Here is a 57671-nt window from a genome sequence, read left to right on the forward strand (position 1 = left end):
ATGGTCGGGATCAGCGTGGCGCGGAAGTTCTGGAGGAACAGGTACATCACGAGGAAGACCAGCACGATGGCTTCCGCCAGCGTCTTGACCACCTCGTGGATGGAGATGCGCACGAAGGGCGTGGTGTCGTAGGGGTAGATCACCTCGATCCCTTGCGGGAAGAAGGCCGACAGCTCGGAAATGCGGGCGCGCACGGCGTTGGCGGTGTCCAGCGCGTTGGCGCCGGTCGCCAGCTTGATGCCGAGGCCGGCGGCCGGCTTGCCGTTGTAGCGGGCGGAGATCTCGTAGCTTTCGGAGCCCAGCTCGATCCGCGCCACGTCGCGCAGCCGCACCTGCGACCCGTCCGGGTTGATGCGCAGCATGATGGCGCCGAACTGCTCGGGCGTCTGCATGCGAGTCTGGGCGATGATGGTGGCGTTGATCTGCTGACCGGGAATCGAGGGCGCGCCGCCGAGCTGGCCGGCCGAGATCTGGGCGTTCTCCACCTTGATCGCGTTGGTGATGTCCAGCGTGGTCAGGTGGTGGCTGTTCAGCCGGTCCGGATCCAGCCAGATGCGCATGGCGTTCTGCGGGCCGAAGACGGTCACGTCGCCGACGCCGGCCACCCGGCTGATGGTGTCCTGGAGGTTGGAGGTGATGTAGTCGGCGATCTTGCCCTGGGTCAGCGTGCCGTCCTGCGACACGAAGCCGACCACCATCAGGAAGTCGTTGCCGGCCTTGGACACCGTGATGCCGCGCTGCTGGACCTCCTGCGGCAGCAGGGCCATGGCGAGCTGCAGCTTGTTCTGCACCTGGACCTGCGCGATGTCGGGGTTCGCCTCCGGCTCGAAGGTGAGCGTGATGGTGACGTTGCCCGACGAATCGCTGGTCGAGGCCATGTAGCGGAAATGGTCGATGCCGGTCATCTTCTGCTCGATGACCTGGGTGACCGTGTCCTCGAGCGTCTTGGCCGAGGCGCCGGGGTAGCTGGCGTTGATCGAGACGGTGGGCGGCGCGATCTTCGGGTACTGCTCGACCGGCAGGCCAAGGATCGACAGCGCGCCCGCCATCATGATGACGATGGCGATGACCCAGGCGAAGACCGGGCGGTCGATGAAAAAACGGGCCATGATCGGGCGACCTTCAGCGGGCTTGCGGCAGGGGGGCTTGCGGCAGGGCGGCGGACGCCACGCGGGTCGGCACGGTCTTCACCTCGGCGCCGGGCTTGATCTTCTGGAGACCCTCGACGACGATCTTCTCGCCGGTCTTCAGCCCGTCCGACACCAGCCAGACCGACCCGATGGCGCGCTCGGTCGTGACGCTGCGCTGGGAGACCTTGTTGTCGTCGCCGACCACCCAGACATAGGCGCCGCCGTCCGGACGCCGGGCCAGCGCCGCCTGCGGCACCGTGATGGCGCCCTCGACGACGCCCTGCTCGATGCGGGCGCGGACGAACAGGCCCGGCAGCAGGCTCAGGTTCGGGTTGGGGAAGACCGCGCGGAGCTGCACGGAGCTGGTGCCCTGGTCGACGGTGACGTCGGAGAACTGGAGTTCGCCCTTGCCGCTGTAGGGCGCGCCGCCGTTGTTCAGGAACAGCGTGACCGCCGCCTTGCCCTGGTCGGGCGACTGGATGCGGCCGCTGGCCAGATCCTGGCGCAGGCGCATCAACTCGGCCGCCGTCTGCGTCACGTCGACGAAGAGCGGGTCGAGCTGCTGGATGGTCGCCAGCACGGTCGCCTGGTTCGCCATGACCAGCGCGCCCTCGGTGACGGCCGACTTGCCGATGCGCCCGGAGATGGGGGCGAAGACCTTGGTGTAGTCGAGGTTGATGCGGGCGAGGTCGACCGCCGCCTTGGCCGAGGCGACCTGCGCCTCGTTCTGCTTGAGCAGGGCGTTGACGTCGTCGAAATCCTGCCGGCTGACCACGCTGTTCTTGATCAGGTCGCCGTAGCGGGCCGCCTTGTTGCGGGCCGCCTGCATGTTGGCCTCGGCCTTCTGCAGGTCGGCCTGGGCGCTGGCGAGCGCCGCCTGATAGGTCGCCGGGTCGATCTGGTAGAGCTGGTCGCCCGCCTTGACGTCGGCGCCCTCGCGGAACATGCGCTTGAGGATGATGCCGTTGACCTGGGGACGCACCTCGGCGACGCGGTAGGCGGTGGTGCGGCCGGGAAGCTCCGCGATGACGGGCAGGGGCTTGGGCTCGATCGTCGCCACCCCGACCTCGACGGGCGGCGGGGCCGCCGGCTGGGCGCTGGCCTGTCCCTGCTGCTTCTGGCAGCCCGCGAGCGCGAGGCCCAGCAGCGCCGTCGCGGCCAGGGCGGTCATCCTGTTGGCTTTCGACATCCCGAATTTCCTCAGTTCAAACAGGCACAGGCAAGCATGCACGCGCCAAAAGCACGCGGAGATCGCGTGCGCCGTTGCCTTGACGCGCGATCCGTGTGCCCGGCCGCCGATCGGTCCTTGAAGAATACCGTAACATACAGTACACTGTAACGCACAATACAGTTTTGGCGCAGGTCACGCAATGGGATTCCCGATGTCCGGCAACGGCATGGCCGGCAAGAGCCTGAAAGGCGCCTCGACGATCGGGCCGCGCGGACAGGCGCGCTGTCAGGCGCTGCTCGACGCCGCGTCGGCTCTGTTCATGGAGAAGGGGTTCGAGCAGACGACCCTGAACGACATCTTCCAGCGCGCCGGCGGCTCGCGCACCACGCTGTACGAGCATTTCGGCGACAAGGCCGGGCTGTTCCGCGTGATGATGGAGGAGAACAGCGACCGCTTTCTCGACATGATGGCGGCGGTGGCGGAGGGGGAGCGCGACGAACCGGTGGAGGCCGCCCTGACGCGCTTCGGCCTGCACTTCGCGCAATGCATCCTCGATCCGCGGACGACGGCGATCCTGCGCATCCTGGTCGCCGAGGGGAACCGCATCCCCGACATCGCCGACGTCTTCTTCCGCGACGGGCCGGACGCGGCGGTGGGCCGCTTCGCGGCCTATCTGCGCGGGCTGGCCGACGCCGGGATCCTGCGCATCGCGGATCCCGAGGTCGCCGCCCAGGCCTTCATGGGCATGACGACCGGCAATTTGCTGGTGCGCCGCCTGATCCTGCCCGATCAGCCGGTGCCGGAGGCGGAGGTCATCGACTACGTCGCCAAGGCCGTGCGCCTGTTCCTGGCGGGCGCCCGTCCGGCGGTGTAGCGCGGCTTCCAGGGCCAGCGCTTGAAGCCCCTCTCCCGCAAGGGGAGAAGGGCTCTTTTCGGATGAAGATGCTCTTCACCCTGTCGTCCCAAGCAGCGCTCAGGGTGCCTTGCCGAAGGCGAAGGGCAGGGCGTCGGCGACGGACAGCGGGATCATCGAGCCGTGGCTCTCGTCCGGAAACGCGCGGAAGGCCAGCCGCAGGCCGGGCACCGCCGACAGGGCCTCGGCGACCTCCCGCCCGGTCGGACCGGCGCGCAGGCGCCGCACCTTTTCCGTCTCCGCCTCGCTCAGTTGCCGCTCCACCATCTTGCCCGACGTCTCGACCAGCAGCGCGGTCCCGGCGGGCAGGCCCCCGAGCGCGGCCTTTTCGAGGAAGGCGGCCTGCTCCTTGAGGATCGCCTGACCGCTCCACCAGATCGCCGGGTCGGCCGCGACGTAGGTCTGGAACAGCGCGGGCTGCGTGTAGAGCACGTAGAGCGCGAACAGCCCGCCCAGCGAATGGCCGAACAGCGTCTGACGCTGGCGGTCGATGGGCAGGCGGGATTCGACGGCCGGCTTCACCTGCGTCTCAAGGAAGGCCAGGAACTCGTCCCGCCCGCCGGTCCGGATGGCGTCGCCGCCCTCGCGCGACGGCGGGATCAGTTCCGGCGGGGTGAGGGGCGTCAGGTCGCGGTAACGCCGGGGCACGTCGAAGGGCTTGTCGGTCGGGTAGCCGACGCCGACCACCACGGCCGAGCCGAGCGGGGCCGGCGGATTGGGGCCGAGCGCCTTTTCGGCCATCGGCAGGGTGGCGTTGCCGTCCAGCAGATAGACCACCGGGTAGCCGCCGGGCGGCGGCGGTTCGGTGGGGTGGAGCAGGAAGACGCGGTAATCCAGCCCGGTCCGCTCGGCGCGCATCTCCAGGCGTTCCACCTTGCGGGCCTCCGCGACCGTTTCGGCGATCCCCGGCCGCGCGCCCGTCAGGGAAAGCGCGGCCAGAAGACAGACGGCGAGCCGCCGCATCAGTAGACGTCCCGGCAATAGAGTCCCTCCTCGGCCAGCCGGTCGAGCGTGGCGGCGCCGACCATCTCGCGCAGCACCTCCTCCACCGCCGGGGCCATGCCCTGCCGGCTGCCGCACACGTAGACCGCGGCGCCCGAGGCCAGCCATTCGCGCAAGGTCTCGCCGGCTTGGCGCAGCCGGTCCTGCACATAGGCGCGCTCGGCCCCATCGCGCGAGAAGGCGAGGTCGAGCTGTTCCAGGAAGCCGTCCTGCCGCAGCCCCTCGATCTCCTGGCGGTAGTAGTAGTCGTGCTGGGCGGTGCGCTCGCCGAAGATCAGCCAGTTGCGCCGGTGGCCCTGCTGGCGCCGCGCCCGCAGATGGGCGCGCAGCCCCGCCAGCCCGGTGCCGTTGCCGATCAGGATCAGCGGCCGGTCGTCGGCCTGCGGGTGGAAGGACGGGTTGCTGCGCAGCCGCAGGTCCAGCGCGCCGCCAAGCTCCAGATGCTCGGTCAGCCAGCCGGAGCCGAGGCCGAGGCTTCCGTCGGGAAGCCGCGCCTGCCGGACCAGCAGATGCAGCCGGCCGTCCTGCGGCAGCGAGGCGATGGAGTAGTCGCGGCGCGGCAGTTCCTGAAGCCCGTCCGCCAGTTGCTGGGCCGTCTGTCCGGCCACCGTGTCGGCGGGCGGCAGCAGGCTGCGGGCGAGCCGGGCCGACAGCGGCTCCGTCCCGTCCTCGCCGGTCACCGGGGTGGCGCCGTCCAGCCTGACCGCCGCCAGGAAGGCCGCCACCCGGTCGGGGGCGTTGCACGCCTTGATCTCGGCGATGTCGCCGGCGACCCAGTGGAGGTCGTGGCCCTCGGGGGGCTCCAGCTCCAGATGGTAGGTGGGCAGGCCGCTGCTGTTGTGGTTCAGCAGGTGCCGCTCGACCAGACGCCAACGGTCGTAGGCGGGCGCCGCCCAGAACGCGGGCACCGCCGCGACGGTACCGCCCAGCAGGCCGAGGTTGGCCTGCCACTCGGCGAGCGCGGGGGCCGCGAGTTCATCGGCGCAGACGGTGGGAAACAGCCTCTCCGCCCCCTGCGCCAGCAGCCAGCGCTCCAGCTCCAGGCCGAAGCCGCAGTAGCGGGGGTATTTGCTGTCGCCGAGCGCCAGCACCGCGACCCGCAGGCCGGCCAGCGCCGCCGTGCCGCCCATCACCTTGCGGGCGAAGGCGCGGGTGGCGTCGGGCGCTTCGCCTTCGCCGTAGGTGCTGGCGACGAACAGGGCACGGGCGCCGGGTCGGGCGGCGTGGGCGGCGAGCGCCGCCGCGTCGAGCTTGGCGAGCGGCTTCACCGTCACCGCGATGCCGGCGGCCTGCAGCGCCGCCGCCGTCTGCCACGCCAGCCGTTCGGCCGCGCCGGTCTGGCTGGCGTAGGCGACCAGCACCGCGCCCTCGCCGTTGGCCGGCGCGTTGGCCGCGCCCGCCAGCGCGCCGGCGGCCTGTTTGGCCGCGCGCTTCTTGCGGCGGCGGTCGAGGTAGAGCATCCAGCCGGTCACCGCAAACAGCGGCATGCCCAGGCTGGCGATCATCATCAGGATCAGGCCGGGCTTGCCGAAATATTCGCCCGAATGCAGGACGAAGACGCTGCGCATCAGCTTCTGCCCGGCCGGCAGCGCGTCGTAGCGGTTGTGCGCGGAGGCCGCCAGCGTGGTGCCGTCCAGGGTGAGGGTGTTGCTGGCGCGCGGGTGGGCCGGATCGGCGTCGAGGTAGGTGATCTGGACCGGCTGGCCGGGGCCGCGCGGCAGCCGCAGCGTCGCCGAGAGGTAGCCGCCGGGAACCTCATGCTCGAACGCCCGCCACATCGCCGCGACATCGGGGACGAAGGGAGCGGTCGCTTGACCACCGGTCCTCCCCTCGCCGCCGTTGCGTCCCGCTTCGCCGCGCGTCCGGCTCTGGCCCTCGCCGCCACCCGGTCGCCCGCCCGGCTGGGTAGCGTCGGCCTGAGCACCCCCGGTTTGACCGTTCCCGGCCTGGGGGCTGGTCGCCGGAGGCCCCCCCGTCGGGGCGCCGCCCTGGGCGGCCGGGCGCGGGGCGCCGGTCAGCGTGAACAGGCCGTCGCGGTACCAGTCGTAGGACCAGTAGAGGCCGGTCAGGCTGGCCAGCACGTAGAACAGCAGCGCCCAGGTGCCCAACACCGCGTGCAGGCTCCACAGGAAGCTGCGGCCCTTCTGCGTCCAGTCGAGCGTCAGCCAGACACGCGGACTCGACAGCCGTCGCGGCCAGCGCAGGTACAAACCGGACAGGCTCAGCACGATCAGCGCGATGGTTGAGGCGCCGACCACCTGCTTGCCGAAATCGCCCGCCAGCAGCCAGCGATGCAGTTGCATGGCGGTGCGGAAAACGTCCTGGCCGACCGGCTGACCCAGCAGCTCGCCGGTGTAGGGATCGGCGTAGCGGTTTTCCCCGCGCGGCGCCCGCCCCCCCTGCCCCGCCGCGCCTGGAGGCGGCGCGAAGGTCACGGTCGCGGATTCCTCATGATCGGCGGCGATCCTCAAGGCGGTGATCGTCTTGCCGGGGTTGTTCGCCGTCACCCGCTGGTAGAGCTGGTCCGGTGCGAGCGGCCCGCCCTCGCGCGGGACGACCGTCATGACACCCGGATTGAGCAGGCGCAGGATCTCGTCCTCGAAGGACAGCATCCCCCCGGTCACGCCGACGACGCAGAGCACCGTCCCGGCCGTGATTCCAAGAAGCCAGTGGAGTTGAAACCAAAACCATTTCAGCATGGGGCGTCCGGCGGCGAAGATGAGGATCGAAATCAACGATGCCCGGCCGGCCCCGTTGCGCTGGGCAAGACCGGGCGGGCCTTCATCAATGAGAATAATTATCACTAGCGTCATTGAGCGCTGGGCCGCAAGCCATAAAAACGCTGACGGGCATGAGTCCGCAGTCATATGAGCCAGGAACGCCGGACGAGCGCTCGGAGCCATGGCCGCGCACCAGCGCAACCGCCACTGAAACCGGTATGGCGACGCCTGCGGACGGGTAGCCCTGTCCGTCACGACAGGTCGGCAATCACCTCTTGGGTGCGAAGCCTGACTTCCGAGAGCCGATCATGCAGTTTGGCGTTCTCGACGCGCAACCGATGCAGTTCGTCCGCAGGCTCCGGTTGGGCCGTGCCGCCGAGCGACTGCCGCGCAAGCGCGAGGATCGTGTCGAGCCGGATGACGAGTTCGTTTTCACACAGCGCCGATCGGGCGGCAATCGCCTCTTCGATGATCGCGCGCAAGGCATCGTCCTGCGTCATCCCGGCCTCCGAACTGGGTGGATGAGGAAAGGATGCGCTCAACCCGACCGTCTGACAACGCGTCAACCGCCGGTCGGCGCCCTCATGGCCGCGGGAATGGCCAGGGCGCGGTAAAGCCCATGATTGCACTTTCAAATTCCTGACGCTTCGGTCAAAAAAGGACCGATGCCCTGGCCGGAGGAGATGGCCTGGCACACATATCCTGGGAGAATCACCATGCGTCTCACCGCCATTTCCTTTGTCAGCGCGACGGCGCTCATGGCTGGCCTCGGCACGGCGCAGGCGGACATCGTCATCGGCCTGGGCACGGCGACCACCGGTCCGGTGGCGGCCTTGGGCGAGCAGTCGGTCTACGGCGCCAAGCAGGCGGTTGCGGACATCAACGCCAAGGGCGGCGTGCTGGGCCAGAAACTGGTGCTGAAGGTGGGCGACGATGCCTGCGACCCGCGCCAGGCGGTTGCCGTCGCCAACCAGTTCGTGCGCGACCGGGTCGCGGCGGTGGTCGGCCATCTCTGCTCCGGCGCCAGCATTCCGGCGTCGGACGTCTATCAGGAGGAGGGCGTGGTGATGGTCACCCCGACCGCCACCAACCCGCTGCTGACCGCGAAGGGCCATCCGAACATCTTCCGCGTCTGCGGCCGCGACGACCAGCAGGGCGTGGTGGCCGGCAACTATCTGGCCCAGACCTTCAAGGGCAAGAACATCGCGGTGCTCGACGACAAGCAGGCTTACGGCAAGGGGCTGGCCGACGTCGTGGCCGAGACGCTGGAGAAGGCGGGCGTCAAGGCCGCCTACCGCGGATCGGTCACGGCCGGCGAACGCGACTTCTCCGCCCTCATCACCAGCCTGAAGGGCAAGGGCGTCGAGGCGGTCTATTACGGCGGCTACCATCCCGAGCTGGGCCTGATCGTGCGCCAGGCGCAGGAACAGGGGCTGAAGCCGCAGTTCATCGCCGGTGACGGCCTGAACAATCAGGAATATTGGGCGATCACCGGCGCCGCTGGCGAAGGCACGCTCTACACCGACAGCGCGTCGGCCGCCAGCGATCCCAGGGCGAAGGAGCTGATCGCCTCCTTCAAGGCGGCGGGCCTGCCCGAGCCGGGCAATTTCGCCTTCTACAGCTACGCCGCGGTCCAGACGATCGCCCAAGGCCTGCAGAAGGCCGGCAGCGTCGACGGCCAGAAGCTGGCGACCGCCCTGCATTCCGGCAGCTACGACACCGTGGTCGGCTCGGTGGAGTTCGACAAGAAGGGCGACATCACCAAGCCGAACTACGTCATGTACACCTGGAGCAACGGCAAGCCGGAGATGGTGGCCCAGAAGTAAGGGAAACACGGTCTGGCGGGACGGCTCGCGGCCGCCCCGCCAGACACCGCGCGGGCGTGCGTGTTTTCCATCGCCTCGCTCGCCGTCCGCGGCATCGCCGTGCCGCACGCCGTCCGACGTTCCGGCAAGACGGCACAGACGGCCCCGTGCGCCGTTGTTGTCGGCAGCGCCCTTGGGCGCGCCCAGCCGACATGACCGGAGCGACGACACGATGTTCGACGGCACCCCTTCCCCATCGCGCGTGGCGCAGCCCGGCGATGCCCTGACGGTCCTCAGCGAGGGGGAGCTGGCGGTGCGGCTGGTGGCGTTCGCCCGGCGGCCCGGCGGCGCCCTGTTCCTGGCGCGCAGCGACACCCGCGCCGCGCGTCTGGCGCGGGCCGCCGGCGATCTGGCGCCGGACCTCGACGTGGTGCTGCTTCCGGTCGACGAGGCCGCCGCCGGGGACCGGGCGCCGTCGTCGCGCGCCGTGCTGGGGCGGCGCGTCGCCGGGCTGGCGGCGCTGGCGCGGACGCCCGGCGGCGGGCGGCTGATCGTCGCCTCGGCCGATCTGGCCCTGCAGCGGCTGCCGCCGGCCGGCTCCTGGGCGAACGGAATCCTGCGCATCGAGCGCGGCATGACGGTGGACGAGGAGGCATGGCGCGCCGGATTCGCCCGCGCCGGCTACGTGCTGGACGACCGGGTGGACGAACCGGGCGAGGTCGCGATCCGCGGCGCGGTGGTGGAGGTCTTCCCCGGCGACGGCGACCGGCCGGTGCGCTGCGAGATCGCCGAGGGCGTCGTCGTCGAGCTGCGGCTCTACGACCCGGTGACCCAGCGCTCCACCGGGACCGTCGATTCCGTCACCCTGCACCCGGTCAGCGAGATCGTCACCGACGCCGCGACGCTCGACCGTCTGGCCGCAAGCCTCGCCGAACGCGGCGGCACCCTTGCCGACGAGCTCCGCGCGGAGTTGGAGGCGGGCCGCCGCCCCTACGCCTTCGACCGTCAGCTGCCGAACGCCTTCGAGGACTGTCCGCTGCTGCTCGACCACGCGCCGGACGCCGTGATCCTGTTGGACCAGGGCGCCCGCGACCGCATCGAGGCGCGCGCCGAGGATCTGCTGGAGGCCCGCTTCGACCGGCAGCTCCGCCGCACCGACGGCGGGCCGCTGCCCACCCCGCCGCCCGAACGCCGGCTGATCGACGTGGACACCCTCGAGGCGATGCTGGCCGGCCGCGCCGTCACCACCGTCGAGGCCGCGCCACCGGAAAAGCCCGCCGAACCCGTGCGGTCGGAGCGCACGCTGTTCCGCCGCGCCGCCGCCCTCGTCGCCGAGGGCGCGCGCGTGCTGATCGCGGCGGGCGGCGGCGCGGAGGCGGAACGGCTGGCCGGACTGGCCGCCAAGGCGCTGGGCGTCGACGTGCCTTGCCTCGACCGCTGGCCCGGCGACACCCTGCCGGCGGGCGCCTGCGCCGTCCTGCCCCTGCGGGTGGCGGAAGGGTTCGCGTGCGACGGCGTCACCGTGCTGGTGCCGCCCCAGCGCAGGGCGGAAAGCGCCGCCGACGCCCCGGTCCGCACGCCGCTCGCCCCGTCGGAGCTGGCGACCGGCGACTTCGTGGTGCACCTCGATTACGGCATCGGCCGGCTGGTCGGGCTGGAAACCATCGAAAGGGGGGACGAGACCGCCGATTTCCTGGTGCTCGACTACGCCCACGACGACCGGCTGCTGGTTCCCGCCGCCGATCTCGACCGCCTGTGGCGCCACGGGTCGAGCGACACCGGGGCCAAGCTCGACAGCCTCAAGAACGCCTCCTGGCTGGACCGCCGCGCCGAGCTGGAGCGCGAGATCGCCGACACCGCCAAGGCGCTCCTCGCCGCCGCCCGCCGCCGCTCGCGGGAGAAGGCGCCGGTCATCGTCCCGCCCGCCGACCGCATGCGCCGCTTCGCCGCGCGGTTCGGCTTCGACCTGACGGAAGGCCAGGCCCGCGCCGCCGCCGCCGTGATCGGCTCCATGGCCAGGGGGTGGCCGATGGACCACCTCGTCTGCGCCGACGTCGGCTACGGCAAGACGGAGATCGCCTTGCGGGCGGCGGCGGCCGTCGCCTTCTCCGGCTTCCAAGTGGCGGTGATGGCGCCGACCTCCGTGCTCGCCCGCCAGCATCTGGAGGTCTTCCGCCGCCGCTTCGCCGGCTTGGGCGTGACGGTGGAGCCGTTGACCGGCGCCATGGACGAGGCGGAAGCGGCGCGGGTCCGCGCCGGGATGGCCGACGGCTCCGTCCAGATCGTCGTCGGCACCCACGCGCTGCTGTCCAAGGAGGCCGTCTTCCACCGGCTCGGCCTGATGGTGGTGGACGAGGAGCAGCGCTTCGGCGCCGAGCAGAAGCGGGCGCTGCGCCGCCGCACCAAGGGGGTGCACGCCCTGGCCCTCAGCGCGACGCCGATCCCGCGCACGCTCCAGGACGCCCTGGCCGGCACGCGCGGCCTCAGCGTCATCGACACGCCCCCGGCCCGCCGCCGGCCGGTGCGCACCGCCGTGCTCCCGCGCGACCCGGACGTCGCGCGCGCCGCCCTGCTGCGCGAACGGGCGCGCGGCGGGCAGTCCTTCTGCGTCGTCCCGCGAATCGCCGACCTCAAGCCGCTGGAGGACTGGATTCGCGCGCTGGCGCCCGGCCTGAGCATCGCCGTGGCGCATGGGCGGCTCGGGCCGCAGGCGCTGGACGACGCCGTCATGGGCTTCGTGGACGGCGAAAGCGACGTGCTGCTGGCGACGCCGATCATCGAATCCGGCATCGACATCCCGCGCGCCAACACGCTGCTGCTGTTCCGTCCCGATCTGTTCGGGCTGGGCCAGCTGCACCAGCTGCGCGGCCGGGTGGGGCGCGGGGCGGTCCAGGGCTACGCCTGGCTGATGACCGACCCCGACCACCCGCTGGAGGAGCGCGCCGCCCGCCGGCTCGGCTCGCTGGAGCTGATCGAGAGCCTGGGCGGCGGCTTCGTGCTGAGCCTGCTCGACCTCGACCAGCGGGGCGGCGGCGATCCGCTTGGGACCGACCAGACCGGCCACCGACGCGCCGTGGGAACGGAGCTGTACCAGCGCATCCTCGCCGACGCGTTGCGGCGCTTGCGCCGCGAGCCGGACGAGGGCTGGACGCCGGACGTGACCGTGGCCGTGCCGCAGACCATCCCCGCCGCCTACATCCCGGAACCGGAGCTGCGCATCGGCCTGCACCGCCGGATCGCCCGCATGCGCGACGCCGCCGACGTCGACGCCCTGCGCGAGGAGATGGAGGACCGCTTCGGGACGCTGCCGGAGGAGGTGGAGCGGCTGCTCGCCGTCGCCACCCTGCGCTGCCGCTGCCGGCGGCTCGGCGTCGCCGCGCTCGGCGCCGGGCCGGCGGGGGTGGCGCTGACCCTGCGCGGCGAACGGGCGGCGGAGCGCGGCGCGCGGATCGCCAAACAATCCGCCGGGCTGCTCCAGGCGCGCGAGGACCGGGTGACCGCCGCTCTGGAGGCGCCGGACGCCGACGCCCTCCTCGCCAACGCCGCCCGCTGCCTCGACGCCGTCGAGGCGAACGTGAACGCCGGCCGGAGGATCAAGACGGCGCCATCCCGGAAGTGACGCCGCGCGTCAGCGGTCGTTCCGCTCGGCGTAGCGGCGGCAATGCTCCAGGTACGCGGCCTCGTGGCCGACGATCAGGTCCACGATGCTCGACCACAGCCAGGACGGTGCGTCCAGGCTCTTGGTGCGGTTGCGGCCGAGCTCGCCGCGCCAGGATTTGCGGGTCTCCTCGTCCATCTGGCGGGCGTGCGCCTTGCCGATGACGGCGGCCAGGAAGAAGGCGGCGCGCGTCGCCTCCTCGCGCGTCAGATGGTCGAAGTCCAGCTTGATGTCCTGGGGCAGCAGCTCGCGCAGGAAGACCGCCTTGTCCAGCAGCCGGGCCGGGCGCATGCGGTCGCCGAGGTTGGGCGAGAGGTTCTGCGCGCCCACCACCACCCGCTCCGCGTTGTCGCGCGGGATCGGGGTCTTGGGCGCGCGCGGGGCCGCCGCCTGCACCGCCTCCTTGATGTCGATCAGGCTGAGGCCGCCCTCGTGGTAATGGCCGTCGCCGACGCTCAGCAGCACGGCGATGCGGATGCGCCCCAACGAGCTGCACCCCTTCACCCAATAGGCGGCGTCGAGCAGCTCGATCCGGTCGTTGTCGTCGCGCAAATGCAGGGCGGTCACCAGACGCCGCACCTGGTCCTTCTTGAACAGCTCCTCGACCGCCGCGCGCTCCTCCTCGGTGAGGGGCCAGAAACGCTTGCCGAGCGGAATCGTCGGCCGCACGTCCTTGATGCGGTCTTTGGCCAGATGCTTCCAGGTCCGGCCGATGGCCTCGCGCATGCCGATGCGCACCACCGAGGGCTTCTTGGCGACCGTGGCGCCGCCAAGCTCCGCGTCCAGCGCCATCATGTAGCCTTCGATCATCCGCTCCAGCATCCGCGCGGTGGTGACGCCGGGAAGGTCCGAGCCGCGCGCCGCCGTGGCCAGCGACAGGCCCAGCCGGATCAGGTCGTGCGCCGGGTTGCCGATCACGGTCTGGTCGACGTCGCGGATCTGGATGCCGATGCGCCCCTTGGCGTTGGCCACAGGCCCGAGGTTGCCGACGTGGCAGTCGCCGCAGATCCACACCGGCGGCCCATCGGGGATTTTCCCGCCAGCGGCCGAGGCCTCCAGCCATTCGTAGAACTTCACGGTGCTGCCGCGCACATAGGCGTGGGCGGACTGGGCCATTTTCAGATTGCGCCGCTGGGCAAGGGCCGCTTGGCGTTGGTCGGGCGGAACGACGTGGGACTTGGATGACGGCATCGCGGATGTCCAATGTTGCGGTGCGTCAGGTGGGAAGCGCCGCCGCTCGCGGCCATCGGAGAAAGCGACCGCCGAGGACCATTCCGGATGATCCCCCCGTCGAGGGGGGCGGCCACAGCGGCGGCTGGCTGTGCGCGGCCGGCCTCGACCGCCATCCGCATCCGCGCCGAGCAAAGACCGGGATCATGATCCATGAGCGGGCTAAGCCGGATTCTGCCGAATGGCGTAGGCGCAGCGGCGACCGCCGTCGATGATGTGCTCGGTCCGCGCAATCGAGACCGATGGCCCGAACACGGCGCGGAACACGTCGAGTTCCGCACGGCAGAAGCCCGCGCAGGCGGTGGCGGCCACGCGGATGGGACAGTGGTTCTCCACCAGCAGGAAGGAACCGTCGGGCTCCTTGCGCCAGTCCGCCATGTAGCCTTCGTCCGAGCGGAGCGCCGCGAGCGCCGCGCCCCTTGCGGACAGCTCCGTCTTGTCCGCAAGCTTCCTTCCATAGGTGGCGCGCGTCTCGGCCTCGCGAACGCCGATGATCGTCTCGATCGCCGCTTGGCCCATGTGGGTGCGGACGATCTCCAGCACCTGCGCCGCCAGACTCGCGTGGGTGTCCGGAAAGCGCGCCTGGGCGGCCGGCGTCAGCCGCCACAGCTGCCGTGGGCGGCCCACCCCCTTGGCCTCGCTCGTCGCCGCGACCAGATCCTGTTCCCCCAGGCGCAGAAGCTGTTGGCGCGCGGCCTCGCCCGTGATGCCCAGTTGCTTGCCGAGCGCCGCCGACGACAGGGGGCCTTGCGTCTTGAGCGCCATCAGAATGCGGTCGGCGGAGCCGCGCGAGGAAGAGGAGGTATTTTCCAAGTCGGCGTTTGACATATCCCCGAAGCTCGATTTATAAAGTCCCAGCTTGGAAAATAGCCAACCTGACGGCGAGACACAAGCGCCTCGGCACACTCACCAAAGAGGATCCGTAAAATGGCTTTCGAACTGCCCGCCCTGTCGTACTCCTCCAACGCGCTGGCTGAGCGCGGCATGTGCCAGGAGACGCTGGAGCTGCACCACGGCAAGCACCACCAGGCCTACGTGACCGCCCTCAACGGCTTCGTCGAGAAGAACCCCGATCTCCAGGGCAAATCGCTCGAAGAGATCATCGCCTTCTCCTACGGCAAGGACGCCCTGGCCCCGGTCTTCAACAACGCCGGCCAGCACTGGAACCACATCCACTTCTGGAACGCCCTGTCCCCCACCGGCGGCAAGCTGCCGACCAAGCTCCAGGAGCGCATCGTCGCCGATTTCGGCTCGGTCGAAGCCTTCAAGGACGCCTTCAAGACCGCCGCGACGACGCAGTTCGGTTCGGGCTGGGCTTGGCTGGTGCAGGGCAGCGACGGCCGCCTGAAGGTCACCAAGACCCCGAACGGCTCCAACCCGGTGGCGTCCAACGAGGGCAAGCCGCTGCTCGGCCTCGACGTGTGGGAGCACGCCTACTACCTCGACTTCCGCAATCGCCGCCCCGACTACGTGACCAACTTCCTCGACAATCTGGCCAATTACGAGTTCGCCGAAGCCAATCTGGGCTGACGCTCCGTACACTCATCCGCGCGACGACGCCGGCCACACTTTGGCCGGCGTTTTGCTTTTTGCGCCGATCCCGCGCGGACACGGCTTGCAAACAGTGGCAGGCCCTTCGACGAGACCTGAACGTGACGCTCGCCGCTCGACGCCACACCGGGATCGCACGGCCGGACCAGAGATCGCTGCCGGTCTCGTCGGCGCCGCTCCCGTCTCGATCGTTCCAGCGGTGATGCCCCTGCGCTCCAGCCCGGCCGCCACGCTCCGCGTTTGTGAATTGGTTTGGATGGCGTCCGGAGAAAAACGCGCGGACGCTGCTCTCGAAAAGACCTTCATGATCGGCAAACGCGATGCGGGCGGCAATTCGCCTCTTCCTCGCCGCGCGGATGCGGGTAGGCTGACGGCAAGCCCCTTCCGCCGGAACCGCAGCATGGCCGACGCCCCCGTCTTTCCGCCCCCCTTTCCAAAAGACTTCCTGTGGGGGGCCTCGACCTCCGCCTACCAGATCGAGGGCGCGGCCGAGGCCGACGGGCGGGCGCCCAGCGTCTGGGACAGCTTCTGCCGGCTGAAGGGCCGCGTCGACAACGGCGACAGCGGCGACGTCGCCTGCGACCACTACCACCGCATGCCGGACGACGTGGCCCTGATGCGGGACCTCGGGCTGGAGGCCTACCGCTTCTCGGTGTCCTGGCCGCGCGTGCTGCCGCGCGGGCGGGGCGTGCCGAACGAGAAGGGGCTGGACTTCTACGACCGGCTCGTCGACCGGTTGCTGGAGGCCGGGATCGAGCCGTGGCTGTGCCTCTACCACTGGGACCTGCCGCAGGCGTTGCAGGATCTGGGCGGCTGGGCGAACCGCGACAGCGCCGGCTGGTTCGCCGATTACGCGGCCCTCTGCGCCCGGCGCTACGGCGACCGGGTCAAGCGCTGGGCGACCTTCAACGAGTTCTCGGTCTTCACCCTGTTCGGCTACGCCTTCGGCTGGGGGGCGCCCAGCATCGCCGACCGGGCGACGCATCTGGCGGTCATCCACCACGTCAACCTCGCCCATGGCGCCGGGGTGGACACGATCCGGGCTCTCGTGCCGGGCGCCTCCATCGGCGCGGTCCACAGCGTGCAGCCGATGCGCCCCGAATCCGACCGTCCGGAGGACGTCGAAGCCGCCGCCCTGTTCGACGAGCATTGGAACTGGGCCTTCCCCGACCCTCAGCTGCGCGCCCATTACCCGCCGCGCATCGCCCAGGCCATCGAGCCCTTCGTGAAACCGGGCGACATGGCGCGCATCGCCCGCCCGCTCGACTGGTTCGGGCTGAACCACTACGCCCCGGTCTACGGCCGTCGCGACGACAGCCTGATCTGGGGCTTCGGCTTCGGCTCGCCCCCGCCGGAGATGGCGCGGACCGACATCGGCTGGCCCTACGACCCCGGCTGCTTCCGCGACACGCTGCTCGACCTGACCCGGCGTTACCGCCTGCCGATCTACGTCACCGAGAACGGCTTCGGCACCAAGGCCGCCGAGACGCCGGACGCCGAGGGGCGGGTCGCCGACACGGCCCGCGTGACCTATCTGCGCGATTACACCGCCGCCATGGCCGACGCGCTCGCCGCCGGGGCCGATGTGCGCGGTTATTTCGTCTGGTCGCTGCTGGACAATTTCGAATGGGGCGGCGGCTACGGCACACGGTTCGGCATCGTCCGCGTCGATTTCGAAACCCAGGCCCGCATCCCCAAGGACAGCGCCCGCTGGTACGCGGATTTGATCCGTCAGTCCAGCGAACAGGGGTAGGTTTTTTGCACAGCACGCGGGATCGCGCATGATTTTTGCGGAATTTTTAAAATCCCGCACGGTCCTTCCAAAAATAGCGTCGCTGTTTCTCCAACGCGCAAAACCATTCGCGGCCGGACGGCGCACACTCGGTTCAAGATGCAGGAACCGGGAAACGCGCCATGGACGGCATGCCGAGCAACCGCCTCTTCGAGGATCCCGCCGGAATCGACGGGACCTACCGGCTGGAGGACCGCTACGACCGGGCGGAGGGCCAGGTCTACCTGTCCGGCACCCAGGCGCTGGTCCGGCTGCTGCTGCTCCAAGCCGAACGCGACCGGCGGGCGGGGCTGAACACCGCCGGCTTCGTCAGCGGTTATCGCGGCTCGCCGCTGGGCGGGCTGGATCAGGCGCTGTGGCAGGCCCGCGCGCGGCTCGACCGCCACGCCATCACCTTCGTCCCCGGCATCAACGAGGATCTCGGCGCCACCGCCGTGATGGGCAGCCAGCAGGTCGAGGCGTCGGGAGAGGCGACGGTCCAGGGCGTCTTCGGCCTGTGGTACGGCAAGGGGCCGGGGGTGGACCGCGCCGGCGATGCATTGCGGCACGCCAACGCCTACGGCACCTCGGCGCATGGCGGGGTGCTGGCGGTGGCCGGCGACGACCATGGCTGCGTGTCGTCCAGCATGCCGCACCAGAGCGACCTCGCCATGATCGCGTGGTCGATGCCGGTGCTGAACCCGGCGGGCGTGCGCGAGTATCTCGACTTCGGCCTCTACGGCTACGCGTTGTCGCGCTTTTCCGGTTGCTGGGTCGGCTTCAAGGCGATCTCGGAGAGCGTGGAGAGCGCCGCCACCGTCCAATTGCCGCCACTGGACGCCGCCTTCCTTCCGGTGGCGTTCACACCCCCGCCGGGGGGGCTGCACCAGCGCTGGCCCGACCTGCCCAGCCTGCGGATCGAGGAGCGGCTCGCCGCCAAGATCGCGGCGGTGAAGGCCTTCGCCCGCGTCAACCGCATCGACCGCACCGTGCTTGGCCACCGTTCGGGCGAGGGGGCCGGCTGGCTGCGCATCGTCACCACCGGCAAGGCGCATCTCGACCTGATGGAGGCGTTGCGGCTGCTCGGCATCGGCGCGCGCGAGGCGGCGGAGATCGGGCTGTCGGTCCACAAGATCGGGCTGTCCTGGCCGCTGGAGCCCGACGGCATCCTGGCCTATGCGCGCGGCGCCGAGGAGATCCTGGTCGTCGAGGAGAAGGCCCCGGTCGTCGAGGACCAGTTGAAGGCCCTGCTCTACCATCTTCCCAACGGCGAGCGCCCGCGCGCCCTGGTCGGCAAGACCGACGAGCTGGGCGCCCCGCTGCTGCCCGCCACCGGGGAACTGCGCCCCTGGATCGTCGCCCGCGCGCTGGTGGAACGCATCCGCCACCGCTTTCCCGAGCGCGACCTGTCCGACCGGCTGGCGGGGCTGCTCCCGGCCGAGCCTCCATCCGCCCCGGCGGCAATGGCGAACGCGGTGCGCACGCCCTATTTCTGCTCCGGCTGCCCGCACAACACCTCCACCCGCGTGCCCGAGGGCAGCAAGGCGATGGCCGGGATCGGCTGCCACTTCATGGCCTCCTGGATGGACCGCTCGACCGGCGGCCTCAGCCAGATGGGCGGCGAGGGCGTGGCCTGGGTCGGTCAGGCCCCCTTCTCCACCCGCCCGCACATGTTCCAGAACCTGGGCGAGGGCACCTATTTCCATTCCGGCATCCTGGCGATCCGGCAGGCGGTGGCCGCCGGGGTCAACATCACCTACAAGATCCTGTTCAACGACGCCGTCGCCATGACCGGCGGCCAGCCGGTGGACGGCCCGATCTCGGTCGAGGCCATCACCCGGCAGTTGAACGCCGAGGGCGTCGCCCGCATCGCCGTGGTCAGCGACGCGCCGGACAAATACGGCACCTGCGCCGGTCTCGCCCCCTTCACCACGGTGCACCACCGCGACGACCTCGACGCCGTGCAACGCGAGTTGCGCGACCTCCCCGGCGTCACCGCGCTCGTCTACGAGCAGACCTGCGCCGCCGAGAAGCGGCGGCGCCGCAAGCGCGGCACCCTGCCCGACCCGGCCCGCCGGGTGGTGATCAACGATCTGGTCTGCGAGGGCTGCGGCGACTGCGGCCGCAAGTCCAATTGCCTGTCGGTGCAGCCCAAGCCGACCGAGTTCGGCCTGAAGCGCCGGATCGAGCAATCGAGCTGCAACAAGGATTATTCCTGCGTCGAGGGTTTCTGCCCCAGCTTCGTCTCGGTGATGGGAGGGACCTTGCGCAAGCCCGACCCGGCGACGGTGGAGGCGCGCTTCGCCGAGGCGCTGGCCGCCCTGCCCCACCCGCTGCGCGCCGTCGCCGAGGATCCGACGGAGATCCTGCCCTCGGAAATTCTGATCGTCGGCGTCGGCGGCACCGGGGTCGTCACCATCGGCGCCCTGCTCGCCATGGCCGCGCATCTGGAGGGCAAGGCGGCCTCGGTGCTGGACTTCATGGGATTCGCGCAGAAGGGCGGCGCGGTCTACAGCTTCCTGCGGGTGGCGCGCGACGCGGCGCGGCTGAACCAGGCGCGCATCGATCCCGACCGTGCGCAGCTCGTGCTGGCCTGCGACACGGTGGTCGCGGCCTCGCCCGACGCGCTGCGCACGGTGGCGCGGGGGCGGACGTGGGTGGTCGCCAACGCCCATGTGACGCCGACCGGGGCCTTCACCCGCGACGCCTCGGCCCTGCCCGATTCCGGCGCCCTGCTGCGGGGCCTGCGCCGCGCCGCCGGGGACGACCGGGTCGAGACGGTGGACGCGAACCGCGCGGTCACCGCCCTGTTCGGCGACGGCATCCTCGCCAACGTCTTCCTGCTGGGCTTCGCCTTCCAGAAAGGACTGCTGCCGGTCGGGCTGGAGGCGCTGGAGCGCGCCATCGACCTGAACGGCACCGGGGCCGCCGCCAACCGGCGCGCCTTCGCCTTCGGCCGGCTGGCCGCGCACCGGCCCGACGCGCTGGCGGGGCTGGGCGCGGAGGAGGCGCCCGCCACCGAACTCTCCACCATCGTCGAGCGACGGATCGCCTTCCTCGCCGACTACCAGGACCGCGCCTACGCCGACCGCTACCGCGCCTTGGTCGAACGCGCCAAAGCGGCGGAGGCGCGGGTGTCCCCCGGCTCGACCGCGCTGGCCGAGGCGGTGGCGCGCAGCGCCTTCGCGCTGATGGCCTACAAGGACGAGTACGAGGTGGCCCGCCTGCACAGCGACCCGGCTTTCCGCCGCAGCCTGGAGGAGCGGTTCGAGGGCGACTGGAAACCGGTCTTCCACCTTGCCCCGCCGCTGCTGGCGCGCGGGCTCAACGCGGCGGGCGAGCCGCGCAAGATGGCGCTCGGCGGCTGGATCCTGCCGGTCTTCCGAGGGCTGGCGGCGCTGAAGCGGCTGCGGGGCACCGCGCTGGATCCCTTCGGCCACACGGCCGAACGCCGGATGGAGCGCGCCCTGATCGCCCGCTACGAGGCGACGGTGGCGGGCATCGTCGAGACCCTGTCGGCGGAGAAACTGGGAATCGCCATCGAACTGGCCGCCTTGCCCCAGGAGATTCGCGGCTTCGGCCCGGTCAAGCGGCGCGCGGTGGAAGCGGTCGAGCCGCGCTGGCGGGCGCTGGAGGAGCGGTTGCGGAGCGTTCGTCCGATGGCGGCCTGACAAGGCCGGCGCCCAAGCGGGATTGGGAAGGCCCAATCCCGGCGTGGCGCGGCCTGTTTCAGGTCAATGAAGCGTCGAGGGCGCGGCTTGAGGCGCCGTCAGGGGCTCCTCGCGCGGCCGCCCGATTCCGAGAAGCTGGTAGAGGGCAAGCGCGGCGATCGTCGCCGTGCCGATCCCGCCGATGGAGAACCCGCCGGCCGAGACGGTGAAGTTGCCGGCACCAAGCACCAGCGTCACGCCGACCGTGATGAGGTTGCGCGGATCGGAGAAGTCGACGCGGTTGTCGACCCACAGACGGACCATCGCCGCGGCGATCAGGCCGAAGACGATGGTCGCGAGCCCGCCCAGCACCGGGGCCGGGATCGTCCGCAGCAGGGCGCCGAACTTCGGCGAGAAGCCGAGAAAGATCGCGGCGACCGCGGCGATGACGAAGATGAGCGTCGAGAAGACGCGCGTGACGGCCATCACCCCCATGTTCTCGACATAGGTCGTCACCCCCGTGCCGCCGCCGCTTCCCGAGACGATCGTCGCCAGACCGTCGCCGATGAAGCCGCGGCCGATGAAGCGGTCCAGGTTGCGCCCGGTCATGGCGCCGATGGCCTTGATGTGGCCGAGGTTCTCGGCGACGAGGATGAAGGCGATGGGGGCGACGAGGGCCATGGCCGCGGGCTCGAACGTCGGCGTGTGGAACGCCGGCATGCCGAACCAGGGGGCGGCGGCCAGCTCCGCGAAGCTCACGGGCGGCAGGAGACCGAACCCGTTCGCCAGGACGAGATAGAAGGCGTACCCGGCCGCGATGCCGGCAAGGATCGAGAGCCGCCGGATGGCGAGCGGCGCGTAGACCGCGATGAGAGCCGTGGCGAGCAGCGTGAACAACGCCACGAGGGTGTGTGGCCCCGTCCCTTCGATCCCCTTGACGGCGACCGGCGACAGATTGAGGCCGATCGCGGCCCCCACCGCTCCGGTCACGGCCGGCGGCATCAGACGCTCGATCCAGCCGGTGCTGGTGTAGGTCACGAGCAGGCCGATGAGCGTGTAGAGCACGCCGGCCGCGATGATGCCGCCCAGCGCCGGTCCGATGTTCGGGTTGGGGCCCTGGCCGCCGTATCCCGTCACGGCGATCACCACGGCGATGAACGAAAAGGAGGAGCCGAGATAGCTCGGCACGCGTCCGGCGGTGAGCACGAGGAACAGCAGCGTGCCGATGCCGGAAAACAGAATCGCGAGGTTTGGATCGAACCCCATCAAGAGCGGTCCAAGGATGGTCGAACCGGACATGGCAACGAGATGCTGGATGCCGAGTGTCACGGTCGAGCCCCAGGGAAGCCGCTCATCCGGCTGGACGACGGGGCCTGCCGCAAGCGACCAGCGCGGGAAAAAATCAGCCATGAAGGTTCTGTCCGAAGCTGTGAGGGTCAAGGTGCCCTTGTTGCCGGGGAAATTGCCCGGAAAACGCAGGCACCGTCAACGTGTCGGCACCGCTTGCGAGGCCGACCGCCCGATGCGGCCCGGCCAATGCCGGGTTTGGGAGGGTGCCGCCGCCATGAAGCCGGTCAAACGTTAAACGGCCCAGACGCCAAATAGATTGAAGTGGCCGGTGTGGCGAACGAAATAGGATCGATGAGCACAGAGAAACTCCGCACCCAATACGCCGCCTTGCCCTACCGGTTCCTGGCGAACCGCCTCGAGGTGCTTCTGATCACGTCGCGGGAAACGCGGCGTTGGATCATTCCGAAGGGCTGGGCCGAGAAGCGGGTCAAGCCACGCGACATGGCGGCCCGGGAGGCGTTCGAGGAAGCGGGCATCCGCGGCAAGGTCAGCAAGCATCCGGCCGGCTCGTACCGTTACCACAAACGTCTGGCGGCGGACCGTACCGTGGAGTGCGAAGTCATCGTCTATCTGCTGGACGTCCGGGAAGAACTGGTGGAGTGGCCGGAGCGGTCCGAGCGCGACCGCTGCTGGATGCCTCCGGAGCAGGCCGTGGCCTCCATCAGCGAATCCGGGCTGGTCCCGCTGCTTCTGGACCTGGGCCGCCCCGCGGCTTCGGCAGCCCCGGACGCGTCCTGACCGGAACCGGGCCCGCGATCACGGCAACTGGATGGCCGATCGCCATTGCTGCAAGAAACGTTCGCGCTTCAAGGGGTCGAGGAAAACCAGCAAGGCCGGGCTGAGGGCGATGGGCTGCAACGGAGCCGCCATGCTGGCGGAGCGCAGCGTCGGTGGGTTGGCCTCCCTCTCGACCGAGGAGGGAATGGCCTGGAGAGCGAAACGAGCCGCGACCGCCTGCTGCCCCCGCGTGGAGAGCAGGTAATCGATGAACCGGCCGGCCATCTGCGGACGGGACGCCGATTTCGGGATCACGGCCACCCGCGAGATGACCAGGGTGTAATCCTCGGGCATCACGATGCCGATGGGCGCCCCCGCCGCCGCACGCGCCCGCGCATAGGAACCCAGCACGTTGTAGCCGATCAGAACCTCGCCCCGCTCCACCATGTCGAGGATGTCGGCGGTGCAGCAGGCCAGCCGCACCTGGACGCTGCCCATCATCGCCACGAGCTGCCAGAACTGGCTGAACAGATGGGCGTCGTGGGCGGCCAGCAGATGGCCGATCCCGCTGCTGGTCACGTCATAGGTGGCGATCCGCCGGTCGTAACGCGCCGGATCCTCGCGCAGGAGCCGGATCAGCGCGTCGCGCGTGCGCGGCACCTCGTCCTCCGACAGCCGGTTGCGGTCGTAGGCGATCACCGCCGGCTCGAACGTGAAGCCGAAGGCCTCGTTCCGCCAGTTGGCCCAAGCCGGCACCAGCTCCTCGCCGGCCGGCGTGTGGGGCTGTGTGTGGCCGTCGTTGACCAGCTTCACCTGGAGGTCCGCCGCCGAACTGATCAGCAGGTCCGGCCGCCCGTCCCCGCCGCCGCTCATGGGTTGGGCATCGCCGTTCACGGCGTGGGTGTAGAGTTCGGCCGTCCCCATCTCCACATATTCGACCGTGACATCCGGATGGAGCCGCTGAAAATCCAGAACCAGCGGTTCCATGGCCTCTCGGTCGGTGGCCGCATGAATGCGCAGCCGGTCGCCTTCGGTGCCGGGCGCGGAGTAGGTGATCGTCTGCGCCGCCGATGCCCAAGGCGACCAGAACAGCGGCCAGACCAGAACGAGCAGGGCGATGGCCAGCGGCAGGGTGCGTCCGCCGCCCAAGGAACCGCTCAGGGGGGAACCGCTCAGGGGGGAACCGCCCAGGGGCGAACCGCTCAAGGGGCCGGCCAAGGCATCCGAGGCTTCCTTGCCAAAGGAGGAGGGCGGAAAATCGATCCGCGCGATCAGCCCGCCGCCGGGCCGGTCGAGCAGGGCCAGGGCGGCGCCGTGCGCCTCCGTCACGGAATGGACGATGGCCAGCCCAAGCCCGCTGCCGGCCACGCCGGACGCCGAGCTGCCCCGGCCGAAGCGCGCCAGCACCCCCCGCTTTTCCGCATCCGGGACGCCGGGTCCATGGTCGGCGACGTCGAGCCGCAGCCCCCGGTCGCCGGGCCGCCGCGTCAGGGACACGTCGATGGCACCGGCGGCGCCGGCGTATTTGACCGCGTTGTCGATCAGGTTGGTCAGGGCCTCGCGCAGGCTGATGGCGTCGCCGGGAACCACCGCCGGCTCCAGCGCGTGGTCGATCTCCAGGCGGATCGGCGTCTCCCCGGCGACGGCCTCGGCCCGCTGGATCACCTGCTGCAGCAAGGCGCCGAGATCGACCGGCTCGGGCTTCAGCGCCTCGCTCCTGTGCATCACCATGGCGTGGTTGAGAAGCTGGCTGGTCAGCTGGCTGGCGTCCACGGCGTTGCGGTGGACGCGCTGGGCGATGCGGCGCAGCGCGGCGGGATCCTCCTCCTCCGCCGCCAGCTCGGCCTGGAGGCGCAGGCTGGCGAGCGGCGTGCGGATCTGGTGCGCCGCGTCGGCCAGGAAGGTCTGCATGGTGTCCAGGTTGGCCTTCAGCCGCTCCATCAGCTGGTTGATGGCGTGGACCAGCTGCGACACCTCCTGGGGCGGCGGCATGGCGATGGGGGAGAGGTCGTGCGCGCGCCGTTCGCGGATGATGCGCTCCAGCGACCCGAGCGGGGCCAGTGCCTGCCGGACCCCGATCCAGATCAGCCCGGCCCCGGCCAGCATGGCGAAGGCGATCGGCAGGAAGGCGTTGGCGAGGATGTCGCGGGCCAGCGCGTGCCGCTCCTCGCGCGTCTGGGCGACGGCGATCGTCACCCAGCCGGCCGAACCCGGTTGCGCCACGAAACGGCCGAGCGTGGCGACGCGGACGGGCTCGTTCCGGTAGATGGCGTTCCGGAAGCCGGGCACCGCTCCCTGCCCCGCCCCCTGATCCTCCCCCTGATCCGCCTTGCCCCCCGCCTTGCCCGTCACCGGAAGGTCGTCGTAGCCGGTGATCGGCGTCCCGTCCGGCGCGGTGATGCGGTAGAACAGCCGGTCCCGCCCGCCCTGGGCGAGGATGCTGAGGGACGAATAGGGCAGATCGACGAGAACCCGGCCATCCTGGACGCGCACCGTGTCGGCGATGGCCAGGGCGGAGGCCAGCAGCAGGCGGTCGAAGGCGGCGTCGGCGGCGCGCTGCGCGTAGGCGTCGACGAACAGGAACAGGCCGCCGGTCAGCGCCGCCAGCACGCCGAACAGCCGGACGAACAGACGCCGGCGCAGCGAATAGCCTTCAATCGGCCGAGCGGATGTCGGCCACATAACCCAACCCACGGACGGTGCGCAGCTCCAGGGACGATCCCTGCATCTTGCGCCGGAGACGCGACACATACAACTCGATCGCGTTCAGCGCGGTCGGCTGGTCCAGGCTGAACAGGCGGTCCATCAGCTCCTCCTTCGCCATGACGGCGCCGAGGTTGGCGAGGAACAGTTCGAGCAGCCGGAACTCGCGGCCGCCGAGATCGACCGGACGGCCGTCCACCAGCACCTTCTTCGCCGCCGCGTCGAAGACGAGATTCCCGAACTCCACGCGCGACGACACCATGCCGTGCGACCGGCGCAGCAGCGCCCGGCAGCGCGCCTCCAGCTCGCGCAGGTCGAAGGGCTTGACGATGAAGTCGTCGGCCCCGAGGTCCAGCAGGTCGATCTTCACGTCCACCTGCGAGCGGGCGGTCATCATCAGCACCGGGGTGGCGTTGCGGCGCCGGCGCAGGCGGGTCAGCACCGCCTGCCCGTCCAGGCCCGGCAGCATGATGTCGAGCAGGACGAGCTGGTATTGCGCCTGCACCAGCAACTCCTCCGCCTCGTCGCCGCTCGCCACCCAGTCCACGGCGTAACCCAGCTTGCGCAACCGGTGGACGATGGCGTCGGCCAGATCCTCTGTGTCCTCGACCACGAGAATGCGCATGGGTCATCCCTCCGTGCCGTGGCGCCCGCGCGTCAATGGGCCATCAGGATCGGCAGGCCGGACGGCTCGCGCAGCATGTCGAGCGTGACGCCGCCCCACACCCGCTCGCGGACGCGGCTGTGGCCGTAGGCGCCCATCACCAGCAGGTCGCAGCCGAGGTCCCGGGCGTCGTCCAGCAGCGCCCGGCTGACCGCCTGGCCGGAGACCGCCATGCGGTGCTGGACGGCGGCGACGCCGTGCAGGGCCAGATAGCGGCCGAGCCGCTCCGGATCGGCCACCCGGCCCGGATCGGCCGAGCCGGTGGAGAGGATGACCACCTTGTCCGCCCGGTGCAGGAAGGGCAGAGCCATGGCGACCGCGCGCGCCGCCGCCGAGCCGCCGTCCCACGCGACCGCGACGGCGGTGCCGACCGAGGCCGGCTCCGGCAGGGGGGCGAGCAGCAGCGGCCGGCCGGAGCCGAACAGCGCCGCCTCGATCACCGGCCCCATGGCGTTGGTGCCGTCGGACGCCTGGGCGATGACGACGAGGTCGGCCAGCCGGGCCTCGTCGGCGACGGTTTCCGCCAGCGGGCCGGTCGCCTGCCGCCAGGACGCCGACAGCCCGCCTCCTCCCGGTTTGCCGGCGGGATCCGGCTTCGCATCGGGCGCCGCGTCGCTTTGGAGGCCGCCGTGGCGCGCGCGGAACTCGTCGAACAGCCGGTGCGCCCCGTCGACCACCGCGCTCTGCTCGGCCTGCCCGATGCGGATGAGCTGTTCGGCCAGCGCCTTGGGAATGGCCGCGCTTTCGACCGAGCTGCGGATCTCGACCTGCGGCATGACGCTGAGCCCCTCGACATGGGCGGCGAACCGTTCGGCGACCAGGAAGGCGGCGGCCACCGCGCGGCGGTCCAGCGGGCGCCCGGTGAGGGGCACGAGGATTTTCTTCATCGGTCAGGCTCCCTGAAACAGCCACGCGGTGTGCTGGAGGACTTCCCGGCTGCCGCGCCAGATCATGTCGAGGGCGACGTAGGTGATGATCGCCAGGCCGACCCAGCCGATCCAGCGGTGCTTGTGCAGCAGGTGGGCGATCATGTTGGCGGCTGCCCCCATCAGCACGACCGACAGGACCAGCCCGATCACCAGGATGGTCGGGTGGTCCTTGGCGGCGCCGGCCACCGCCAGCACGTTGTCGAGCGACATCGACACGTCCGCCACCACGATCTGCCAGATCGCGGCGCCCACCGTGGTGGCCCCGGCGGCGACCGCGGCACCGGTGCCGACGGCGCCCGCGCCGCCGGCCGCCGGAACGTCGGGCGCTTCGAGCGCCTCGTCGGGCGCCACCTCGTCCCGGCCGTGGGTGCTCAGCTCGCGGTACATCTTCCAGCACACCCACAGCAGCAGCACGCCGCCGGCCAGCGTCAGGCCGATGATCGCCAGAAGCTGGGTGGTGATGAGGGCGAAGAAGATGCGCAGCACGATCGCCGCGGCGATGCCCCAGAAGATCACCTTTCTGCGCTGGGCCAGCGGCACCGCGGCGGCGGCCATGCCGACCACGATGGCGTTGTCGCCGGCCAGCACCAGATCGATGGCGACGACCTTCCCCAGGGCGACCAGCTGCGGCCAGAGATCGAGGCTTTCCATACGTCCGTCCTTTGCGCGTCAGTCTTCTGCGATGATCGAATCAGAGCGCCGGGGTGGTGCCGGAACGACCGGCGGCCTTGTTCGCGGCAGCCTTCTCCGCCGCCTTCTCCGCCATGCGCTGGCGGTGGCGCAGCACCATCGGCCCGGCGACCAGAAGCACGGCGACGGCGAGCAGCGCCGCCGAGATCGGGTGGGTGACGAAGACGCTGGCGTCGCCCTGGCTGATCGCCAGCGCCCGGCGGAACTGCTGCTCGGCCAGCGGACCGAGGATCAACCCGACCACGCAGGGCGCCACCGGGACGTTGAGCACCCGCATGCCGAAGCCGACCAGCCCGATGACCCACAGGATCACCAGATCGACGACGTTGTTGTTCAGCGTGTAGGCGCCCAGCGTCGAGAAGACCAGGATGCCGGCGTAGAGCCACGGGCGCGGGATGAGCAGCAGCTTCACCCACAGCCCGACCAGCGGCAGGTTGAGCAGCAGGAGCAGCACGTTGCCGATGTAGAGGCTGGCGATCATGCCCCAGACCAGCTCGGGGTTGCTGTCGAACAGCGTCGGGCCGGGTTGCAGGCCGTATTGCTGGAAGGCCGCCAGCATGATGGCCGCCGTGGCGGAGGTCGGCAGGCCGAGCGACAGCAGCGGCGCCAGCACCCCGGCGGCGGACGCGTTGTTGGCGGCCTCCGGCCCGGCCACGGCCTCGATGGCGCCGTGGCCGAACTCCTCCGGCCTCTTCGCCAGACGCTTCTCGACGAGGTAGGACAGGAAGGTCGGGATCTCGCTGCCGCCCGCCGGCAGCGCGCCGATGGGGAAGCCCAGAAGCGTGCCGCGCAGCCACGGCTTCCACGAGCGCGACCAGTCCTCCCGGCTCATCCATTTGGAGCCCTTGAGCGCGTAGATCTCCTCGGTCTCGAAGCGGAAGCGCGAGGCGACGTAGAGCGTCTCGCCGACGGCGAACAGCCCGACCGCGACGACCACGGTGTCGATGCCGTCCAGCAGTTCCGGCACGCCGAAGGCCAGCCGCGCCTGCCCGGTCTGCATGTCGATGCCGACCAGGCCCAGCGCCAGCCCGAGGAACAGGCTGCCCAGGCCGCGCGCCAGCGAATCGCCCAGCACGGCGGTGACCGTGGTCAGCGCCAGCACCATCAGCGCGAAATACTCGGCCGGGCCGAACAGCAGCGCCATCTTGACCATCAGCGGGGCGACGAAGGTCAGCGCCACGGTGGCGATGGTGCCGGCGACGAAGGAGCCGATGGCGGCGGTCGCCAGCGCCTGGGCGCCGCGCCCCTGGCGGGCCATGGCGTGGCCGTCGATGGCGGTGACGATGCTGCCGGATTCGCCCGGCGCGTTCAGCAGGATCGAGGTGGTCGAGCCGCCGTACATGGCGCCGTAATAGATGCCGGCGAACATGATGAAGGCCGAGGTCGGCTCCAGATGGTAGGTCACCGGCAGCAGCAGGGCCACGGTCAGCGCCGGGCCGATGCCGGGAAGGACGCCGACGGCGGTGCCCACCGTCACGCCGATCGCCGACCATAGGAGATTGTACGGCGTGAGCGCCACGAGGAAGCCGTGGCCGAGCGCGGCGAGGGTGTCCATGGGTGTGATGGCCTTTCGTGCAGACCCGCCGCGTGGTCACGCGAGGGGCGTTTCCGTCCCGTTTCTTTTCCGCCCGGATGCGTCCTCCGGGGAGGGGGAAGCCTATTCGTCCGGCGCGAACCACTCGACGACGCTGCCGGACGGCAGGTTGAGGTCGAGGCCGTAGTTGAAGACCAGGAAGGTCCCTCCGGCGAGCGCCAGCCCCAGCAACGCGTTGAGCGCAAGCCGCCGGCTGCCGAAGGCGCGCGCCACCGCGACGAACAGCAGGGTGGCGGACGGGATCCAGCCGAGGAACTCGATCAGCAGGAACTGGGCGACCAGCCCGCCGGCGACGAAGGCCACCGCCGCGCCGTCCATCTCGAACCCGCCCTGGTGCGCGACGGGACCGGCGACGGCCTCGCGCAGCAGCGACAGCGCGACCAGCACCAGCCCGCCGGCGACCAGGTAGGGGAAGAGGGCCGGGCCGACGACGCTGCGGCCGGTGGACGGCGTCAGCATCGTCTCGACGGCGATCAGGATTCCCAGGGCGAGCAGGCCGCCGCCGAGCAAAGCCTCCCCGACCCGCAGGGTGCGGCCAGTGGTCATCGGTGTCCTCCCGTGTTCTCTTCGCTTTTGCCGTGGCCGGCGGGCGCCGCGCCGTACTAAGGGCGCCCGCGCGGCGCCGTCACTGCACCAGCCCGATCTCCTTGAGCGTTCCCTCGATGCGGGAACGCTCCTCCTTCAGGAAGGCGCCGAACTGGTCGGCCGGCTGGTACTGGTCGATCCAGCCCCGCTGCTTCAGGATCTCCTTCCATTCGTCGCTGGCGACGACCTTGGCCACCGCCTCCTCCAGCTCCTTGCGCTCCGCCGGCTTGGCGCTGGCCTGGGCGAAGACGCCGCGCCAGTTGACGAATTCCAGATCGACGCCCTGCTCCTTCAGCGTCGGCGTGTCGGTGCCGGGCAGGCGCTGCGGCGACGACACCGCGATGGCGCGCAGCTTGCCGGCCTGGAACTGCGGGGCGAATTCGTTGTAGCCGCCCATGCCCAGCGTGACGTGGCCGCCCAGCGCCGACGCCAGCAGCTCGCCCCCGCCGGCGGTGGCGACGTAATTCACCTTGGCGGGATCGACGCCGACGGCCTTGGCGATCAGCCCGGCCAGGATCTGGTCGCTGCCGCCGGCCGAACCGCCGCCCCAGGACACCGAGCCGGGGTCGGCCTTGAATTTCTGGAGGAGGTCGCCGAAGGAGCGGATCGGCGAGTCCGTCGGCACGACGATGGCGGTGTACTCGCCGGTCAGCCGCGCCAGCGGCGCCACCTGGTCGAGCGTGACCGCCGATTTGTTGGTGACGATGGCGCCCAGCATGATCTGCCCGCCGACGAGGACCACGGGCGTGCGCTTCTTGGCGGTGACGAACTGCGCCAGCCCGATGGTGCCGCCGGCGCCGGGGATGTTGGCGACCTGGATGCCCGAGGCCAGCTTCTGGTTCTGGAGCACCTGCTGGAGCGTGCGCGCGTGCTGGTCCCAGCCGCCGCCGGGGCTGGCGGGGGCGATGATCTCCAGCCCCTTGACCTCGGCGAGCGCCGGGCCTGCGACGACCGCCCCGGCCGCGAGAAGGACGGCGAGCGAGGCTTTGAGAAGGTTGGAACGGAAACCCGACGGCTGGACGCGCATGCGATTCCTCCTTGGTCTTGTTATGGTTCGGCGCGATCCGTGCTGGTGGGTTCGAAAGGCGCCGGGCACTCCGCCGAAAGGGCGGGCAAAGGCTTTCCTGTCAGAATGCTGTCAAGAAGCATCGGCTCAACGGCGGCGGCCGGCAAACAGTCCTCACGGGGTACCCCGTCCGGCACGGCCGCCGTGACTTCAGGCCGTCGCTTCAAGCCGTCACTTCACGAGGCCGAGTTCCGTGATGAGGCCCTCGATCCGCGCGCGCTCGTCCTTCAGGAGGGCGGTGAACTGGTCGGACGGCAGGTAGAGGTCGATCCAGCCGCGCTCCTTGGCGATCTGCTTCCACTCGTCCGTCCGGACCATCGCGCCGACCGCCTCGTCGAGGGCCTGCTTGTCCGCCGCCTTCAGACTGCCGGGCGCCATCACCGCGCGCCAGTTGACGAGTTCCACGTCGAGGCCCTGCTCCTTGAAGGTGGGGATGTCCACCCCGGGAACCCGTTGCGGCGCCGAGATGCCCAGCGCCCGCAGCTTGCCGGCCTGAAGTTGCGACGCCAGCTCGTTGTAGCCGCCGGTGGCCACCGTGATGTGGCCGCCCAGGACGGACGCCATCATCTCGCCGCCGGCGCCCGCGGCGATGTAGTTCATCTTGGCGACGTCGCCGCCGATGGCCTTGACGATCAGCCCGTAGAGGATGTGGTCCGGGCTGCCGACCGCGAAGCCGCCCCAGGAGACCGAACCGGGATCGGCCTTGAACTTCGCGATGAGATCGTCGAGCGTCCTGATCGGCGAATCGGCGGCCACGACGATGGGCTGGTACTCGCCGGTCAGGCGGGCCAGCGGCGTCACCTGGTCGAGCGTCACCGGCGATTTGTTGATGAGGATCGCCCCCACCATGCCCAAGCCGCTGATCATGAGGCTGGGGTTGCGCTTCCTGCTCGTCACGAACTGGCTGAGCCCGATGGTGCCGCCCGCGCCTGGAATGTTCATCACTTGGACGTTGGACGCCAGCTTATGGTTCTGCAGGACCTGCTGCATGGCGCGGGCGTGCTGGTCGTACCCGCCGCCCGCGTTGGCCGGGGCGATGATCTCGATCCCCTTGATTTCGGCCGTCTTGTTTTGGGCCGGTGCCGGCGTGGCGAAGAGCGCTCCGGCGGTGAGCGCAGCCGCCGCGAGGATGCCCGTCAGGGATTTACGAACCGCCATGATGTTTCCTCCGCCTCTTTTCCACACGCGTTCGCCGGCCTGCATGTCCGGGAGCGTTGCTTTGCTTGCTTGATTGTTTATCAGGCGAACCTGTCATGGACCTGTCAATCGGTGGCGCCGCGTGTAAAAAATAACGACGCGTGAGGACATCACCACCAATTCGCCGAAGCCGACGCCGCGGCTGGGCGCCATTCGACCGTGAACCCGAAACGATGGCTTTCCTCAAACCGCGATGCGCTTCCCGGCAAGGCAAGCGCGATCCGGCCAATCCCCGTGCCGTCCCCCTCCCGCGAGGGGAGAGGGCTTGTCCGCCATCAGAAAAGCTTCGAGCCGTTGCCTTGCTTGCCAGCCAAAGGCATCAACCGGCCGCCGTCACCTCCGGCGGCGGGGTGCGGTCGAGCTTCGGGGTCATGGTCTCCAGCAGCGGCAGGGCGGCGGCGCCCAGCGCGGCGGTCAGACGGCCGGTGGTGCCGGCGATCACGCGCGGCACGTTCCGGTGGCGCCGGCCGGCGACGGAGGTCGGCAGCGGCTCCAGCGCGGCGATCAGGGCGGCGATGACGCCATCCGGAAGGACGCCGCCGAAGACGATGGCCTCGGGGTCGAACAGGTTCTCCAGCGTGACGATCTGCGGGCCGAGCCGGGCGGCGGCCTCGGCGATCCACGCCGTCACCACCGGATGGCCCTCCCGGTGCAGCCGGGCGATGGCGTCGCTGTCCACGGCGGCGATCCCGGCGGCGGCCAACCGCTCCTCCAGCGCCTGGAGGGAGGCGTACTGCTCCAGACAGCCCCGGTTGCCGCAGGCGCAGGAACGGCCGCCGGCCTCGACGACGACATGGCCGATCTCCCCGGCGTTGCCGAAGGCCCCGCCGAACGGCCGCCCGTCGATCATGATGCCGAGCCCGAGCCCCTGGCCGAAATAGAGGTGGCAGAAGTTGCGCAGGCTCCGCGCCGCGCCGTGCAGCCGCTCGCCCACGGCGGCGGCGGTGGCGTCGTTGCCGAGCAGCACCGGCTCGCCCAACTCCGCCTCCGCCAGCGCGGCCTCGATCAGCGCCGCCGGGTCGAGCCCGTCCCAGCCCCCCAGCGTGGTCGGCCCGCCGGGGATCAGTCCGTCCACCCCGAACGGCCCCGGCATGACGACGCCGACCCCGAGCAGGGCCGAGCGGCGGATCGAGTCGGTGGCGCGGATGGCGGCGACCTCGCCCGCGATGAGCGGCAGGACATGGGCCGGATCGGTGGCGGCGATGGACCGCTCGCGCTGGGCGCGCAGCCGCCCGGCGAGATCGACCGCCAGCGTGGTCAGGCGGTGCGCGCCGATCTCGATGCCCAGCGTCACGCCGCCGTCCGGGTTGACCGCGAATTGGATCGGCGGCTGCCCGCGCCCGCTGCGCCGCCGGCCGTCCTCGACCAGCAGTCCCTCGGCCAGCAGTTCGCCGACGATGTTGGACACCGCCTGCGCTGTCAGGTGGGCGATCCGCGCGATGTCGGTGCGGCCGAGCGGGCCATGCAGGCGGACGGCCTCCAGGACGACCCGGCGGTTGTGCGACCGGCTGCGTCCGGGGTTGTTGCCGATGGCGTGCGATGCCGGCGTCATAAGGTCCTCGCGGCGTGGTGCGGAGCCATCGGCCCGGGACTGAGGATGCGGTCGTCTCATAAATAACTCAAGTTAGTTATCTTATTGACAGGGTCGGCGGGGCTGGGTCACTTTTGTGTCAGCGGCGCGGCAGCAGCGACCGTGGGTGAACCAACAACGCTCGCAGGCCCGGCCTCGCGCCGCCGGCCCCGATGGAGGTGACGCATGCGGATGTCGAAACGGATTGCCGGAAATTCCTTCACCAAAAAGCTCCTCGCCGGTGCGGCCTTCGGAATCGGGCTGACGCTCGCCGGACAGGCCGGGGCCGTCGAGATCGAGTATTGGCAGTACATCTTCGACACCCGCGTCAAGGCGATGGACCAGTTGATCGGCAAGTTCCAGGCCGCCAACCCCGACATCAAGGTCAAGCAGACCACCTTCCCCTACGCCGACTACCAGACCAAGGTCTCGGCCGCCGTCGCCGCCGGCAACGGTCCCGACGTGGTCCAGCTCTTCTACGGCTGGCTCGACGGCTTCGTCGCCGCCAAGCTGATCCAGCCGTTGCCCAAGGACGTCTTCCCAGGCGCCGCCATCGAGGCCGACTTCTTCCCCATCGTCTCGGCGATGAAGCGCGGCGAGGATTACTACGGGCTGCCGACGGCGGTGCGCTCGCTGGCTCTGTTCTACAACAAAAAGCTGCTGGCCGACGCCGGGCTCGATCCGAACACGCCGCCCAAGACCCTCGACGACCTCGTGACCATGGCGGAGAAGACCGTCAAACGCGACGGCGCCGGCAACATCACGTCCGAGGGCTTCGCGCTGGACATGGCCGGGCAGGACCACCAGTGGTGGCGCGAGGTGCTGGTGCGCCAGTTCGGCGGCGCGCCCTACGCCGAGGGCGACCGCAAGGTGACCTACGGCGACGCGGCCGGGGCCAAGGCGCTCGCCTTCTACACCGACCTCCAGCTCAAGCAGAAGGTCGGCCAGCTCGGCTTCATGGACGAGGCGCAGGCCGCCTTCAAGGCCGGCAAGGCGACCTTCACCATCGACGGCACCTTCCGCCTCGGCGCCTTCTCCGCCATCAAGGGCTTCGAGTGGGGGGTGGCCGAACTGCCGGCCAACGCGCAAGGCGTGCGCAGCAACTACGCCAGCTACTTCGCCAACGCCATCACCGCCAAGGCCGAGGGCGAGAAGAAGGCGGCCGCCGCCAAGTTCCTCGCCTACCTCTCCTCGCCCGAGGCGATGGAGGTCTGGCTGAAGGTGGTGGGCGAGCTGCCGGCGCGCCGCGCCGTGGCGCTGACCGACGCCAACCTCGCCAACCCGATCCACGGCCCCTTCCTGGCCGGGCTGACCAACGCCCACACCACCATGTTCGTGGACGAGGCCGCGCAGCGGCAGATCACCATGGACATGGTCAACCGCGTCCTGCTCCAGGGCCAGAGCCCGGCCGACGCCGTGGCCGCCGCCGCCACGGCCGAGCAGGCGCTGATCGACCGCGTGACCAAGAAGTGACGAGGCTGGACATGCATGAGGCTCCGGCAACGCCTGGAACGGAGAGGAGAGCCGGCCGCCTGTCGGACCGGCTGACCCTCTCCGCCAAGCGCGTGCTGTGGGCGTGGCTGTTCCTGGCGGTGCCGGTGGTCTTCTACGGGGCGATCCGGTTCTGGCCGACGGCGGAGGCCTTCTGGATCTCCTTCACCGACTGGAACCTGCTGCGCCCCGCCCAGTTCGTCGGGTTGGACAACTACCGGCGCCTGCTCGCCGACCCGTTGTTCTGGAAGGTGTTCGCCAACACCTTCCTCTACCTGATCCTGGGCACGCCGGTCAGCCTCGTGCTGTCCTTCGCCATCGCCTACCATCTCGACCGCGTGCGCTTCCTGCACGGCTTCCTGCGCGCGCTGTACTTCCTGCCCTTCCTGACCACCGCCGTGGCGATGGCCTGGGTCTGGCGCTACTTTTTCCAGCCGGTGCCGATCGGGCCGATCAACAACCTGCTGGCCTCGCTCGGCCTGCCGGCGCAGCCCTTCCTGCGCTCGACCCTCCAGGCGCTGCCGACCATCCTGGTCCCGGCGGTGTGGGCCGGCATGGGCTTCCAGATCATCATCTTCCTGGCCGGGCTGCGCGCCATCCCGACCTCCTACTACGAGGCGGCGCGCATCGACGGCTTGAGCGAGCGCGCCATCCTGTGGCGCATCACCCTGCCGCTGCTGAAGCCGACGCTGGTCTTCCTGGTGGTGTTCGCCTCGATCGGCTTCCTGCGCATCTTCGACTACGTCTACAACATGAACACCAACGATCCCGGCGGGCCGCTCGATTCGACCAAGCCGCTGGTGATCATGATCTACCAGACCGCCTTCAAGTCCTACGACGTCGGCTACGCGTCGGCCCAGACGGTGGTGCTGTTCCTGATCCTGCTGGCGATCTCCCTGCTCCAGCTCCGGCTGATGAGGCAACCGACATGACGGCGCTTTCGAAGGCCCGCCCCGGCCGGGTGGTGGCCTGGACCCTGCTGTTCCTCGGCGGAATCGTCATGGTGACGCCGATCCTGTTCATGTTCTCGACCTCGCTGAAGGATTCCTCCCAGGTCTTCGACCTGCGGCTGGTCCCGGCCGAGCCGACGCTGGACAATTACCGGACCATCCTGGAGGACGGGCGCTTCCTGCGCTGGTTCCTCAACTCGCTGTTCATCGCCGTGCTGGCGACGGTGTCCAACGTCTTCTTCGACGGGCTGGTCGGCTACACGCTGGCCAAGTTCCGCTTCCCCGGCCGCCGGCTGGTGTTCCTCGCCATCCTGTCGACGCTGATGATCCCGACCGAGATGCTGGTGATCCCCTGGTACCTGATGGCGAGCCGCTTCGGCTGGCTCGACAGCTATTGGGGCATCGTCTTCCCCGGCCTGATGACCGCCTTCGGCACCTTCCTGATGCGCCAGTTCTTCGAGACCGTGCCCGACGATTTCCTGGAGGCGGCGCGCATCGACGGGCTGAACGAGTTCACCATCTGGTGGAAGGTGGCGATGCCGCTGGTGACGCCGGCCCTGTCGGCGCTGGCGATCTTCACCTTCCTCGGCAACTGGACGGCCTTCATCTGGCCGCTGATCGTCTCCACCCGCGCCGAGATGTTCACCCTGCCGGTCGGGCTGTCGAGCTTCTCGGTCGAGCAGTCGGTGGCCTGGGAGATGATCATGACCGGGGCGGCCATCGCCACGCTGCCGACGCTCCTCGTCTTCCTCGTTCTGCAACGCTTCATCGTGCGCGGCGTCATGCTGGCCGGATTGAAAGGGTGATCGCCATGTCCGACCCACGCAGCCTCGACCCACGCAGCGCGGACGACAGCCGCTTTCCCGACCCCGTCTACAAGGAGACGGTGCTGCGCCCGCTGTTCGACGGCGCCAAGGCGGCGCATGTCGAGGGCTTCCGCGCCATCGACCGCGCGCATCTGGTGATGCTGGCCGAGACCGGCATCCTCGACCGGCCGACCGCCCAGGCCATCGCCCGGGCGCTGGAGGCCATCGACCGCGAGATCGACGTGCCCGCCCTGACCTACACCGGCGAGGTCGAGGACTTCTTCTTCCTGATCGAGAAGGAGCTGAAGACCCGGCTCGGCCCCGACGTCGCCGGGCGGCTGCACACCGCGCGCTCGCGCAACGACATCGACCACACCCTGTTCAAGCTGGCGCTGAAGGACCGCATCGACGGCTTCCTCGCCCGTGCCTTCGCGCTGGCCGAGACGCTGCTGCGCGTCGCCCGGCGCGACCGCGACACGCCCATCGTCGCCTACACCCACGGCCAGCCGGCGCAGCCCTCCACCTTCGGCCATTACCTGTCGGCGGTGATCGAGGTGGTGCTGCGCGACACCGCCCGCATGGCGGCGGCGCGCGGCATCGTCGACCGCTGCCCGATGGGGGCGGCGGCGATCACCACCTCGGGCTTCCCGATCGACCGCGCGCGGATGGCCGAGCTGCTCGGCTTCGCCCGGCCGCTGGAGAATTCCTACGGCTGCATCGCCGCCGTCGATTACGTGACCTCCACCTATTCGGCGCTGGAGCTGTTCGCGCTGCATCTCGGCCGGCCGATCCAGGATCTCCAGGTCTGGACCTCCTTCGAGGTCGGGCAGGTCTACGCCCCCAACGCCTTCGTGCAGATCAGCTCGATCATGCCGCAGAAGCGCAACCCGGTGCCGATCGAGCATCTGCGCCACCTCGCCTCGCAGACGGCGGCGCGCGCCCACGCGGTCGTCACCATCATGCACAACACCCCCTTCACCGACATGAACGACAGCGAGGGCGAGTCCCAGGGCTTCGGCCACGAGGCCTTCGCCCAGGCCGACCGGGTGCTGGCGCTCTACACCGCGCTGATCGAGGCGGTGCGCATCGACCCCGCCAAGGTCGCCCGCAACACGCGACGGAGCTGCATCACCATCACCGAGCTGGCCGACAGCCTGGTGCGCCGCGAGGGTCTGTCCTTCCGGCAGGCGCACGAGATCGCCGCCGCCGTCGCCCGCGCCGTGGTGGCGGTGGAGGGCGACATCGGGACCGACGGCTACGCGCCGTTCCGCGCCGCCTTCGCCCAGGCGACGGGCCGGGAAAGCCTGCTGTCCGCCGAGGACTACGCCGGCGTCGTCTCGGTCGAGCATTTCATCGCCGTGCGCGACCGGCTGGGCGGCCCCGCCCCGGCGGCGCTCGACGCCGCCTTCGCCCGCTACGAGGCCGAGCTTGCCGCGCTGAAGACCACGGCGGCAGCCGACGCCGAACGCGAGCGCGACGCCGCCAAACGCCGCGCCGCCGGCTTCGCCGCCCTTCTCGGAGACTGATCCCATGGCCACGATCGCGTTGGAAAAGCTGGTCAAGCGCTACGGCCCGGCCACCATCGTCCAGGGAATCGACCTCAGCGTCGCCGAGGGCGAGTTCGTCGTGCTGGTCGGCCCCAGCGGCTGCGGAAAGTCCACGACGTTGCGGATGATCGCCGGACTGGAGGACGCCTCCGAGGGGGTCATCCGCATCGACGGCCGGGTGGTGAACCAGGTCGAGCCGAAAGGCCGCAACATCGCGATGGTGTTCCAGAACTACGCCATCTACCCGCATGTGACGGTCGCCGAGAACATTGGCTTCGGGCTCTACACCAGCAAGCTGCCGAAGGCGGAGAAGCAGGCCCGCATCCAGGAGGTCGCCCGCTCGCTGGGGCTGGAGGCGCTGCTCGACCGCCGGCCGGCGCAGCTTTCGGGCGGCCAGCGCCAGCGCGTGGCGATCGGCCGCGCCATGGTGCGCAACCCCTCGGCCTTCCTGTTCGACGAGCCGCTGTCCAACCTCGACGCCCAGCTGCGCGGCCAGATGCGCATCGAGATCAAGCGGCTGCACCAGAAGCTGGGCGCCACCTCGGTCTTCGTCACCCACGACCAGGTGGAGGCGATGACCATGGCCGACCGCATCGTCGTGATGCGCGAGGGCCGCATCCTGCAGATCGGCGCGCCGATGGAGCTGTACGAGCGGCCGGTCGACGTCTTCACCGCCCGCTTCATCGGCAGCCCGACGATGAACCTGCTGCCCGGCGCGCTGGCCAGCCGCGACGGCGCCGACGGCGTGGCGCTGGAGGACGGCGACGCCTTCGTCCGCCCGCCCATCGCGCTCGTCGGCAACAGGGCGGGCGGTGGCGGACCGAAGGTGCTGCTCGGCGTCCGCCCGCACGATCTGCTCCTGAAGGCGGCGCCGGACAGCGCCGCCTTCACCCTGTCCGGCACCGTCGCCGTCGTCGAGACGCTGGGCACCGAGACGCTGGTCCATGTCGACATCGGCCGCCGCAGCGTCGTCGGGCTCGCCCCCGGCCGGATCGTTCCGTCGCCGGGCCAGCGGGTGACGCTGGCCGCCGACCCGGCGGCGCTGCACCTGTTCGACGCCGCGACGGAACGCGCCTTCCCGCGCCCCCTTCTCCAGCAGCCCTGACCCCATGCCGAACGCCGACACCCACGGGATCCTGTGCCTCGGGCGCCTCTATTGCGACCTGCTGTTCACCGGCCTCGCCGAGATGCCCGAACTCGGGCGGGAGCGCTTCGCCGGGGGGTTCGCCCTCTCGGCCGGCGGCGGCGGCTACATCACCGCCGCGCATCTGGCGGCGCGCGGTCGCCCGGCCTTCCTTGCCAGCCGCCTCGGACTCGACGCGCTGTCCTGCGCGCTGGAGGCGGAGCTGGCGGCCAGCGGCGTCGACCTCGGCCACCTTGAACGCTCCGCCGAAGCCGGGCCGCAGCCGACCGTCGCCCTGGTGCAGGGCAGCGAGCGGGCCTTCGTGTCGCGCCGCGCCGGCACCGCGCGGCCGGCGACGCTTGACGCCGCCCTCGCCGACCGGCGCGTCCGCCACCTGCACATCGCCGAATACGCCACGCTTCACGAGATCCCCGGCCTCGTCGCCCAAGCCAAGGCCCGCGGCCTGTCGGTGTCGCTCGACCCGAGCTGGGACGACGCGCTGATCCGAGACCCCGGCCTGCTGGCGGCCTGCGCCGGAATCGACCTGTTTCTTCCCAACGAGGAGGAGTTGCGGGCGATCACCGGCCGCGCCGACGTCCAGGACGGGCTCGACCGCCTCGCCGACGCCTTTCCCCTGACGGTGGTGAAGCGCGGCGGAGACGGCGCGGTGCTGGCCGGAGCCGGCGGCCTGCGGCTGTCGATGGCGGCGGAGACGGTCCCCGTGGTGGACACCACCGGGGCCGGCGACGCCTTCAACGCCGGCTTCCTGGACGCTTGGCTCGACGGCTACGGCCACCGGGCCTGCCTTGCGGCGGCGATCGCCACCGGCAGCGCCTCGGTCGGCCGTACCGGCGGCGCCCCACGCCCTGACGCTTCGCCTTGACGACGGGATGCGACCGATGACGACCGCGCAATCGCTGATGCTGACCGAGACCAACGAGTCGCCCGCCGTGGTCGCGGCCCTGCTCGACCGCGAGGCGGCGGTCTTCGCCGAGATCGCCCGCCTGTTCGCGGCGCGGCGCCCGACGGTGGTGACCACCGCCGCGCGCGGCTCGTCCGACCACGCCGCGACCTTCTTCAAATACCTGATGGAGATCCGGACGGGCATCCCCGTCGCCTCGATCGGCCCCTCGGTCGCGTCGGTCTACGGCGCGCCCCTGCGTCTCGACGACGGCGTCCACGTCACCGTCTCGCAATCGGGAGCGAGCCCGGACATCGTGGCGCTCCAGGCCGCCGCCAAGCGCGGCGGCGCCGTCACCGTCGCCGTCGTCAACGTCACCGACAGCCCGCTCGCCCGCGAGGCCGATCTCGTGCTGGCGCTGCACGCGGGGGCCGAGCGCAGCGTCGCCGCGACGAAATCCTTCATCGCCACCGGCGCGGCGCTCGCCGCCATGGTCGCCGCCGTTGCCGGGGACGACGCGCTGCGCCATGGCGTCGGCGCGTTGCCCGGCGCGCTGGCCGCCGCGACCGCCGTCGACACCACGGACATCGCCGACACGCTGGCCGTCGCGACCTCCTTCTACACCGCCGGGCGCGGCCCCGGTTACGCCATCGCGCTGGAGGCGGCGCTGAAGGCCAAGGAAACCACCGGAATCCACGCCGAGGCCTTCTCCTTGGCGGAGCTGATGCACGGGCCGCTGCGGTTGGTGGGGGCCGGCTTCCCCGTCGTCGCCTTCGTTCCCGACGATGCGGCCTTCGATCACAACCGGCAGGCCCTGGACCGGCTGGCGGCCCTCGGCGCCGTCGCTCGGCCGCTGTCGGCATCCCCCCTGCCCGGCTCCGGCGGCGCGGTTCCGACGACCGGTTCCGGCCTGATCGACCCGCTGGTGTCGATCGCCTGCTATTACCGGATGATCGAAGCCGTGGCCCGCCGCAAGGGCCTCGACCCCGACCGGCCGGCCAACCTGTCCAAGGTGACGGCGACGACCTGACCCGACCGCTCCGCCTACCCATCGGACAGGGGTTGGGATGGAGCAAGCCCGGCCGGATAGGATCAATCGACGCGGGGCAGCGCAGCCTGCTCGATCCTGGGCCACAGATGGGCGACGGAGCGTCGGTACTCCTCGCGCAGCACGGCCAGGGTGTGGAAGCGCTCGGGGATCGGCAGGTCGAGCGCCTCGGTCATGTCCAGCCCGGCCTCGACCGCCGCGCGCAGCCGGCCGTCCAGCCAAGTCAGCCAGTCGCGGGTCTGCGCGATGCAGGCCCGGTCGGCGCGGATGCGGCCGTGGTTGGGCACCAGCAGCCGGAACTCCAACCCCTCCAGCGCGTCGAGCGCCGCCAGCCAGCGCGCCACGTCGGCGTGCGGGGTGGTCGGCGTGCGGTCGCAGAACACCACCCCGCCCGCGAACAGCACGCCGGTCGTCTCGTCCAGCACGGCGAGGTCGGCGGCGGTGTGGCCGTCCAGCGGGATCAGGCGCAGCCTGTGGCCGCCCATCGCGACGGTGGAGCCGTAGACCGGCTCGGTCGGCGCCACCGCCTGGGTGCCGCGCATCCAATCGCCGATCAGGCGGTACATGTTCTCGGCGATGCCGCTCCCTTCCTCTTGGATGCCGGCGATGGTGCCGGGAAGGGCGGCGACGGTCGCGTCGGCGAAGGCCTGCGATCCCAGGAAATAATCCGGGTGCAGGTTGCTGACGTAGACCTTGCGGACCGGCCGGTCGGTGACGCGGCGGATGGCGGCGCGCATCTCCTCGCCGTAGCGGCGGGACGGACCGGTCTGGAGGACGACCACCCCGTCCGCCGTGACGATGAAGGCGGCGTTCAGGATGTTGCCGCCGTTCTCGCGGGTGAAATGCGCGATGGCGCCTTCGAACACGTAGGTGTCAGGGGCGATGGGCCTGGGGGTCAGCCCGTAGACCAACGGGCCGTCGGCGAGCGCCGGGGCGGCGAGGAGCGCCAGCAGGACGGCGCCGAGCAGGCGGACGCTCATTGGCCGGGCCTCTGGACGGTGGAAACGGGCACCGGGACGCGGGCGGCGATGGCGCCGCCCTGGGTGTCGCGGCCCTTCAGGGTCAGGGCGGCGGTGCCCGGCGGCGGGCGGAGATCCAGGGTGAAGACCGGGTTTTCCGAGACCGGCTCCAGGCTGTCGATGCGGGCCAGTTCGGGACCGTTCTCGGCGTGGACGCTCAGAGTCTCGACGAAGAAGGCGGGGATGCCGGGGACCAGCCCGGTGTCGTTGGGGTGACGGATGCGCAGCCGCAGCCGCGCCACGCCGTCCGCGTCCGGCGGCCAGACGCGGGCCTGCACCTCGCCCACATGGTCGGCCCAGTCCGACTGCGCGTAGGACAGCGGCGGGGCGCTGCACCCGCCGCCCGCCGCGTCCACCAGCGTGCCGGAAACGTGCCACACCCCGTCGGCGGTGCGCGCGGCGCCGTGGACGGCGGTCGCCTGCTGGATCTTGATGCGGGTGGCGACGTAGGGCACGGCGCCCGAAACGCGCATCCGCAGCACCAGCGGGAAGGGATTCATGTCGGCGATGGCGACCAGCTCGGTCACGCCGGGAAGGGAGCGGGCGTCGACGGCGATGGGGACGGCGCGGGTGTCCTCGGCGTTGGACGGTGCGGTGACCTTGACGCGGTCGTCGAACACCAGAGGCCCGTCGCCGAGATACTGCTCGCGCGCCGCGTCCCACAGGACCGAACCGAGCGGGTCGGGCGGCGAGGCCGCCGGTGCCGGAAACGGCGACAAGGCGGCGAGAAGGCCCAACGCCGCCCATGCCCGGCCCCCTGCCCTTCCGTCCCGCCCCCGCATGACGTTCCCCCGTTCCCGTGGCTCGGGGGAGGATAGACACGATCCGCTACCGCGATAATTGTACTTTCGAACGATACGCTTCGCGACGGCCAGGACCGGCGGACCGGCCCCTACGCGAAGTGCTCGACGCTGGCGCGGGCGACCGCGACCATGACGGGAAGCGCGCGCAGCGGCGTCCCCGCCAGCAGCGCGCGGGCGACCAGCGCGAAATCCGCCCAGTCGGCGGCGCCGGGAAGCCCCGCCTTGGTTTTGCGGCCCGCTTGCTGCGGCTGGCGCAGGGCGGCGGCGGTCCAGGCGATGCGCTCGGCCCAGAGGCGGCGGCGGCCCTCCAGGCATTGGTCGAGGATCAGGTCGGCCGCCTTGCCCTTCGCCAGCCGCTTGCGCCCCAGCAGCTCGCCGACCTCGTCGCCGCTCTCGAACCAGGATTGGGTGAAGGGGTGGCGCTGGCGCCACGTCGCGCTGGCGGCGAAGGCCAGCGACTCCGCCTCCGGTCCGGAGGGCAGATCCGCGCACAGCATCTCCACCAGCGCCTCGACCGCGACGGTCTCCGGCTGGAGATTCGCCAGCCCCGCCGTTTCCGCCGCGTCGATCAGGCCGAAGGGCGGCAGGACGCCCGAGGCGGCGTTGATCCCGAGCGCGAAGGCCGCCGCCTCCGCCGCGTACTCCATCGTCGTGCGGACGAGCCCGACCTGCTCCTCGACCTCGCCCAGCAGGCCGTCGGCGTCCCGCTTGGTGCCGCCGTGCTGGACCCAGGCGTCGCGGACGCCGAACCCCTGCTTGAGCAGCAGCGCCGCCAAGGCGAAGCGCCGCCCCTCCTTGACCACGAAGAACAGGGACTGCGCCCCGGCGCCGTCCCAGCCGGTGGCGAAGACCTCCCGCACGTCGGCCGACGGCAGCGGCGCGATGGCGACGCCCTTCAGCCGGGCCTTGCGGATGGCGTCGTCCAGCGCGGCGCGCTCCCCCGCCGGCACCCAGTTGCGCAGCGCGATCATCCGCCGCAGCGTGATCCCCGACAGCTCCCCCCGCTCGGCGGCGGCGCCCAACAGCGCGGCGCTTTCCCGGCGGACCGGCTCGGCGGAGTCGAACAGCAGGCCCAACGCCGCCTCGCGCAGCCGGTCGAGACCGGGCAGCGGCGCGGCGCCCGGCGCGAAGGCGGCGGCGGCCAGCATGGTGCGGTGCTCGTCCGGCAGCGCCCCGGTCATCTCCCGGATCAGGGCGAACAGGGTGAACTCGTCCTCCACCTCGGTCGCCAGCAGCGCCAGGGGTTCCAGCGGGTCCCCGGCGAGATCGTCGGAATCGGCCAGCGCGCCCATCCGCTCGACCATCGCGCTGCGCAGCTCGTTCCCCGGATCGACCCCGGCGACGGTGAACTGACGGACCACCAGCATCAGGCTGTCGACGTCGATGGCGTTGCGCCCGACCAGCGCGACCAGCGCGGCGCGCAGCCCGTCCAGCCGCGTCGCGGCCTCGCCGTGCCCGCTCTCCGTGGCGAAACGCAGCGATTCCAGCGCCTGCCCCAGCAGCAGGGCGAGCGCCTCGATCAGTTCCCCATCCGGGTTCATCACGCCGCTTTCGGCGACGATCAGGCCCAGAAGCTGCTCGGCGGCGTCGGGAATGCGGTCGAGCGCCGCCATCGCCATCGCCACGCCTTGCCCCGGCCCGCCGGACGCCATTTCGGCGGCGACCTGTTTGGCGAACATCATCAACGGGTTGCTGCGGGCCATGGAAACGTCCGATGCGGGTGGGAAACTCGCAGCCACCTTAAAACTCCGCGCCGCGGATTGCCACAGGTCTGGAGAGAGCCGGAAACCGCATCGCAAGCGGCTTCTCGGCGGCATCCCTGGACGCCGCCGGCCCGTTTTTTTCCTTACCAACCGACAGCAAGGCAACGACGGGACGGATGGGGCGGCGGGCGTCTCCCCATGGGCCAGGGATGCTCAGCCCCTGACTCCGGCCTCGACAGAGCGGCCTATCCCGGCATCCGGTAATTGCTCTGCGGTTCCGCCATGGGACAGCCGTTGCGTTCGGCGCGGTAGGCCGCCGACCGCTCATAGGCGAGCCGGCGCGCCCGCATGACCGAGCCCAGCGGCTGGTGGGCGGCCAAGCCATGCCAGGGGCTGAAGGACAGGCGGTCGTCGCCGGCCTGGGCCCGCTCCGCGCTCCAGGCGTTCTGGACCGGAACGACGATGCGGGCGACCGTGACGTAGGGGCTGCGATCCTCCGGCCAGACCACCGAGGCGTCCTCGACCGGCATGCTGTCGAGGTCGGTGCACAGTTGGACGCGCAGTTCCCAGACCCCGGCGTGGCGCTGGAAAAAATCGACCACCGCCTCGCGCAGTCCGTTCGGCGCCCCGTTCAGGTCGAGAGGCGCTCCCGACAGCGCCACCAGTTCCGGCGAGACCGGAACCACCGACAGCTTGGCGACGTAATCGCCGTAGCGCAGCGGCACCTGACTGAAGAAGCGCTCGCCCAGGATGTGCGTTTCCGGATGGCCGCCCATGCTCTTCAAGGTGGGGCTTTCGCCGCCGAACGCCTCGACCACCCGCTCGGCGCCTCGCAGGGTGGCGGAGAGCGCCTTCTTCAGCCCTTCGGCCTTGTCGGTGGTGGCGGCCAGAAGCTTGAGGTTGCCGAGAAAGGACTTGGCGTCGGGGGCCGTGAAGGCCGGGCCGTTGGCGAGCACGAAATCCTGGGTGGTCGCCCCTTCCGACCCCGGCAGCCGCGCCCCGGTCACGCCCAGCACCTTGACCGCCATCCCGCGCGGGGTCGAGACGCTGTCGGGCAGGATGTCGCCGGGCGTGGTGGACAGGCGCAGGAGAACGGCGTGGTCGGCCGGCTGCGCGAACAGCCCCTGGGCCAGAACCGGGGGAAGGCCGTCCAGCACCTCCAGCCGGCCGACCAGCAGGCCGTGGCTTTTGGCATGGACGCTGCGCAGCGCGTGTCCGCCGTCCTTGTAAGTCGTCCGGCTGATCGACAGCATGGTTTCGGCCAGGGCCTCGGCCGTTTCGGCCTCGTCGGCTTGCGGGGTCTCGACCGAGGGGGTGTAGCGCAGGGGGCCGGCGGGAATGGGGGCGGTCGTGGAATCGGTTGCGGACAAGAGGGATCTCCGGAGCATGGGCGGGAGCTGAGGCCTGGGGCCGGTTCCAGCGTCAACAGCCGGTGTCCCTCCACTGTTCCGTGGCCCCTTGCGCCGACGCTCCGGCCGGACATCCGCTTTCGGGGACGGCAAGGACGATCCACGGGACGTCCGGAAAATCATCAAGGGTGGGCGGCGACCACCCGGCCTTTCGCCGGCAGCGGACCGGCGCTTCGCGTGGAAGGCCAAGCGGCTGAACGGGCACCGCCACCGCAGGCGCGATGAGGGTGCCGCAACGGCAATCACGCGATGATCGTACAACCCGGTTAACAATCCAGAACTGTGGACTATAATAGCCTCAGGCTGGAGAGAAACTTGGGGAATCAACGTGACCACCATCATCGCGGGCGGCCGCTACGCCATCAATACGGACAGCATCAATGTCTCGAGCCTGCTCTCGGGAACCATCGCCTACACGGCATCGAATGCAATCGTCGTCACCTATGGCCCCGGCTACCAGACCGAGTTTTATGGGACGTTCGGCTACAGCGCGGCCGGCCTCCCGAACAGCGGCACGTTGAACGCGATTCGCGACGTGTACGCCGGCGAGGTCAACTACTCGATCAGCGGCATGAGCATTCCCACATCGACGTTCATGAGCTGGGTCAACAGCGGGGCGGCGTCGATTGCGCGCAACACGATCCTCTCGGGAGCCGATACGCTCGCGGGATCGAGTTTGAACGACACGTTGCGGGGCTATTCCGGCAACGACACCATCTACGGCGGTGACGGCAACGACCTGCTCGATGGCGGCGACGGCGTCAATTACATCGACGGGGGCGCGGGCGTCGATACGGTGGTGCGAAGTGCCTGGAAATCGTCCTCGACCGCGGTGGCCTACAACGGCTATGTCTACGTGGGCGACAGCAGCGGGTACGACAAGACGGCCGGTGTCGAATACATCCGTTACTACGACCAGACCGTCTCGACCACCACCGTGGCGGCGTTCGATCCCTTCGCCTATCTGGCAGCCAACCGTGATCTGGCCGCCGCGTTCGGCACCAACGGCGATGCGGCGATCGCGCACTACATGAGTTCGGGCGCGCGTGAGCGCCGGTCGACCAGCTTCGACGGGTTGGCCTACATCGCGGCCAATCCGGACTTGGCGGCGGCCTTCGGAACCAACACCACCGCAGCGACCCAGCACTACATCACCAGCGGACGGATCGAGGGGCGCAGCACCAGCTTCAACGCCACGTCCTATCTGGCGGCGAACCCCGACCTGATCGGCGTGTTCGGAACCAACACCACCGCGGCGACCCAGCACTACATCACCAGCGGACGGATCGAGGGGCGGTCGACCAGCTTCAACGCGGCGGCCTATCTGGCGCGCAACCCCGATCTTCAAAAGGCGGTCGGTTCCAGCGAACTGGCGGCGGCGACCCATTACGTCACATCCGGGTATCGCGAGGGACGGTCGGCGCTGCCGCTTGCCGCCACCACGACGCGGACGGCCGACGCCACGCTGCTGACGTCGTCGGCGAGCGGTGCGCTCGCCTCGGCCGGGCTTTAAATCCAGCCACCAAAGGGGTGGGGCGCCCGTCGCTCCACCCCTGAGACTTCGGTGCGGCGGCGTTTTCGCTGGCGGCATTCCCTGCCTGAAATTTGACCACAACATCCGTGGTGGCATCTTTTTCAGCCAGCCGGTCTGCCGTTTCGCGCGTTTTCCGCCCTGTCCACTCCGTCGGTTCCTGTCTTGCTGGACAGGTTTTTTCCTTTGAGGAGCCGCTTGCCGGTCAAAGCTTCGCGCCGGATCGCCCGGCTTGGCGCGCTTCTTGCTGCCAATGGCCGCGAGAGACGCCAACGCGAGGACCCCCGCCCGTGCCAGCCGCCCAGCCAGCTCCGCTCGCCGCCGTCCCGACCGCGGCCGAGGCGGAGTCCCCGCGCACCATCGTGGACATCCGCCGCCTGAATCTGATTTACCAGACCGCCGACCAGCCGGTCACCGCGTTGAGCGACGTCAGCCTGTCCATCGCCAAGGGCGACTTCATTTCCCTGATCGGGCCGAGCGGCTGCGGCAAGACCACGCTGATGCGGGTGATCGCCGACCTCGAGCAGCCGAGTTCCGGCGACGTGCTGGTCAACGGGATGACGCCGGAACAGGCGCGGCTGAAGCGCGCCTACGGCTATGTCTTCCAGGCTCCGGCGCTCTACCCGTGGCGCAACGTCGAGCGCAACGTGACGCTGCCGCTGGAGATCATGGGGATGCCCGCCGCCGAGCGGCGGACCCGCGCCGGCGAGCAGCTGGAGCGGGTCGGGCTGGCCGGCTTCGAGCGGAAATTCCCCTGGCAGTTGTCGGGCGGCATGCAGCAGCGGGTGTCCATCGCCCGCGCGCTGGCCTTCGACCCTGACCTGTTGCTGATGGATGAACCCTTCGGCGCGCTCGATGAGATCACCCGCGACCACCTGAACGTCAACCTCACCCGGCTCTGGCTGCGCACGCGCAAGACCTGCGTCTTCGTCACCCACTCCATCGCCGAGGCCGTGTTCCTCTCCACCCGCATCGTGGTGATGAGCCCGCGCCCCGGCCGCATCCTCGACGTCATCGACTGCGCCCGCGACCTGCCGCGCGAGCGCACGCTCGGCATCCGCGAGAGTCCGGAGTTCCAGCGCATCGCCCACCGCGTCCGCGAGGGACTGATGGAGGGCCACTCCTATGACGACTGATCCCAGGACGGCTGGGGGCCGCGCCCTCTTCGCCGCCGCCCTGCCGGTCGCCGCGATGGCGCTGTTCGTTCTGGCGGCGTGGTACGCCGGGGCGGTGTGGCTGAACGCCCCGCAGGCGGCCGACGCCCTGACCCGCGCCGGAGCGGAGTGGAGCTTTGCCGATCTGGTCCGGCAGACGCTCGCCATGAAGCGCCCGATCCTGCCGACGCCGGACCAGGTGGCGGTCGATCTCCACCAGTCGCTGACCGGCTACCCGGTCACCCACATCCGCAACCTGCTGTACCACACCGGCGTCACCGCGGGATCGGCGCTGACCGGCTTCGCCATGGGGGTGGTGCTGGGCGTGGCGCTGGCGGCGGGGATCGTGCAGGTGCGCACGCTGGAGGCCAGCCTGCTGCCCTGGGTCATCGCCTCGCAGACCATCCCGATCCTGGCCATCGCCCCGATGATCGTCGTCATCCTCGGCAATCTGGGCTTCACCGGCCTGCTGCCCAAGGCAGTCATCAGCATGTATCTGTGCTTCTTCCCGATCACCATCGGCATGGTGAAGGGGCTGCGCTCGGCCGATCCGCTGACGCTGGACCTGATGCGCACCTACAGCGCCGGCACCGCCCGGACCTTCCTGCTGCTGCGGCTGCCGGCCTCGCTGCCCTTCCTGTTCGCCAGCTTGAAGGTGGCCATCGCCGCCAGCGTCGTCGGCGCCATCGTCGGCGAGCTGCCGACCGGCGGGCAGGCCGGCTTGGGCGCGCGGCTGCTGTCGGGGTCCTATTACGGCCAGACCGTGCAGATCTGGAGCGCGCTGGTCATGTCGGCGTTGCTCAGCGTCGGGCTGGTCCTGCTGGTGGGCCTCGCCGAACGGGCGTTGGTGCGGGGGCCGGGAGCGACGCGATGAACCAGGAAACGACGATGGCCCGCCAAATGCTTCGCCCGATGGCCCCCTGGCCGCTGGTGATGCTGGTCGCCCCGGTGCTGCCGGTCGCGACGGGCGGCGGCGGGGCGCTGGCGTGGACGCAGAGCCCGGTGGCGCTCGCCGGACTCCTCCTCACCCTCGCCGCGATCCTGCTGCGGCGGGCGGCGCCGTCGGCGCTCGCGGAGGCCGGGCTGCTGCTGGCCGGGGTCGCCGCCGCCTACGCCGTGCCGTTGCTGCTGCTGGGCCGGGGGCTGGTTCCCGGCGCCGGGCTGTGGGTGTATCTGGCGGGGGCGACGCTGCTGCTGGGGCGGGTGCTGCGGCTGCTGGCCGACGCGGACGGCGCGGCGCGGCTGGCCGGGCCGGCGCTGTTCGGGCTGGCGCTGGTGCTGCTGTGGGAGATCCTGACGCGCGGCCTCGGCGTGCCGGCCATCCTGCTGCCGCCGCCCGGCGCCATCCTCGCCGCCTTCGCCACCCACGCCGCCGAACTGTGGGACGATTTCGGCCAGACGGTGCTGACCTCGGTGGTGCGCGGCTATCTGATGGGCTGCGGCGCCGGCTTCGCGGTGGCGATCCTGGCCGACCGGGTGCCCTTCCTGGCGCGCGGCCTGCTGCCGCTCGGCAACCTCGCCAGCGCCATCCCGGTCGTCGGCATCGCCCCGATCATGGTGATGTGGTTCGGCTTCGACTGGCAATCGAAGGCGGCGGTCATCGTCGTCATGACCTTCTTCCCCATGATGATCAACACGCTGGCGGGCCTGCGCGGGGCCGAGCGCATTCAACTGGACCTGATGCGCTCCTACGGCGCGGGGTATTGGCGCACGCTGCTCCTGCTGCGGCTTCCCTGCGCCTTGCCGTTCCTGTTCAACGGGCTGAAGATCAACTCGACGCTGGCCCTGATCGGCGCCATCGTGGCGGAGTTCTTCGGCACGCCGGTGGTCGGCATGGGATTCCGAATCTCGACCGAGGTGGCCCGCATGAATCTGGACGTGGTCTGGGCGACGATCGCCGTCGCCGCCCTGACCGGCTCCGCCCTCTACGGCGCGCTCGCCCTGGCGGAGCGCCGCGTCACCGCCTGGCACCCGTCTTTCCGCAAACGCTGACCGTCGCCCCATCCTCGAAACCCGGCCCCGAAAGAAGGATCCCACCCGCGATGAAGACCCTCGCCACCGCCGCCCTGCTCGCCGCCGCCGCGCTGACCGGCCTGTCCACCGCCGCCTCGGCCGCCGAGAAGCTGACCTTGCAACTGAAATGGGTCACCCAGGCCCAGTTCGCCGGCTATTACGTCGCGGCGGAAAAGGGCTTCTACAAGGACGCCGGGCTGGACATGACGATCAAGGCCGGCGGCCCGGACATCAACCCGACCCAGATCATCGCGGCCGGCGGCGCCGACGTGATCGTCGACTGGATGCCCTCGGCGCTGGCGACCCGCGAGAAGGGCGTCGCGCTGGTCAACATCGCCCAGTTCTACCAGAAGTCCGGCATGATGCTGACCTGCCGCAAGGACGCGAAGATCAACGATCCCAAGGACTTCAAGGGCAACACGCTGGGCGTCTGGTTCTCGGGCAACGAGTACCCGTTCCTGTCCTGGATGAGCAAGCTCGGCTACTCCACCTCCGGCTCCGGCGCCGACGTGAAGGTGCTCAAGCAGGGCTTCAACGTCGATCCGCTGCTGCAGAAGCAGGCGGCCTGCATCTCGACCATGACCTACAACGAGTACTGGCAGCTGATCGAGGCCGGCATGAAGCCCGAGGAACTGGTCGTCTTCAAGTACCAGGACCAGGGCGTCGCCACGCTGGAGGATGGGCTCTACACCACCGACAAGCAGCTCTCCGATCCGAAGACGGTGGAGAAGCTGGCGAAGTTCGTGAAGGCCTCGGCCAAGGGCTGGGACTACGCCGCCAAGAACCAGGCCGAGGCGGTGGACATCGTGCTGGCCGCCGACACCACCGGCGCCCAGACCAAGGAGCACCAGACCACCATGATGCAGGAGGTCGCCAAGCTGATCGAGGGCGGCGCCAAGGGCACCGGCTACCTCGATCCGGCCGATTTCGACCGCACGGTCGGCATCCTGCTGTCGGGCGCGTCCTCGCCGGTGATCTCCAAGAAGCCGGACGGCGCCTACACCCACGCGGTGTTCGACGCGGCGTCCAAGCTGTAATGATGGGTTGATGCCCATTGACGAGAGCGGCGGGGCAAACCGCCCGTGTCGCTCTCGCCTCGCAAGCGGCTGCATCGAAGCCGCTCCGCTGCATCGGCGTCAGGCCGTTGCGGACGGCTTCCCGACAAGACCGCAATCCGGGGAGAGCGATCGAAAAAGATCCAAGCGATTTCAACGCATTGTTATTCGTTCGCGGTTGCGGGCCACGAAGGTTTCCCAAGATGGTCCGGACTGAAATCATCCGGGTGAAGTATTGACGGGACGCGTTTCGGCGTTCAACCGGACGGCGACCATCGGGCGTCCGCTTTGAATCGCCACGGGTTTGCGGTCACGCTTCGAGCAACCCGCTCACAGCCGGGCGGCGCGCGCCAACATGGTTTCCTGGACGGCCATCACGCCCGTGCCGATCACGCCGGCGTTCTCGATCTGCGGAACGTACCGGATGTCGAGATGCCGGGTGGAAAGGGCAAGCGAGCGCTGGTAGACGCTCTGCCGGATCGAGGCCAGGAACAGCGGGCCGATCTGGGTGACGCCGCCGCCGATGAAGATGTGCGACGGGTTGAAGAAGTTGACCACCGCCGCCAGCATGCGGCCGATCTGCCCGCCCGCCTGCTGGACGATGGCGCTGGCGGCGGCATCGCCAGCCCGGCTGGCGTTGCCGAGGTCGACGGGGGTCAACTGTCCGTTGCGGTCCAGAAGCTCCTTCAGGCGCGGGCTTTCCCCGGCGCGGGCCGCCTGCTCCGCCATGCGGGCGATCGCCGGGCCGGCCGCCATCGCCTCGACGCAGCCGGCGTTGCCGCAATGGCAGGGGGGACCGTGGGGATCGACACAGATGTGGCCGACGTCCCCCGCCGCCCCATCCATCCCGCGATAGATGGCGCCGTGGCAGATGATGCCGCAGCCGATGCCGGTGCCGATCTTGATGACCAGGAAATTTTGCAGCCGGCCATGCAGGCGCCAATGCGTGCCGAGCGCCATGATGTTCACGTCGTTGTCGACGAAGACCGGAGCGGCGTACTCCTCCGCCAGGCAATCGCGGATGGAGAAGCTCTCCCACCCCGGCAGCAGCGGCGGGTTGACCAGCATCCCGCTGTCGAAGGCCACCGGCCCCGGCACGCCGACGCCGATGCCCAGCACCTGGGCGGCGCCGACGCCACAGCGCTCCCTCGCCTCGCGCAGCAGCGCTTGCACGCGGGCGAACACCGCCACCGGGCCGGCGCGAACGTCGGCGGCCTCCGAGCGGTGATCCAGCACCGTCATGTCGGGCGCCAGCAGCGCCACGTCGACGCTGGTGGCGCCGATGTCGATTCCCGCCAGCACCCCCATCCGGTGGCTCAGACGCAGCATCTCCGGCCGCCGCCCGCCGGAGGAGGGCTGCGCCCCGCTTTCCTCGATCAACTCGCGGCCGATCAGGCTGGCGATGGCGAGGTTGGCCTTGCTCTTGGAGAAATCGGTCGAGGCCGCCAGTTCGCCGCGCGACAGCCCGTCCGACCAGAACAGCCGCTCCAACAGGGTGCGCTCTCCGTCCGACAGACGCTGCCAATCCACCATCGCCGACGAGCCCCCCTTGCGCGCTTCCATCCGACTCTTAGCACAGCCGCCCTCTTCTGCCAAATTATGTTCGAAGTTGACCATTGCCTGTCCAAAGCGAGCCTCCTATCATCAGCCCAACAAACAAGCGGCGACGGGGGCTTTCGGGCTTCGGGCTCGGGCATCCGGACGACACGCTCCAGCGTGGGAGAAACGTCATGGACGGTGTCCTTCGTCCGGCCGGCGCGTGCGCGCGGCGTCCGGCGCGGCGGTCGCTGCGGGGTGCGGCGCCATGAGCCTGCACGTCGCCTTCGACGGCATCACCAAGGAATTCGGGGCCGTGCGGGTGCTGCACGGCGTCAGCTTCGACCTCCAGCCCGGCCGCGTCCATGGGCTGCTGGGCGAGAACGGCGCCGGCAAGTCGACGCTGATGAAGATCCTCGCCGGCTACCACGCCCCCACCACCGGCACGCTGTCCATCGGCGGCGAACCCGTGCGCCTCGCCGGGTCCAGGGCCGCCGAGGAGCGCGGCATCGTCCTGATCCACCAGGAGCTCAACCTCGCCGACGACCTGACCGTCACCCAGAACATGTTCCTCGGCCACGAGCTGCGGCGCGGCTGGCTGCTCGACGAGCGCGCGATGCGCGAGCGGGCGGCCCACGCCCTGGCCCAGGTCGGCTTCGACGGCGACCCCGACGGCAAGGTCGGCGACCTGATCGTCGCCGAGAAGCAGCTGGTGGAGATCGCCAAGGCGCAGTTGCGCAACGCCCGCCTGCTGATCATGGACGAGCCGACCGCCAGCCTGACGCCCTCCGAATGCGAACGCCTGTTCGGCCTGATCGACCGGTTGCGGCGCGACGGCGTCACCGTCGTCTACATCTCCCACAAGCTGGACGAGGTCGAGCGGATCACCGACGAGGTGATCGTGATGCGCGACGGCCGCTTCGTCGCCCGCGCGCCCACGGCGGAAACATCGCGCCAGCGCATGGCGACGCTGATGGTCGGCCGCGAACTGACCGACATGTTCCCGGACAGGCAACCGCCGCAGCCCTCCGCCCGGCCGCTGCTGTCGGTGCGCGACGTCACCGTGCCCGGCTGGGCGGAGAACGTGAGCTTCGACCTCCAGCCCGGCGAGATCCTGGGCTTCGCCGGCTTGGTCGGCGCCGGCCGCACCGAACTGTTCGAGGGACTGCTGGGCCTGCGCCCGCGCAGCGGCGGCGGCATCGAGATCGACGGCCGGACGGTGCGGCTGCGCAACCCGCGCGAGGCCATGCGAAACGGCCTGACCTATCTGAGCGAGGACCGCAAGGGCAAGGGCCTGCATGTGGGGATGCGGCTGCGCGACAACCTGACCCTGATGACGCTGCCCCGCCACGCCCGCCCGCTGCTGTCGTCCCGCTCGGAGACCGACGCGCTCGACCGCGCCGTCGCCGATTTCGGCATCCGGGGCGACCCGCAGGGCGTCGCGGCGTCGCTGTCCGGCGGCAACCAGCAGAAGCTGGCCATCGCCAAGTTCCTGCAGCCCGACCCACGCGTCTTCGTGCTGGACGAGCCGACGCGCGGCGTCGACGTCGGCGCCAAGCGGGACATCTATTTCCTGATCGCGCGCTTGGCCGCCCAAGGGCGGGGCGTGATCGTGATTTCGTCGGAGCTGATCGAACTGATCGGGCTCTGCCACCGGGTGATCGTGATGCGCGGTCGCCGGGCGGTCGCCACCGTGCCCGCCGAACGGCTCAGCGAGGAGGAGTTGATTGCCCATGCCATCGGCACCCACACCCGTCACTGACACCCCCGGCGGGGCGGCCGCCGGAGGAACGGGGGCGCGCCGGCCGGTCCGGCGCTTCGACCCGCTGCTCTACGGGCCGTTCATCGGCCTGCTGCTTCTGCTCGCCGTCGGCACCGCGCTGAACCCGGACTTCGCGACCTGGGACAACTGGATGAACGTGCTGACGCGCACGGCCTTCATCGGCATCATCGCGATCGGCATGTGCTTCGTCATCATCTCCGGCGGCATCGACCTGTCGGTGGGGTCGATGGCGGCGCTGATCGCCGGCGCCACGATCCTGATGATGAACGCGCTGTCCGGCCTGCTCCTCTCGTCGGTCGCGGTGGTGGCGCTCGGCATGCTGTTCGCGGTGGCGCTCGGCGGCGGCTTCGGGCTGGCGCACGGCTATCTCATCACGCGGGGGCAGATCGAGCCCTTCATCGTCACGCTGGGCACGCTCGGCATCTTCCGCGCGGTGCTGACCTGGCTGGCCGACGGCGGCGCCATCACGCTGGACATGACCCTCTCCGACGTCTACGGCCCGGTCTATTACGGCAGCCTGCTGGGCATCCCGATCCCGGTCTGGATCTTCGCCCTGGCGGCGCTGGCCGGGGGGCTGCTGCTGAACCGCACGGCGTTCGGCCGCTACGTGCAGGCCATCGGGTCCAACGAGCAGGTGGCGCGCTTCGCCGCCGTCGACGTCGACCGGGTGAAGCTGCTGACCTACGGCCTGCTCGGCGTCTGCGTCGGCGTCGCCACCGTGCTCTACGTCCCCCGGCTCGGCTCGGCCTCGCCCACCACCGGCCTGCTGTGGGAGCTGGAGGCCATCGCCGCGGTGATCGTCGGCGGCACCTCCTTCAAGGGCGGCGCGGGGCGGATCGCCGGCACCGTGGTCGGCGCCATCCTGCTGTCGGTGATCAGCAACATCCTCAACCTCACCAGCGTCATCAGCGTCTACCTGAACGCGGCGGTCCAGGGCTGCGTCATCATCGCCGTCGCCTTCCTGCAGCGCCGGCGCCCCTGAGCCATCCCCCTGACACCTGTCATCAACAAGAACATTTCGAGGAGGAACGTCATGTCGGCATTTGCGAAACTCACCCGGCGCGCCGTGCTCGGCGGCGGCCTGGCGGCGGCGACGGCGCTGGGTCTGGGCGGCTCCGCCCTGGCGGCCGATGCGGTGAAGCTGGGCGTCAGCATCCCGGCGGCCACCCACGGCTTCACCGGCGGCATCGTCTGGTGGGCCAACGAGGCCAAGAAGGAGCTGGAGAAGGCCCACCCCAACCTGAAGATCACCGTCAAGACCGCCAGCGGCGCGCCGGAGCAGGCCAACCAGCTTCAGGATCTGGTGACGGTCACCAAGATCGACTCGCTGGTCATCTTCCCCTTCGAATCCGCCGCCCTGACCCAGCCGGTGGCTCAAGCCAAGAAGAAAGGCGTCTACGTCACCGTGGTCGACCGCGGCCTGACCGACCCGAGCGCGCAGGACGCCTACATCGCCGGCGACAACACCGCCTTCGGCCGCATCCCGGCCGAGCACATCGCCAAGACCTTCAACGGCAAGGCCAACGTCGTGGCCCTGCGTGGCATGCCCACCACGCTGGACAACGAGCGCTGGGACGCCTTCACCGCCGTGATGAAGCAGCACCCCGACATCAAGATCCTCGACGCCAAATACGCCAACTGGAACCGCGACGACGCCTTCAAGGTGACGCAGGACTTCCTGACCCGCTTCAAGGACATCGACGTCGTCTGGGCCGCCGACGACGACATGGCGTTCGGCGTGCTGAAGGCCATCGAGCAGGCCAAGCGCACCGACATCAAGGAGGTGTTCGGCGGCGCCGGCTCCAAGACCATGGTGAAGACCATCCTCGACGGCTCCAACCCGCTGATCCGGGCCGACGTCTCCTACTCGCCGAAGTTCATCTACGACGCGATCAAGATGACGGCCGAGGCCCGGCTGAAGGGGCAGGCGCTGCCGGCCACCCACATCATCCCGTCCGCCCTGATCACCAAGGAGAACGCCAAGGAGTTCTACTTCCCCGATTCGCCCTACTGACGCGCCGCCCCCTGCCCCTCCCGCCTCCGGCGGGACGGGGCGGGACGTTCCGCAAGCCTCCAACCCGGAATCCTCCCGATGAAGACGATCAAGGGCCCGGCGATCTTCCTCGCCCAGTT

The 57671-nt window shown here is 70.3% G+C and carries 45 protein-coding genes (2 of these 45 only partly in view); 23 read left to right on the forward strand and 22 right to left on the reverse strand.

Translation table 11 applies throughout. The features are described 5' to 3' along the window. A protein-coding gene (locus EJ913_RS17670) for an efflux RND transporter permease subunit (RefSeq protein ID WP_127000241.1) crosses the window boundary here: on the reverse strand, positions 1-1109 show its 5' end (the start). Its footprint begins 2041 nt before the window's first position; the window shows 1109 of its 3150 coding nt (coding positions 1-1109); its start codon is at positions 1107-1109; the stop codon falls past the left edge of the window. A gap of 13 nt (positions 1110-1122) precedes the next feature. Next, on the reverse strand, positions 1123-2319 hold the full coding sequence (locus tag EJ913_RS17675) for an efflux RND transporter periplasmic adaptor subunit (RefSeq protein ID WP_127000243.1): 1197 nt from the start codon (positions 2317-2319) through the stop codon (positions 1123-1125). A gap of 193 nt (positions 2320-2512) precedes the next feature. Between EJ913_RS17675 and EJ913_RS17680 the strand changes: the two genes are divergently transcribed. Then, a complete protein-coding gene (locus tag EJ913_RS17680; protein ID WP_127000245.1) occupies positions 2513-3175 on the forward strand; it encodes a TetR/AcrR family transcriptional regulator in 663 nt (220 codons plus the stop codon). 99 nt (positions 3176-3274) lie between these two features. Here EJ913_RS17680 and EJ913_RS17685 read toward each other — a convergent pair whose 3' ends face one another. From EJ913_RS17685 to EJ913_RS17695, 3 genes are all read right to left on the reverse strand, one after another. Next, complete coding sequence (locus EJ913_RS17685; protein ID WP_127000247.1) at positions 3275-4177, reverse strand: alpha/beta hydrolase; 903 nt, start codon at positions 4175-4177, stop codon at positions 3275-3277. Then, positions 4177-6915: a PepSY domain-containing protein gene (locus tag EJ913_RS17690; RefSeq protein WP_127000249.1), complete on the reverse strand. Its 2739-nt coding sequence runs from the start codon at positions 6913-6915 to the stop codon at positions 4177-4179. Before EJ913_RS17690 ends, EJ913_RS17685 begins: the two co-directional genes overlap by 1 nt. Before the next feature lie 272 nt (positions 6916-7187). After that, entirely contained in the window at positions 7188-7436 is a 249-nt protein-coding gene (locus EJ913_RS17695; protein WP_127000251.1) for a hypothetical protein, read from the reverse strand. A 216-nt stretch (positions 7437-7652) separates the two neighbouring features. Between EJ913_RS17695 and EJ913_RS17700 the strand changes: the two genes are divergently transcribed. Next, positions 7653-8762, forward strand: a complete 1110-nt coding sequence (locus EJ913_RS17700; RefSeq protein ID WP_127000253.1) for an ABC transporter substrate-binding protein — start codon at positions 7653-7655, stop codon at positions 8760-8762. Between the two features lie 211 nt (positions 8763-8973). Beyond that, entirely contained in the window at positions 8974-12360 is a 3387-nt protein-coding gene (locus tag EJ913_RS17705; protein ID WP_127000255.1) for a DEAD/DEAH box helicase, read from the forward strand. Between the two features lie 9 nt (positions 12361-12369). Here the strand turns inward: EJ913_RS17705 and EJ913_RS17710 are convergent, their stop codons facing one another. Together EJ913_RS17710 and EJ913_RS17715 are read right to left on the reverse strand one after the other, a co-directional pair. Further along, on the reverse strand, positions 12370-13590 hold the full coding sequence (locus EJ913_RS17710; RefSeq protein WP_127000257.1) for a DUF2252 family protein: 1221 nt from the start codon (positions 13588-13590) through the stop codon (positions 12370-12372). Positions 13591-13791: 201 nt separating this feature from the next. Continuing rightward, a complete protein-coding gene (locus EJ913_RS17715) occupies positions 13792-14457 on the reverse strand; it encodes a helix-turn-helix transcriptional regulator (RefSeq protein WP_127000259.1) in 666 nt (221 codons plus the stop codon). A 99-nt stretch (positions 14458-14556) separates the two neighbouring features. On the opposite strand from EJ913_RS17715, the gene EJ913_RS17720 reads away from it, so the two are divergent. The 3 genes from EJ913_RS17720 (at position 14557) to EJ913_RS17730 (ending at position 20622) form a co-directional block, all read left to right on the forward strand. Beyond that, entirely contained in the window at positions 14557-15159 is a 603-nt protein-coding gene (locus EJ913_RS17720) for a superoxide dismutase (RefSeq protein ID WP_127000261.1), read from the forward strand. 421 nt (positions 15160-15580) lie between these two features. Next, positions 15581-16933: a GH1 family beta-glucosidase gene (locus EJ913_RS17725; RefSeq protein WP_127000263.1), complete on the forward strand. Its 1353-nt coding sequence runs from the start codon at positions 15581-15583 to the stop codon at positions 16931-16933. A 161-nt stretch (positions 16934-17094) separates the two neighbouring features. Further along, the gene (locus EJ913_RS17730; RefSeq protein ID WP_127000265.1) at positions 17095-20622 is read left to right on the forward strand and encodes an indolepyruvate ferredoxin oxidoreductase family protein; all 3528 of its coding nucleotides are present in this window, start codon (positions 17095-17097) and stop codon (positions 20620-20622) included. Positions 20623-20685: 63 nt separating this feature from the next. Here the strand turns inward: EJ913_RS17730 and EJ913_RS17735 are convergent, their stop codons facing one another. Beyond that, positions 20686-22041 carry a solute carrier family 23 protein gene (locus EJ913_RS17735; RefSeq protein ID WP_244939398.1) on the reverse strand — a complete coding sequence of 452 codons (1356 nt, stop codon included), beginning with the start codon at positions 22039-22041 and terminating at the stop codon, positions 20686-20688. A gap of 201 nt (positions 22042-22242) precedes the next feature. Between EJ913_RS17735 and EJ913_RS17740 the strand changes: the two genes are divergently transcribed. Beyond that, the gene (locus EJ913_RS17740; RefSeq protein WP_127000267.1) at positions 22243-22689 is read left to right on the forward strand and encodes an NUDIX hydrolase; all 447 of its coding nucleotides are present in this window, start codon (positions 22243-22245) and stop codon (positions 22687-22689) included. Between the two features lie 18 nt (positions 22690-22707). Here the strand turns inward: EJ913_RS17740 and EJ913_RS17745 are convergent, their stop codons facing one another. From EJ913_RS17745 to EJ913_RS17785, 9 genes are all read right to left on the reverse strand, one after another. Then, entirely contained in the window at positions 22708-25350 is a 2643-nt protein-coding gene (locus tag EJ913_RS17745; RefSeq protein WP_127000269.1) for a sensor histidine kinase, read from the reverse strand. Next, on the reverse strand, positions 25322-25996 hold the full coding sequence (locus tag EJ913_RS17750; protein WP_127000271.1) for a response regulator transcription factor: 675 nt from the start codon (positions 25994-25996) through the stop codon (positions 25322-25324). The genes EJ913_RS17745 and EJ913_RS17750 overlap by 29 nt, the downstream gene beginning before the upstream one ends. A gap of 32 nt (positions 25997-26028) precedes the next feature. Continuing rightward, positions 26029-26922 carry a universal stress protein gene (locus tag EJ913_RS17755; RefSeq protein ID WP_127000273.1) on the reverse strand — a complete coding sequence of 298 codons (894 nt, stop codon included), beginning with the start codon at positions 26920-26922 and terminating at the stop codon, positions 26029-26031. 3 nt (positions 26923-26925) lie between these two features. Further along, positions 26926-27615 (reverse strand): TerC family protein, encoded by a 690-nt coding sequence (locus EJ913_RS17760; protein ID WP_127000275.1) that lies wholly within the window; start codon positions 27613-27615, stop codon positions 26926-26928. 40 nt (positions 27616-27655) lie between these two features. Further along, the gene (locus EJ913_RS17765) at positions 27656-29209 is read right to left on the reverse strand and encodes a tripartite tricarboxylate transporter permease (protein WP_127000277.1); all 1554 of its coding nucleotides are present in this window, start codon (positions 29207-29209) and stop codon (positions 27656-27658) included. Between the two features lie 102 nt (positions 29210-29311). Further along, positions 29312-29794, reverse strand: a complete 483-nt coding sequence (locus EJ913_RS17770; RefSeq protein WP_127000279.1) for a tripartite tricarboxylate transporter TctB family protein — start codon at positions 29792-29794, stop codon at positions 29312-29314. Between the two features lie 79 nt (positions 29795-29873). Beyond that, positions 29874-30860: a Bug family tripartite tricarboxylate transporter substrate binding protein gene (locus EJ913_RS17775; RefSeq protein ID WP_127000281.1), complete on the reverse strand. Its 987-nt coding sequence runs from the start codon at positions 30858-30860 to the stop codon at positions 29874-29876. 210 nt (positions 30861-31070) lie between these two features. Next, positions 31071-32057: a Bug family tripartite tricarboxylate transporter substrate binding protein gene (locus tag EJ913_RS17780; protein ID WP_127000283.1), complete on the reverse strand. Its 987-nt coding sequence runs from the start codon at positions 32055-32057 to the stop codon at positions 31071-31073. Positions 32058-32415: 358 nt separating this feature from the next. After that, the gene (locus EJ913_RS17785; RefSeq protein ID WP_127000285.1) at positions 32416-33648 is read right to left on the reverse strand and encodes an ROK family transcriptional regulator; all 1233 of its coding nucleotides are present in this window, start codon (positions 33646-33648) and stop codon (positions 32416-32418) included. Positions 33649-33852: 204 nt separating this feature from the next. On the opposite strand from EJ913_RS17785, the gene EJ913_RS17790 reads away from it, so the two are divergent. The 7 genes from EJ913_RS17790 to EJ913_RS17820 are packed head-to-tail and all read left to right on the forward strand — an operon-like array spanning position 33853 to position 41514. Beyond that, positions 33853-35139, forward strand: a complete 1287-nt coding sequence (locus EJ913_RS17790; RefSeq protein WP_211098980.1) for an extracellular solute-binding protein — start codon at positions 33853-33855, stop codon at positions 35137-35139. Between the two features lie 11 nt (positions 35140-35150). Further along, complete coding sequence (locus EJ913_RS17795; protein WP_127000287.1) at positions 35151-36089, forward strand: carbohydrate ABC transporter permease; 939 nt, start codon at positions 35151-35153, stop codon at positions 36087-36089. Further along, entirely contained in the window at positions 36086-36913 is an 828-nt protein-coding gene (locus EJ913_RS17800) for a carbohydrate ABC transporter permease (RefSeq protein ID WP_127000289.1), read from the forward strand. Before EJ913_RS17795 ends, EJ913_RS17800 begins: the two co-directional genes overlap by 4 nt. A 5-nt stretch (positions 36914-36918) precedes the next feature. After that, on the forward strand, positions 36919-38439 hold the full coding sequence (locus EJ913_RS17805) for an argininosuccinate lyase (protein WP_127000291.1): 1521 nt from the start codon (positions 36919-36921) through the stop codon (positions 38437-38439). Positions 38440-38443: 4 nt separating this feature from the next. Beyond that, entirely contained in the window at positions 38444-39565 is a 1122-nt protein-coding gene (locus tag EJ913_RS17810) for an ABC transporter ATP-binding protein (protein WP_127000293.1), read from the forward strand. A 4-nt stretch (positions 39566-39569) separates the two neighbouring features. Then, positions 39570-40466 carry a carbohydrate kinase family protein gene (locus EJ913_RS17815; protein ID WP_127000295.1) on the forward strand — a complete coding sequence of 299 codons (897 nt, stop codon included), beginning with the start codon at positions 39570-39572 and terminating at the stop codon, positions 40464-40466. A 16-nt stretch (positions 40467-40482) separates the two neighbouring features. Further along, positions 40483-41514, forward strand: a complete 1032-nt coding sequence (locus EJ913_RS17820; RefSeq protein ID WP_127000297.1) for an SIS domain-containing protein — start codon at positions 40483-40485, stop codon at positions 41512-41514. Between the two features lie 62 nt (positions 41515-41576). On the opposite strand, the gene EJ913_RS17825 is transcribed toward EJ913_RS17820, so the two are convergent. From EJ913_RS17825 to EJ913_RS17840, 4 genes are all read right to left on the reverse strand, one after another. Continuing rightward, positions 41577-42512: a quinoprotein relay system zinc metallohydrolase 1 gene (locus tag EJ913_RS17825; protein WP_127000299.1), complete on the reverse strand. Its 936-nt coding sequence runs from the start codon at positions 42510-42512 to the stop codon at positions 41577-41579. Further along, complete coding sequence (locus tag EJ913_RS17830; protein WP_244939399.1) at positions 42509-43288, reverse strand: quinoprotein dehydrogenase-associated SoxYZ-like carrier; 780 nt, start codon at positions 43286-43288, stop codon at positions 42509-42511. Before EJ913_RS17830 ends, EJ913_RS17825 begins: the two co-directional genes overlap by 4 nt. A gap of 155 nt (positions 43289-43443) precedes the next feature. Continuing rightward, complete coding sequence (locus tag EJ913_RS17835) at positions 43444-45057, reverse strand: Y4lR C-terminal helical domain-containing protein (protein WP_127000303.1); 1614 nt, start codon at positions 45055-45057, stop codon at positions 43444-43446. Positions 45058-45302: 245 nt separating this feature from the next. After that, a complete protein-coding gene (locus tag EJ913_RS17840) occupies positions 45303-46427 on the reverse strand; it encodes a catalase family protein (RefSeq protein ID WP_238519609.1) in 1125 nt (374 codons plus the stop codon). Between the two features lie 367 nt (positions 46428-46794). Here EJ913_RS17840 and EJ913_RS33050 point away from each other — a divergent pair, with 367 nt between their 5' ends. The 5 genes from EJ913_RS33050 to EJ913_RS17865 all read left to right on the forward strand — a co-directional run bounded on the left by EJ913_RS33050 (position 46795) and on the right by EJ913_RS17865 (position 52201). Beyond that, complete coding sequence (locus EJ913_RS33050) at positions 46795-47979, forward strand: calcium-binding protein (protein ID WP_127000307.1); 1185 nt, start codon at positions 46795-46797, stop codon at positions 47977-47979. A 308-nt stretch (positions 47980-48287) separates the two neighbouring features. Then, on the forward strand, positions 48288-49133 hold the full coding sequence (locus EJ913_RS17850) for an ABC transporter ATP-binding protein (RefSeq protein ID WP_127000309.1): 846 nt from the start codon (positions 48288-48290) through the stop codon (positions 49131-49133). Then, positions 49123-50025 carry an ABC transporter permease gene (locus EJ913_RS17855; RefSeq protein ID WP_244939400.1) on the forward strand — a complete coding sequence of 301 codons (903 nt, stop codon included), beginning with the start codon at positions 49123-49125 and terminating at the stop codon, positions 50023-50025. The genes EJ913_RS17850 and EJ913_RS17855 overlap by 11 nt, the downstream gene beginning before the upstream one ends. Positions 50026-50039: 14 nt before the next feature. Beyond that, entirely contained in the window at positions 50040-51143 is a 1104-nt protein-coding gene (locus EJ913_RS17860) for an ABC transporter permease (RefSeq protein WP_244939401.1), read from the forward strand. Between the two features lie 50 nt (positions 51144-51193). Continuing rightward, positions 51194-52201: an ABC transporter substrate-binding protein gene (locus EJ913_RS17865; protein ID WP_127000311.1), complete on the forward strand. Its 1008-nt coding sequence runs from the start codon at positions 51194-51196 to the stop codon at positions 52199-52201. 348 nt (positions 52202-52549) lie between these two features. Here the strand turns inward: EJ913_RS17865 and EJ913_RS17870 are convergent, their stop codons facing one another. Then, the gene (locus tag EJ913_RS17870; RefSeq protein WP_238519605.1) at positions 52550-53782 is read right to left on the reverse strand and encodes an ROK family protein; all 1233 of its coding nucleotides are present in this window, start codon (positions 53780-53782) and stop codon (positions 52550-52552) included. A gap of 241 nt (positions 53783-54023) precedes the next feature. Between EJ913_RS17870 and EJ913_RS17875 the strand changes: the two genes are divergently transcribed. The 4 genes from EJ913_RS17875 to EJ913_RS17890 all read left to right on the forward strand — a co-directional run. Further along, the gene (locus tag EJ913_RS17875) at positions 54024-55517 is read left to right on the forward strand and encodes a sugar ABC transporter ATP-binding protein (RefSeq protein ID WP_127000313.1); all 1494 of its coding nucleotides are present in this window, start codon (positions 54024-54026) and stop codon (positions 55515-55517) included. Then, a complete protein-coding gene (locus EJ913_RS17880) occupies positions 55489-56520 on the forward strand; it encodes an ABC transporter permease (protein ID WP_127000315.1) in 1032 nt (343 codons plus the stop codon). Before EJ913_RS17875 ends, EJ913_RS17880 begins: the two co-directional genes overlap by 29 nt. A 51-nt stretch (positions 56521-56571) precedes the next feature. Then, the gene (locus tag EJ913_RS17885) at positions 56572-57552 is read left to right on the forward strand and encodes a substrate-binding domain-containing protein (RefSeq protein ID WP_127000317.1); all 981 of its coding nucleotides are present in this window, start codon (positions 56572-56574) and stop codon (positions 57550-57552) included. Between the two features lie 78 nt (positions 57553-57630). After that, on the forward strand, positions 57631-57671 hold the start of the coding sequence (locus EJ913_RS17890) for a sugar phosphate isomerase/epimerase family protein (RefSeq protein WP_127000319.1). It continues 1015 nt past the right edge of the window; only the first 41 of its 1056 coding nucleotides appear in the window; its start codon is at positions 57631-57633; its stop codon lies beyond the right edge, outside the window.

The sequence above is a fragment of the Azospirillum doebereinerae genome, from assembly GCF_003989665.1.
Taxonomy (GTDB): Bacteria; Pseudomonadota; Alphaproteobacteria; order Azospirillales; family Azospirillaceae; genus Azospirillum; species Azospirillum doebereinerae.

Coding starts and splice junctions, on each gene's coding strand:
- EJ913_RS17675 (WP_127000243.1), bottom strand. CDS start 2,319: ATGTCGAAAGCCAACAGGATGACCGCCCTGGCCGCGACGGCGCTGCTG.
- EJ913_RS17680 (WP_127000245.1), top strand. CDS start 2,513: ATGTCCGGCAACGGCATGGCCGGCAAGAGCCTGAAAGGCGCCTCGACG.
- EJ913_RS17685 (WP_127000247.1), bottom strand. CDS start 4,177: ATGCGGCGGCTCGCCGTCTGTCTTCTGGCCGCGCTTTCCCTGACGGGC.
- EJ913_RS17690 (WP_127000249.1), bottom strand. CDS start 6,915: ATGCTGAAATGGTTTTGGTTTCAACTCCACTGGCTTCTTGGAATCACG.
- EJ913_RS17695 (WP_127000251.1), bottom strand. CDS start 7,436: ATGACGCAGGACGATGCCTTGCGCGCGATCATCGAAGAGGCGATTGCC.
- EJ913_RS17700 (WP_127000253.1), top strand. CDS start 7,653: ATGCGTCTCACCGCCATTTCCTTTGTCAGCGCGACGGCGCTCATGGCT.
- EJ913_RS17705 (WP_127000255.1), top strand. CDS start 8,974: ATGTTCGACGGCACCCCTTCCCCATCGCGCGTGGCGCAGCCCGGCGAT.
- EJ913_RS17710 (WP_127000257.1), bottom strand. CDS start 13,590: ATGCCGTCATCCAAGTCCCACGTCGTTCCGCCCGACCAACGCCAAGCG.
- EJ913_RS17715 (WP_127000259.1), bottom strand. CDS start 14,457: ATGTCAAACGCCGACTTGGAAAATACCTCCTCTTCCTCGCGCGGCTCC.
- EJ913_RS17720 (WP_127000261.1), top strand. CDS start 14,557: ATGGCTTTCGAACTGCCCGCCCTGTCGTACTCCTCCAACGCGCTGGCT.
- EJ913_RS17725 (WP_127000263.1), top strand. CDS start 15,581: ATGGCCGACGCCCCCGTCTTTCCGCCCCCCTTTCCAAAAGACTTCCTG.
- EJ913_RS17730 (WP_127000265.1), top strand. CDS start 17,095: ATGGACGGCATGCCGAGCAACCGCCTCTTCGAGGATCCCGCCGGAATC.
- EJ913_RS17740 (WP_127000267.1), top strand. CDS start 22,243: ATGAGCACAGAGAAACTCCGCACCCAATACGCCGCCTTGCCCTACCGG.
- EJ913_RS17745 (WP_127000269.1), bottom strand. CDS start 25,350: ATGTGGCCGACATCCGCTCGGCCGATTGAAGGCTATTCGCTGCGCCGG.
- EJ913_RS17750 (WP_127000271.1), bottom strand. CDS start 25,996: ATGCGCATTCTCGTGGTCGAGGACACAGAGGATCTGGCCGACGCCATC.
- EJ913_RS17755 (WP_127000273.1), bottom strand. CDS start 26,922: ATGAAGAAAATCCTCGTGCCCCTCACCGGGCGCCCGCTGGACCGCCGC.
- EJ913_RS17760 (WP_127000275.1), bottom strand. CDS start 27,615: ATGGAAAGCCTCGATCTCTGGCCGCAGCTGGTCGCCCTGGGGAAGGTC.
- EJ913_RS17765 (WP_127000277.1), bottom strand. CDS start 29,209: ATGGACACCCTCGCCGCGCTCGGCCACGGCTTCCTCGTGGCGCTCACG.
- EJ913_RS17770 (WP_127000279.1), bottom strand. CDS start 29,794: ATGACCACTGGCCGCACCCTGCGGGTCGGGGAGGCTTTGCTCGGCGGC.
- EJ913_RS17775 (WP_127000281.1), bottom strand. CDS start 30,860: ATGCGCGTCCAGCCGTCGGGTTTCCGTTCCAACCTTCTCAAAGCCTCG.
- EJ913_RS17780 (WP_127000283.1), bottom strand. CDS start 32,057: ATGGCGGTTCGTAAATCCCTGACGGGCATCCTCGCGGCGGCTGCGCTC.
- EJ913_RS17785 (WP_127000285.1), bottom strand. CDS start 33,648: ATGACGCCGGCATCGCACGCCATCGGCAACAACCCCGGACGCAGCCGG.
- EJ913_RS17790 (WP_211098980.1), top strand. CDS start 33,853: ATGCGGATGTCGAAACGGATTGCCGGAAATTCCTTCACCAAAAAGCTC.
- EJ913_RS17795 (WP_127000287.1), top strand. CDS start 35,151: ATGCATGAGGCTCCGGCAACGCCTGGAACGGAGAGGAGAGCCGGCCGC.
- EJ913_RS17800 (WP_127000289.1), top strand. CDS start 36,086: ATGACGGCGCTTTCGAAGGCCCGCCCCGGCCGGGTGGTGGCCTGGACC.
- EJ913_RS17805 (WP_127000291.1), top strand. CDS start 36,919: ATGTCCGACCCACGCAGCCTCGACCCACGCAGCGCGGACGACAGCCGC.
- EJ913_RS17810 (WP_127000293.1), top strand. CDS start 38,444: ATGGCCACGATCGCGTTGGAAAAGCTGGTCAAGCGCTACGGCCCGGCC.
- EJ913_RS17815 (WP_127000295.1), top strand. CDS start 39,570: ATGCCGAACGCCGACACCCACGGGATCCTGTGCCTCGGGCGCCTCTAT.
- EJ913_RS17820 (WP_127000297.1), top strand. CDS start 40,483: ATGACGACCGCGCAATCGCTGATGCTGACCGAGACCAACGAGTCGCCC.
- EJ913_RS17825 (WP_127000299.1), bottom strand. CDS start 42,512: ATGAGCGTCCGCCTGCTCGGCGCCGTCCTGCTGGCGCTCCTCGCCGCC.
- EJ913_RS17835 (WP_127000303.1), bottom strand. CDS start 45,057: ATGGCCCGCAGCAACCCGTTGATGATGTTCGCCAAACAGGTCGCCGCC.
- EJ913_RS17855 (WP_244939400.1), top strand. CDS start 49,123: ATGACGACTGATCCCAGGACGGCTGGGGGCCGCGCCCTCTTCGCCGCC.
- EJ913_RS17860 (WP_244939401.1), top strand. CDS start 50,040: ATGGCCCGCCAAATGCTTCGCCCGATGGCCCCCTGGCCGCTGGTGATG.
- EJ913_RS17865 (WP_127000311.1), top strand. CDS start 51,194: ATGAAGACCCTCGCCACCGCCGCCCTGCTCGCCGCCGCCGCGCTGACC.
- EJ913_RS17870 (WP_238519605.1), bottom strand. CDS start 53,782: ATGGAAGCGCGCAAGGGGGGCTCGTCGGCGATGGTGGATTGGCAGCGT.
- EJ913_RS17875 (WP_127000313.1), top strand. CDS start 54,024: ATGAGCCTGCACGTCGCCTTCGACGGCATCACCAAGGAATTCGGGGCC.
- EJ913_RS17880 (WP_127000315.1), top strand. CDS start 55,489: ATGCCATCGGCACCCACACCCGTCACTGACACCCCCGGCGGGGCGGCC.
- EJ913_RS17885 (WP_127000317.1), top strand. CDS start 56,572: ATGTCGGCATTTGCGAAACTCACCCGGCGCGCCGTGCTCGGCGGCGGC.